General features: G+C 71.6%; 53 protein-coding genes (2 of these 53 only partly in view). 35 read left to right on the top strand and 18 right to left on the bottom strand.

The annotated features are described in order from the left end of the window. The 3 genes from AMK19_RS12490 to AMK19_RS12480 all read left to right on the top strand — a co-directional run. A protein-coding gene (locus AMK19_RS12490) for a PhoH family protein (RefSeq protein ID WP_073811079.1) crosses the window boundary here: on the top strand, positions 1 to 820 show its 3' portion. Its footprint begins 512 nt before the window's first position; the window shows 820 of its 1,332 coding nt (coding positions 513-1,332); its start codon lies off the left edge, out of view; the stop codon is at positions 818 to 820. A gap of 408 nt (positions 821 to 1,228) precedes the next feature. Further along, a complete protein-coding gene (locus AMK19_RS12485; RefSeq protein WP_073811078.1) occupies positions 1,229 to 1,903 on the top strand; it encodes a transglycosylase SLT domain-containing protein in 675 nt (224 codons plus the stop codon). A 395-nt stretch (positions 1,904 to 2,298) separates the two neighbouring features. Continuing rightward, complete coding sequence (locus AMK19_RS12480; RefSeq protein ID WP_073811076.1) at positions 2,299 to 3,750, top strand: AI-2E family transporter; 1,452 nt, start codon at positions 2,299 to 2,301, stop codon at positions 3,748 to 3,750. 66 nt (positions 3,751 to 3,816) lie between these two features. Here the strand turns inward: AMK19_RS12480 and AMK19_RS12475 are convergent, their stop codons facing one another. Together AMK19_RS12475 and AMK19_RS12470 are read right to left on the bottom strand one after the other, a co-directional pair. Then, complete coding sequence (locus tag AMK19_RS12475) at positions 3,817 to 4,347, bottom strand: alkyl hydroperoxide reductase (protein WP_073811075.1); 531 nt, start codon at positions 4,345 to 4,347, stop codon at positions 3,817 to 3,819. A gap of 5 nt (positions 4,348 to 4,352) precedes the next feature. After that, the gene (locus tag AMK19_RS12470; protein WP_073811073.1) at positions 4,353 to 4,904 is read right to left on the bottom strand and encodes a peroxiredoxin; all 552 of its coding nucleotides are present in this window, start codon (positions 4,902 to 4,904) and stop codon (positions 4,353 to 4,355) included. A gap of 167 nt (positions 4,905 to 5,071) precedes the next feature. On the opposite strand from AMK19_RS12470, the gene AMK19_RS12465 reads away from it, so the two are divergent. The 3 genes from AMK19_RS12465 (at position 5,072) to AMK19_RS37180 (ending at position 7,751) form a co-directional block, all read left to right on the top strand. Continuing rightward, entirely contained in the window at positions 5,072 to 6,013 is a 942-nt protein-coding gene (locus AMK19_RS12465; protein WP_073811071.1) for a LysR substrate-binding domain-containing protein, read from the top strand. Positions 6,014 to 6,084: 71 nt separating this feature from the next. Continuing rightward, positions 6,085 to 7,026, top strand: a complete 942-nt coding sequence (locus AMK19_RS12460) for an AAA family ATPase (protein WP_073811070.1) — start codon at positions 6,085 to 6,087, stop codon at positions 7,024 to 7,026. Beyond that, positions 7,023 to 7,751 (top strand): HNH endonuclease, encoded by a 729-nt coding sequence (locus AMK19_RS37180; RefSeq protein WP_241844379.1) that lies wholly within the window; start codon positions 7,023 to 7,025, stop codon positions 7,749 to 7,751. Before AMK19_RS12460 ends, AMK19_RS37180 begins: the two co-directional genes overlap by 4 nt. 22 nt (positions 7,752 to 7,773) lie before the next feature. Here AMK19_RS37180 and AMK19_RS12450 read toward each other — a convergent pair whose 3' ends face one another. From AMK19_RS12450 to AMK19_RS12440, 3 genes are all read right to left on the bottom strand, one after another. After that, positions 7,774 to 9,495 carry an ATP-binding SpoIIE family protein phosphatase gene (locus tag AMK19_RS12450; RefSeq protein ID WP_073811068.1) on the bottom strand — a complete coding sequence of 574 codons (1,722 nt, stop codon included), beginning with the start codon at positions 9,493 to 9,495 and terminating at the stop codon, positions 7,774 to 7,776. 55 nt (positions 9,496 to 9,550) lie between these two features. Continuing rightward, the gene (locus AMK19_RS12445) at positions 9,551 to 10,273 is read right to left on the bottom strand and encodes a class I SAM-dependent methyltransferase (protein ID WP_073811685.1); all 723 of its coding nucleotides are present in this window, start codon (positions 10,271 to 10,273) and stop codon (positions 9,551 to 9,553) included. 418 nt (positions 10,274 to 10,691) lie between these two features. After that, on the bottom strand, positions 10,692 to 13,580 hold the full coding sequence (locus AMK19_RS12440) for an AfsR/SARP family transcriptional regulator (protein ID WP_158071899.1): 2,889 nt from the start codon (positions 13,578 to 13,580) through the stop codon (positions 10,692 to 10,694). A gap of 292 nt (positions 13,581 to 13,872) precedes the next feature. Here AMK19_RS12440 and AMK19_RS12435 point away from each other — a divergent pair, with 292 nt between their 5' ends. Beyond that, positions 13,873 to 14,070: a hypothetical protein gene (locus tag AMK19_RS12435; RefSeq protein ID WP_073811065.1), complete on the top strand. Its 198-nt coding sequence runs from the start codon at positions 13,873 to 13,875 to the stop codon at positions 14,068 to 14,070. A 66-nt stretch (positions 14,071 to 14,136) separates the two neighbouring features. On the opposite strand, the gene AMK19_RS12430 is transcribed toward AMK19_RS12435, so the two are convergent. Beyond that, positions 14,137 to 15,798 carry a fumarate hydratase gene (locus AMK19_RS12430; protein WP_073811064.1) on the bottom strand — a complete coding sequence of 554 codons (1,662 nt, stop codon included), beginning with the start codon at positions 15,796 to 15,798 and terminating at the stop codon, positions 14,137 to 14,139. Between the two features lie 186 nt (positions 15,799 to 15,984). On the opposite strand from AMK19_RS12430, the gene AMK19_RS12425 reads away from it, so the two are divergent. Together AMK19_RS12425 and AMK19_RS12420 are read left to right on the top strand one after the other, a co-directional pair. After that, on the top strand, positions 15,985 to 16,725 hold the full coding sequence (locus AMK19_RS12425; protein ID WP_241844377.1) for a DUF1707 SHOCT-like domain-containing protein: 741 nt from the start codon (positions 15,985 to 15,987) through the stop codon (positions 16,723 to 16,725). A 241-nt stretch (positions 16,726 to 16,966) separates the two neighbouring features. After that, complete coding sequence (locus AMK19_RS12420; protein ID WP_073811062.1) at positions 16,967 to 17,320, top strand: WhiB family transcriptional regulator; 354 nt, start codon at positions 16,967 to 16,969, stop codon at positions 17,318 to 17,320. 77 nt (positions 17,321 to 17,397) lie between these two features. Here the strand turns inward: AMK19_RS12420 and glpX are convergent, their stop codons facing one another. Then, entirely contained in the window at positions 17,398 to 18,438 is a 1,041-nt protein-coding gene (gene glpX / locus AMK19_RS12415) for a class II fructose-bisphosphatase (protein WP_043915862.1), read from the bottom strand. A gap of 183 nt (positions 18,439 to 18,621) precedes the next feature. On the opposite strand from glpX, the gene AMK19_RS12410 reads away from it, so the two are divergent. Next, a complete protein-coding gene (locus AMK19_RS12410; protein WP_241844376.1) occupies positions 18,622 to 19,149 on the top strand; it encodes a DUF4245 domain-containing protein in 528 nt (175 codons plus the stop codon). A 90-nt stretch (positions 19,150 to 19,239) separates the two neighbouring features. Here AMK19_RS12410 and AMK19_RS12405 read toward each other — a convergent pair whose 3' ends face one another. Both AMK19_RS12405 and AMK19_RS12400 read right to left on the bottom strand, forming a co-directional pair. Continuing rightward, positions 19,240 to 19,833 (bottom strand): malonic semialdehyde reductase, encoded by a 594-nt coding sequence (locus AMK19_RS12405; protein WP_073811058.1) that lies wholly within the window; start codon positions 19,831 to 19,833, stop codon positions 19,240 to 19,242. A 125-nt stretch (positions 19,834 to 19,958) separates the two neighbouring features. Further along, complete coding sequence (locus AMK19_RS12400; protein ID WP_073811057.1) at positions 19,959 to 20,180, bottom strand: exodeoxyribonuclease VII small subunit; 222 nt, start codon at positions 20,178 to 20,180, stop codon at positions 19,959 to 19,961. Positions 20,181 to 20,241: 61 nt separating this feature from the next. Here AMK19_RS12400 and AMK19_RS12395 point away from each other — a divergent pair, with 61 nt between their 5' ends. Beyond that, on the top strand, positions 20,242 to 20,718 hold the full coding sequence (locus tag AMK19_RS12395) for a GNAT family N-acetyltransferase (RefSeq protein WP_073811055.1): 477 nt from the start codon (positions 20,242 to 20,244) through the stop codon (positions 20,716 to 20,718). A 4-nt stretch (positions 20,719 to 20,722) separates the two neighbouring features. Here AMK19_RS12395 and xseA read toward each other — a convergent pair whose 3' ends face one another. Both xseA and AMK19_RS12385 read right to left on the bottom strand, forming a co-directional pair. Next, positions 20,723 to 21,937 carry an exodeoxyribonuclease VII large subunit gene (gene xseA, locus AMK19_RS12390; protein ID WP_073811053.1) on the bottom strand — a complete coding sequence of 405 codons (1,215 nt, stop codon included), beginning with the start codon at positions 21,935 to 21,937 and terminating at the stop codon, positions 20,723 to 20,725. Between the two features lie 81 nt (positions 21,938 to 22,018). Next, complete coding sequence (locus tag AMK19_RS12385) at positions 22,019 to 23,368, bottom strand: APC family permease (RefSeq protein WP_073811052.1); 1,350 nt, start codon at positions 23,366 to 23,368, stop codon at positions 22,019 to 22,021. A 74-nt stretch (positions 23,369 to 23,442) separates the two neighbouring features. Here AMK19_RS12385 and AMK19_RS12380 point away from each other — a divergent pair, with 74 nt between their 5' ends. Next, positions 23,443 to 24,417, top strand: a complete 975-nt coding sequence (locus AMK19_RS12380; RefSeq protein ID WP_073811050.1) for a 4-hydroxy-3-methylbut-2-enyl diphosphate reductase — start codon at positions 23,443 to 23,445, stop codon at positions 24,415 to 24,417. A gap of 169 nt (positions 24,418 to 24,586) precedes the next feature. Next, positions 24,587 to 25,324 (top strand): polyphosphate--glucose phosphotransferase, encoded by a 738-nt coding sequence (gene ppgK, locus AMK19_RS12375; protein ID WP_073811049.1) that lies wholly within the window; start codon positions 24,587 to 24,589, stop codon positions 25,322 to 25,324. Positions 25,325 to 25,397: 73 nt separating this feature from the next. Here ppgK and AMK19_RS12370 read toward each other — a convergent pair whose 3' ends face one another. Beyond that, positions 25,398 to 25,985, bottom strand: coding sequence for a DUF6542 domain-containing protein (locus AMK19_RS12370; RefSeq protein ID WP_143200188.1), 588 nt, complete (start codon positions 25,983 to 25,985; stop codon positions 25,398 to 25,400). A 180-nt stretch (positions 25,986 to 26,165) separates the two neighbouring features. Between AMK19_RS12370 and ychF the strand changes: the two genes are divergently transcribed. Further along, positions 26,166 to 27,239: a redox-regulated ATPase YchF gene (gene ychF / locus AMK19_RS12365; protein WP_073811046.1), complete on the top strand. Its 1,074-nt coding sequence runs from the start codon at positions 26,166 to 26,168 to the stop codon at positions 27,237 to 27,239. Between the two features lie 55 nt (positions 27,240 to 27,294). On the opposite strand, the gene AMK19_RS12360 is transcribed toward ychF, so the two are convergent. Beyond that, positions 27,295 to 27,870 carry a Uma2 family endonuclease gene (locus AMK19_RS12360; RefSeq protein WP_073811044.1) on the bottom strand — a complete coding sequence of 192 codons (576 nt, stop codon included), beginning with the start codon at positions 27,868 to 27,870 and terminating at the stop codon, positions 27,295 to 27,297. Positions 27,871 to 27,923: 53 nt separating this feature from the next. Between AMK19_RS12360 and AMK19_RS12355 the strand changes: the two genes are divergently transcribed. The 4 genes from AMK19_RS12355 to AMK19_RS12340 all read left to right on the top strand — a co-directional run bounded on the left by AMK19_RS12355 (position 27,924) and on the right by AMK19_RS12340 (position 31,295). Then, positions 27,924 to 28,505: a TetR/AcrR family transcriptional regulator gene (locus AMK19_RS12355; RefSeq protein WP_073811043.1), complete on the top strand. Its 582-nt coding sequence runs from the start codon at positions 27,924 to 27,926 to the stop codon at positions 28,503 to 28,505. After that, on the top strand, positions 28,502 to 29,848 hold the full coding sequence (locus tag AMK19_RS12350; RefSeq protein WP_443135004.1) for an MFS transporter: 1,347 nt from the start codon (positions 28,502 to 28,504) through the stop codon (positions 29,846 to 29,848). Before AMK19_RS12355 ends, AMK19_RS12350 begins: the two co-directional genes overlap by 4 nt. A 344-nt stretch (positions 29,849 to 30,192) precedes the next feature. After that, positions 30,193 to 30,576: a VOC family protein gene (locus AMK19_RS12345; protein WP_241844375.1), complete on the top strand. Its 384-nt coding sequence runs from the start codon at positions 30,193 to 30,195 to the stop codon at positions 30,574 to 30,576. Continuing rightward, complete coding sequence (locus AMK19_RS12340; protein ID WP_143200187.1) at positions 30,573 to 31,295, top strand: alpha/beta hydrolase; 723 nt, start codon at positions 30,573 to 30,575, stop codon at positions 31,293 to 31,295. The genes AMK19_RS12345 and AMK19_RS12340 overlap by 4 nt, the downstream gene beginning before the upstream one ends. A gap of 25 nt (positions 31,296 to 31,320) precedes the next feature. Here AMK19_RS12340 and AMK19_RS12335 read toward each other — a convergent pair whose 3' ends face one another. From AMK19_RS12335 to AMK19_RS12325, 3 genes are all read right to left on the bottom strand, one after another. After that, positions 31,321 to 31,977: an HAD-IA family hydrolase gene (locus AMK19_RS12335; protein WP_073811039.1), complete on the bottom strand. Its 657-nt coding sequence runs from the start codon at positions 31,975 to 31,977 to the stop codon at positions 31,321 to 31,323. Between the two features lie 76 nt (positions 31,978 to 32,053). Then, complete coding sequence (locus AMK19_RS12330; RefSeq protein WP_073811038.1) at positions 32,054 to 32,500, bottom strand: deaminase; 447 nt, start codon at positions 32,498 to 32,500, stop codon at positions 32,054 to 32,056. Positions 32,501 to 32,555: 55 nt separating this feature from the next. Further along, on the bottom strand, positions 32,556 to 33,143 hold the full coding sequence (locus AMK19_RS12325; protein ID WP_073811036.1) for a pyridoxamine 5'-phosphate oxidase family protein: 588 nt from the start codon (positions 33,141 to 33,143) through the stop codon (positions 32,556 to 32,558). Positions 33,144 to 33,281: 138 nt separating this feature from the next. Here AMK19_RS12325 and AMK19_RS12320 point away from each other — a divergent pair, with 138 nt between their 5' ends. The 17 genes from AMK19_RS12320 to AMK19_RS12240 all read left to right on the top strand — a co-directional run bounded on the left by AMK19_RS12320 (position 33,282) and on the right by AMK19_RS12240 (position 55,230). Beyond that, positions 33,282 to 34,085 carry a methyltransferase domain-containing protein gene (locus AMK19_RS12320; protein ID WP_073811035.1) on the top strand — a complete coding sequence of 268 codons (804 nt, stop codon included), beginning with the start codon at positions 33,282 to 33,284 and terminating at the stop codon, positions 34,083 to 34,085. 84 nt (positions 34,086 to 34,169) lie between these two features. Beyond that, positions 34,170 to 34,427, top strand: a complete 258-nt coding sequence (locus tag AMK19_RS12315; RefSeq protein WP_073811033.1) for a hypothetical protein — start codon at positions 34,170 to 34,172, stop codon at positions 34,425 to 34,427. 57 nt (positions 34,428 to 34,484) lie between these two features. Continuing rightward, positions 34,485 to 34,949, top strand: a complete 465-nt coding sequence (locus AMK19_RS12310) for a CYTH domain-containing protein (RefSeq protein ID WP_338015785.1) — start codon at positions 34,485 to 34,487, stop codon at positions 34,947 to 34,949. A gap of 53 nt (positions 34,950 to 35,002) precedes the next feature. Then, complete coding sequence (locus tag AMK19_RS12305; protein WP_073811029.1) at positions 35,003 to 35,398, top strand: NUDIX hydrolase; 396 nt, start codon at positions 35,003 to 35,005, stop codon at positions 35,396 to 35,398. Between the two features lie 179 nt (positions 35,399 to 35,577). Then, a complete protein-coding gene (locus AMK19_RS12300) occupies positions 35,578 to 38,424 on the top strand; it encodes a SpoIIE family protein phosphatase (RefSeq protein WP_241844374.1) in 2,847 nt (948 codons plus the stop codon). Positions 38,425 to 38,499: 75 nt separating this feature from the next. After that, the gene (locus AMK19_RS12295; protein WP_241844373.1) at positions 38,500 to 41,040 is read left to right on the top strand and encodes a SpoIIE family protein phosphatase; all 2,541 of its coding nucleotides are present in this window, start codon (positions 38,500 to 38,502) and stop codon (positions 41,038 to 41,040) included. A 202-nt stretch (positions 41,041 to 41,242) separates the two neighbouring features. Next, positions 41,243 to 43,147 (top strand): translational GTPase TypA, encoded by a 1,905-nt coding sequence (typA, locus tag AMK19_RS12290; protein ID WP_073811026.1) that lies wholly within the window; start codon positions 41,243 to 41,245, stop codon positions 43,145 to 43,147. Positions 43,148 to 43,492: 345 nt separating this feature from the next. Beyond that, positions 43,493 to 45,121, top strand: coding sequence for a peptide ABC transporter substrate-binding protein (locus AMK19_RS12285; protein ID WP_073811024.1), 1,629 nt, complete (start codon positions 43,493 to 43,495; stop codon positions 45,119 to 45,121). Positions 45,122 to 45,260: 139 nt separating this feature from the next. Continuing rightward, complete coding sequence (locus tag AMK19_RS12280; RefSeq protein WP_073811022.1) at positions 45,261 to 46,187, top strand: ABC transporter permease; 927 nt, start codon at positions 45,261 to 45,263, stop codon at positions 46,185 to 46,187. Next, a complete protein-coding gene (locus AMK19_RS12275) occupies positions 46,180 to 47,112 on the top strand; it encodes an ABC transporter permease (RefSeq protein WP_073811021.1) in 933 nt (310 codons plus the stop codon). Before AMK19_RS12280 ends, AMK19_RS12275 begins: the two co-directional genes overlap by 8 nt. Before the next feature lie 17 nt (positions 47,113 to 47,129). Beyond that, positions 47,130 to 48,182: an ABC transporter ATP-binding protein gene (locus AMK19_RS12270; RefSeq protein WP_073811020.1), complete on the top strand. Its 1,053-nt coding sequence runs from the start codon at positions 47,130 to 47,132 to the stop codon at positions 48,180 to 48,182. Further along, positions 48,175 to 49,191 carry an ABC transporter ATP-binding protein gene (locus AMK19_RS12265; RefSeq protein WP_073811018.1) on the top strand — a complete coding sequence of 339 codons (1,017 nt, stop codon included), beginning with the start codon at positions 48,175 to 48,177 and terminating at the stop codon, positions 49,189 to 49,191. Before AMK19_RS12270 ends, AMK19_RS12265 begins: the two co-directional genes overlap by 8 nt. A 257-nt stretch (positions 49,192 to 49,448) precedes the next feature. Beyond that, positions 49,449 to 51,071, top strand: coding sequence for a peptide ABC transporter substrate-binding protein (locus AMK19_RS12260; RefSeq protein ID WP_073811017.1), 1,623 nt, complete (start codon positions 49,449 to 49,451; stop codon positions 51,069 to 51,071). Positions 51,072 to 51,155: 84 nt separating this feature from the next. Further along, on the top strand, positions 51,156 to 52,082 hold the full coding sequence (locus AMK19_RS12255; RefSeq protein WP_073811015.1) for an ABC transporter permease: 927 nt from the start codon (positions 51,156 to 51,158) through the stop codon (positions 52,080 to 52,082). After that, positions 52,075 to 53,088 carry an ABC transporter permease gene (locus AMK19_RS12250; protein WP_073811013.1) on the top strand — a complete coding sequence of 338 codons (1,014 nt, stop codon included), beginning with the start codon at positions 52,075 to 52,077 and terminating at the stop codon, positions 53,086 to 53,088. The genes AMK19_RS12255 and AMK19_RS12250 overlap by 8 nt, the downstream gene beginning before the upstream one ends. Positions 53,089 to 53,105: 17 nt before the next feature. Next, the gene (locus AMK19_RS12245; protein ID WP_073811012.1) at positions 53,106 to 54,158 is read left to right on the top strand and encodes an ABC transporter ATP-binding protein; all 1,053 of its coding nucleotides are present in this window, start codon (positions 53,106 to 53,108) and stop codon (positions 54,156 to 54,158) included. After that, on the top strand, positions 54,148 to 55,230 hold the full coding sequence (locus AMK19_RS12240) for an ABC transporter ATP-binding protein (protein WP_073811010.1): 1,083 nt from the start codon (positions 54,148 to 54,150) through the stop codon (positions 55,228 to 55,230). Before AMK19_RS12245 ends, AMK19_RS12240 begins: the two co-directional genes overlap by 11 nt. 51 nt (positions 55,231 to 55,281) lie before the next feature. On the opposite strand, the gene AMK19_RS12235 is transcribed toward AMK19_RS12240, so the two are convergent. Together AMK19_RS12235 and AMK19_RS12230 are read right to left on the bottom strand one after the other, a co-directional pair. After that, positions 55,282 to 56,352 (bottom strand): ABC transporter ATP-binding protein, encoded by a 1,071-nt coding sequence (locus tag AMK19_RS12235; RefSeq protein WP_073811009.1) that lies wholly within the window; start codon positions 56,350 to 56,352, stop codon positions 55,282 to 55,284. 10 nt (positions 56,353 to 56,362) lie between these two features. Continuing rightward, positions 56,363 to 56,821, bottom strand: the 3' end of a protein-coding gene (locus AMK19_RS12230) for an ABC transporter ATP-binding protein (protein WP_073811007.1). The gene runs 615 nt beyond the window's last position; the window shows 459 of its 1,074 coding nt (coding positions 616-1,074); its start codon lies beyond the right edge, outside the window; its stop codon occupies positions 56,363 to 56,365.

The raw sequence follows: 56,821 nt of genomic DNA, 5'->3' as shown, positions 1-56,821 counted from the left end.
CGTCCCCGCCGACCAGGTGGACGAGCTGTTCGCCGGCCAGGACCACGCGCTCGCCGTCGACGGCGCCGAGCAACTCCCGGTCCACACCGGCCTGGTGCTGCACTCCGAACGCGGCCGCGCGCTCGGCCGGGTGGCCTCCGACGGCCGGGTCCGGCTGGTCCGCGGCGACCGCGAGGCGTTCGGCCTGCGCGGCCGCAGCGCCGAGCAGCGGATCGCCCTCGACCTGCTGCTCGACCCGGAGATCGGGATCATCTCGATGGGCGGCCGGGCCGGCACCGGCAAGTCCGCGCTCGCCCTGTGCGCCGGCCTGGAGGCCGTCCTGGAGCGCCGCCAGCACCGCAAGGTGATGGTGTTCCGCCCGCTGTACGCGGTCGGCGGCCAGGAACTCGGCTACCTGCCCGGCAGCGAGGCCGAGAAGATGGGCCCCTGGGCGCAGGCGGTGTTCGACACCCTCTCCGCCGTCACCACCCAGGACGTGATCGAGGAGGTCATCTCCCGCGGCATGCTGGAGGTCCTGCCGCTCACCCACATCCGCGGGCGCTCCCTGCACGACGCCTTCGTGATCGTGGACGAGGCGCAGTCGCTGGAGCGCAACGTGCTGCTCACGGTGCTCTCCCGGATCGGCCAGAACTCCCGTGTGGTGCTCACCCACGACGTCGCCCAGCGGGACAACCTGCGGGTCGGCCGGTACGACGGCGTGGTCGCGGTGGTGGAGAAGCTGAAGGGGCACCCGCTGTTCGCCCACGTGACGCTCACGCGTTCGGAGCGCTCGCCGATCGCCGCGCTGGTGACCGAGATGCTGGAGGACATCCAGCCGTAGGCATAACCGGACGTACCGGGGCAAAGGGGCCTGACACCTACCGTCAGGCCCCTTCGCTGTCAGCACTGCTGACGGCCTCTCGACGGACCGTTCGCCAAACTCCCTGGTGGGAAAGTTTGTGAGATCCGCCACGGCACAGGGAATTGCGTAGACACCATCGCGTGCGGCATGGTGAGGGTTCTGTCAGGCCCCGCGTACGGCAATACCACACCCGCCAACTCCGGTCGGCGGGCGGAAAACTGAACACCGAAAGGCCGTACGCCGCTCGATTCCACCGCCGCTCCGGGCCCGCCCGGGGGGACGGCCGAGCCAGCGCCTCCCGTGACCAGAGCTCTACGGAGGCCAGTGACCAGGGGGCAGATATGCGCCCGGACGGTCACACGCCGGGCGACGCTGGAAGGAAACCATGTGACTCGGATCTCGGTCCGGGGAGTCGCTGTCGCCTCCGCCACCGCGGTGACCGCCGTCGGTGCTGTCGTGGGTGCGGCCTCTGGCAGTGAGGGCAAGACCGTTCAGACGGTCGACGTCGCGAGCGCCACCCTGCTCGCCGACGCGCCCACCGGTGCACAGGCCCAGAACGTCAGCGACGGCATCAACCGTCAGGCCAACGCCCAGCAGGTCTCCGCCGACGCCGCCGCCAAGAAGGCCGCGGAAGAGGCGGCCCGGCAGAAGGCCGCAGCCGACGCCCAGGCGAAGGCCGACGCGGAGAAGGCCGCCAAGGCGGTCGAGGAGAAGCGTGCGAAGGAAGAGGCCAACCGCGCCTCCGCCCGCAGCGTGCTCGCCACCGTCAGCCCCGGCTCGGTCCAGGAAATGGCGCTGCGCATCGTCGGCGACAGCAACCAGTTCCAGTGCTTCAGCCAGATCGTGAAGCGCGAGAGCGGCTGGGACTACACCGCCACCAACGCCTCCTCCGGCGCCTACGGCCTGGTCCAGGCGCTGCCGGGCTCCAAGATGGCCTCGGCCGGCGCGGACTGGCGGACCAACCCCGAGACCCAGATCAAGTGGGGCCTGAACTACATGAACAGCCGCTACGGCAGCCCCTGCGGCGCCTGGTCGTTCTGGCAGTCCCACCACTGGTACTAGGCCTGCCCGGCCTGCCCACAGCTCGCACGGAAGGGCCCCGCTCTCGCACGGTCGAGAACGGGGCCCTTCGTGCTGCCGCGAGACAGCTGACGGGCCGTGCCGCCCGGGCGGCGCTGACCAGTGCGCAGCGGACGGCGCGGCCTGGTGCGGACGCGGGGGAGCGGAGCGGGTCCTGGTCTCTCCGCTCCCGGCCGGTCCGCGGACAGGTGGTCTGCCTGGCCCCTTCCCCGACCCCGGCGGGCGAAACAGGATGATTGGTGGGATTTGCCGGAAATCTCCGGGAAGCGGTCGCTGATACCCCCGCGACCGGCGCCCCCGACGGCAGGTAGCGTTCCTCACCGACGGCCGCGCGACCCGCGGCCGCGCAGTGGACGAACGCGGGGGAGACCGGGGCAGTGACGGAAGAGACGAGCGGCGGCCGCTGGCGCGGCCTCGCCAAGATAGGGGCGGTGGCGGCCGGCCTGTTCGCCGCCGCGGAACGCCGCCGGCGCGCCGCCATCTCGGCCGAGGCGCAGGCGCTCGCCACCGAACAGGCCGTCGAACTCGCCGCCGAGCGGGCCGCCCGGCGCACCGCCGAACAGACCGCCCGCCAACTCGCCGAACACGGCGCCGGCGCCCCGGCCGACGGTGGTCGGGCCCTCGCCGTCGCACCCCCGGAAGGAGCGCCCGTGCGGACCGAGGAGACCGTGCCGCCCCCGCGCGCCCCGCACAGCACCGAACAGCCGGCCGGCAGCGCCCCGCCCGGCCGGCCCGCCAACCCGGTGGACGCCGTGCCGTGGACGCTGCGGGTCGCCGCCGAGTCCACCTGGCGCCTGCTGCTGCTCGGCGTCGCCCTGTACGTGGTGTTCCGGGTCATCGACACGCTGCGGCTGGTCGCCTTCTCGGCCCTTGCCGCGCTGCTGATCTCCGCACTGCTGGAGCCCACCGTCTCCTGGCTGCGCCGGCACGGCGTCCCGCGCTCGGTGGCGGCCGCCGGCACCTTCCTGTCCGGCCTGGCCGGCATCGGGCTGGTCGGCTGGTTCGTGTTCTGGCAGGTGTCCACCAACCTCGACCGGGTCACCGTCAAGGCCCAGGACGGTGTCCGGCAGCTGCGCGACTGGCTGGTCACCGGGCCGTTCCACCTCACGCAGGACCAGCTCGACAGCTTCACCAACCAGATCACCACGTCCATCGGCAAGAACTCCGACCAGCTCACCTCGGCCGGCTTCACCGGCGTCAGCATCGCCGTCGAGGTGCTCACCGGCATCGCGCTGACCGCCTTCACCACGTTCTTCCTGCTCTACGACGGCGCCCGGATCTGGAGCTGGATGCTGCGCGGTCTGCCCCGGCACTCCCGGTACGCGATGGCCGGCGCCGGGCCCAAGGCCTGGACCACGCTGACCGCCTACGTCCGCGGCACCGTGATCGTCGCCTTCATCGACGCGCTGTGCATCGGCATCGGTCTCCAGCTGCTCGGCGTGCCGATGGCGATGCCGCTCGCGGTGATCATCTTCCTGGGCGCGTTCGTGCCGTTGGTCGGCGCGCTGGTCACCGGCACCATCGCGGTGCTGATCGCGCTGGTCACCGTCGGACCGGTCAAGGCGCTGATCGCGCTGGCGGTGCTGGTCGCCGTCCAGCAGTTGGAGGGCCACATCCTGCAGCCGCTGATCCTCGGCCGCGCGGTGCGGGTGCACCCGCTGGCCGTGGTGCTCGGCGTCGCCGCGGGCTCCATCATCGGCGGCATCGCCGGCGCGATCGTGGCGGTGCCGCTGATCGCCGTCACCAACACCGTCACCGGACACCTGAGGCAGCGCAACGCAGCCGGGCAACAGGTCTTCCAGGCGATCGAGGCGGCCCGCAAGCAGTAGCCGGGAACGCCGAAAGGTCCGCCCGCGGAAGGGAGTTCCCTTCCGCGGGCGGACCTTTCGCTGTCGTTACGCCAGCTGCGCTTCGGCGTCCAGCACCGAGGCGACGGCCTGGACGGTGGCGGCGATCTTCACGGAGGCCTGGACGACCTCGCGCTCGACACCGGCCTTGCGCAGCACGCCCTCGTGCGAGTCGAGGCACTGGCCGCAGCCGTTGATCGCGGAGACCGCGAAGCACCACAGCTCGAAGTCGACCTTGTCGACGCCCGGGTTGCCGATGATGTTCATCCGCAGACCGGCGCGCATCGTCCCGTACTCCTTGTCGGAGAGCAGGTGCAGCGTCCGGTAGTAGACGTTGTTCATCGCCATGATCGCGGCGGCGCCCTTGGCGGCCTGGTAGGCCTCCGCGGACAGGTGCGACTTGGCCTCGGGCTCGAGCTCGCGCAGCACGGCCGGGGAGCCGGTCGCCATCGCGCAGGCGAGGACGGTGCCCCAGAGCTGCTGCTCCGGCAGGTCCGAGTTGCCGATGACCGAGCCCAGGTTGAGCTTCAGGTCCTTGGCGTAGTCCGGCAGGGCGGCCTTGAGTTCGTCGAGAGCCATCGGGATCAGCCGACCAGCAGGGCCTGGGCGTCGAGGGTGTCCTCGCCCTTGGTCCAGTTGCACGGGCACAGCTCGTCGGTCTGCAGGGCGTCCAGCACGCGCAGGACCTCCTTCGGGTTACGGCCGACGGAGCCGGCGGTCACCATGACGAACTGGATCTCGTTGTTCGGGTCGACGATGAACACGGCGCGCTGCGCGGTGCCGTCCTCGCCCTCGACGCCACAGGCGCGCATCAGGTCGTGCTTGATGTCGGCCAGCATCGGGAAGGGCAGGTCGCGCAGGTCCTTGTGGTCCTTGCGCCACGCGTGGTGCACGTACTCCGAGTCGCCGGAGACGCCGAGGATCTGGGCGTCACGGTCGGCGAACTCCTCGTTCAGCTTGCCGAACGCGGCGATCTCGGTCGGACACACGAAGGTGAAGTCCATGGGCCAGAAGAACACCACGCGCCACTTGCCCTCGTAGGACTTGTGGTTGATCTCGGCGAAGGCGTTCGCGGCGTCGAGGTCAACGCAGGCGTTGAGTTCGTACTCGGGGAACTTGTCGCCGATCGTCAGCACGTCGTTACTCCAAGGGTTGAGATGAGGGTTGTCCGAATTGCGGACAATCCCCAGCGTCGCACAGGCCCCACTGATCAGTGAAATCGGATCTACCGCATTGCCTGATAGGCAATCCCGATCAGTGCGGCACACTGGACGCAGTACCCGGACCACGCAGGAAGCGCACCGTGAAGCACCATACGCAACGCACCCCCACCGTCTCCCAGCTGCGGGCCTTCACCGCCGTCGCCGAACACCTGCACTTCCGGGAGGCCGCCGCCGCGATCGGCACCAGCCAACCCGCACTGTCCGGCGCGGTCGCCGCCCTGGAGGAGAGCCTCGGCGCGCAACTCGTCGAACGCACCACCCGCCGCGTCATGATCACACCGCTCGGCGAACGCGTCGCCGTCCACGCCCGCGAGGTGCTCTCCGCGCTGCACGCCCTCACCGAAGAGGTCGAAGCCGCCCGCCGCCCCTTCACCGGGCCGCTCCACCTCGGCGTCATCCCCACCGTCGCGCCCTACCTGCTGCCGGCCGTGCTGCGACTCGTCCGCGACACCTACCCCGACCTCGAACTCCACGTCCACGAGGAACGCACCCCCTCGCTGCTCGACGGCCTCGCCACCGGACGACTCGATCTGTTGTTGCTCGCACTGCCCGCCGGCGGTGGCGTCCCGGTGGCCGAAATCCCGCTGTTCGACGAGGACTTCGTGCTGATCGTGCCGCCCGAGCACGAACTCGCCGGACGGGTCGACGTACCGCGCGACGTCCTGCTCGACCTCGACGTGCTGCTCCTGGAAGAAGGCCACTGCCTGCGCGACCAGGCACTCGACATCTGCCGCGAGGTCGGCGCCGACGCCTCCGGCGGAAGCACCCGCGCCGCCGGACTCTCCACCCTCGTCCAACTCGTCGCCGGCGGCCTCGGCGTCACCCTGCTCCCCGCCACCGCGCTCGACGTCGAAACCGGGCGCACCGACCGGCTCGCCGCCGTCCGCTTCGCCGCCCCCACCCCCGGCCGCCGCATCGGCCTCGCCCACCGCCCCGGCTCCGCCCGCACCCCGGAGTACGACCGCTTCGCCGCCGCCCTCCGCGACGCCCTCCGGGAGCTCCCCGTCCGCCTCGCCCCCTGAACCCGCTGCGCGCGGATGGGCGGCCGCACGGCGGGGCATAGGTCCGGTGGGACCGACGCAGGGGGTGGCCGGTGTACGTGTCGCGGATCAGGGTGTCCGGCGTGAAGTGCTTCAGCGGTGCGCGCGAGGTCGACGTGGCGATCCCGCCGGGCCCGGGCTGGACGGTGGTCGCCGGGCCGAACGGCAGCGGGAAGAGCACGCTCCTGCGGGCGGTCGCGGTCGCGCTCGGCGCACTGCCGGACACGGCGGGCGGCGACGGCGGGGTCGACGGCTGGGTCGACGGCTGGGTCGAGGCGTCCCCCGCCCCCCGCCACCGGCTCGGCGAACCGCAGGGCACCCCGCGAGCGCTGTTCGTCGGGCACACCCAGGGCCACGCCGTCCCGCTGGACGCCGACGCCGTGACGGCCGTGCTGCCCGAGGGCTGGCGGGTCAGCGACCCCGACCGGCACCACGTCAGCAACGGCGCCCTCGACCTCCCCCTGGCCGAACTCGGCGACGGCACAGCCACGTTGGCCCGCCTGGTCGCCCGGCTCACCGCCGCCGCCCCGCACCCCGGCCCGGTGCTGATCGACGACGTCGACCGCCACCTGCACCCGGTGTGGCAGCAGCGCATCGGCGGCTGGCTGACCGGGCGCTTCCCGCAGACCCAGTTCCTGGTCGCCACCCACAGCCCGTACGTCTGCCAGGCCGCCGACCCGGGCGCGCTGATCCGCCTCCCCGGCCCCGCCGAGGACTTCGCGCCGCACCGCCTGGACGAGGACCTCCGCCAGCGGGTGCTGTACGGCAGCGGCGAGGACACCGTCCTGTCGGAGCTGTTCGGGCTGCCGAGCGCCTACTCGCCGGCCGCCGAGGCCGAACGCCGGCTGCTGGTACGGCTGGAACGCAAGATGTACGCGGGCCGGGCCACCGACGCGGAGCTCGCCGAGTACCGGGAGCTGGGGGCGAAGCTGAACAGCTCGCTGACCGCCCGGGTCGACGAGGTCACCGCGCGGCTGCTCGGCCGGGACGAGTGATCCCGCTGCAGCGGCCCGCCCTGCACCCCGGGCTGGCCGCCCAACTCGACCGCGCCACCGCCGGCATCCGGGCGGCCGGCCCCAGCACCGCGTCCGGCCGCGCCGCGTGGCGCAAAGCCGCCCGCCCGAAGGCCCAACTGCGCCTGATGCTGCGGCAGATGGCGCCCGGGCTGGAACGCTGCATGTACTGCGGCGACAACCTGGGCACCGACATCGACCACTTCGAGCCGATCGCCCAGGCCCCGCTGCGCACCTTCGACTGGCAGAACCACCTGCTGGCCTGCGCGCACTGCAACAGCAACCGCAAGCGCGACCGCTTCCCGCGCGACCCGGCCACCGGCGACGCCCTGCTGATCGACCCGTGCCGCGACGACCCGGCCGACCACCTGCTGCTCTACCTGGACTCCGGCGCCTACGACCCGCTGACCGTCCGCGGCGAGGCCACCATCGAGGTCTTCGGCCTCAACGAACGCCCCGAACTGGTACGCGGCCGACGGCTGATGTTCGCCGTGGTCAAGGCACTCCTGCTGACCTGGCAGGCGGCCGAGGCCCCCGCCGAGGCCGAGGAGTACGCCGCCGCCCTCCACGAGATCCACCACGCCGACGTCGTGCGCAGCGTCCTCGGCCTGCGCCGCTCCCGCCCGCTGGCACTCGCCGTCCTCGGCCCGGCCGTCCTCGCCGCACTGGACCGACTCGCCGCCACCGACGGCAGGTTCGCCACCTGACAGGCAGCAGGGCCCGGACGGTTCACAGCCGCTGCTCGAACCAGACCACCTTGCCCGCGCCCAGCCGGGTCGCGCCCCAGCGGTCCGCGCAGCGGGCGACTATCTGGAGGCCGCGACCGCGTTCCTCGTCGGGGCCGGCCCGGCGGGTGCGGGGGAGGGCGGCCGAGTCGTCGCCGACCTCGCAGCGCAGCCGGGAGGTGCGGACCAGGCGGAGCGTCACCGGACGGGTGGCGTGCCGGATCGCGTTGGTGACCAGCTCGCTGACCATCAGCTCGCAGTTCTCGCGCAGATGGTCCAGGCCCCAGTTGTGCAGCGCGTGCCCGGCCAGCCGGCGCGCCCGGCCCGGGGTCTCGTGCCGCGGCTGGAGGTACCAGTAGGCGACGTCGCTGGCCGGAATGCCGTCGAACGCGGCGGCCAGCAGCGCGATGTCGTCGGCCCGGTCGCCCGGCGGCAGGATCCGCAGCGCCTCCTGGCACAGCTGGTCCGGGGTCAGCCGGTGCGCGCCCTCCAGCCGGGCCCGCAGCAGTTCCAGGCCGATGCCCAGCGGGCGGCGGCGGGTCTCGACCAGACCGTCGGTGAACAGCAGCAGCGCCGACCCGGGCGGCGCGGCCAGCTCCACCGAGGTGAAGTCGACCCCGCCGACGCCGATCGGCGCGCCCGGCGGCAGGTCCAGCAGCTCGCTGGTGCCGTCCGGGCCGACCAGCACCGGCGGCACGTGCCCGGCGTTGGCGATCACCACCCGGCCCGCGATCGGGTCGTACACCGCGTACACGCAGGTCGCCAAGTGGTGCTCGCGGCCCAGGCGTTGGGCCTGCTCGTCGAGGTGGTACAGCACCTCGTGCGGCGGCAGGTCGAGGCCCGCCAGGGTCTGCGCGGAGGTGCGCAGCTGGCCCATCACCGCCGCCGAGGTCAGCGAGTGGCCCATCACGTCACCGGCGATCAGCGCCACCCGGTTGCCCGGCAGCGGGATCGAGTCGTACCAGTCGCCGCCGACCTGCGCCCCGCGCTCGCCCGGCAGGTAGCGGTGCGCCAGGCGCACGCCGTGCGGCTGCGGAAGCTCCGCGGGCAGCATCGAGCGCTGCAGCTCGTCGGCGATCTCCCACTCGCGGGTGTAGCGCAGCGCGGTGTCCACGGCCAGGCCCGCGAGGGTCGCCAGGTGCGCGGCCGTCGCGGTGTCCGCCGGGTCGAACGACGCCGGACGCCCGTCGGTCGGGCGCCGGATCAGCAGCAGCATGCCGAGCGCGGCCTGCCGCCCGTGCAGCGGCAGCGCCAGCAGCGCCGTCCCCTCCGGCAGCCGGCCCAGCGCCCGGGCGCCGAGCAGCTCGGCGGGCAGGCCGCCGCGCCGCCCGTCCCCGTCCAGCACCGTCGGACCGTGCGGGGCGCGCCGCTCCAAGGCTCGCTCCAGCACGCTGCCGGGCTCCACCGGGCGCAGGCCGCCGCGACGGCCCAGCCGCGTCCCGCAGGTGTGCAGCACCCGCAGCGCGCGCGGCCGGCCGAGGTCGCGCTCCACGTCCGGCAGCGGGTCGCGGACCAGCACCACCAGGGCGTCCGCGAGTTCGGGCACCAGCACCCGGCCCAGGTTGCGCAGGGTGGCCTTCAGATCGAGCGCACTGTTGATCCGCCGGGCCGCACCGTCCAGGTACGCCAGGCGTTCGGCAAGCCGGGGCCGCCCGTCCGGCGGCGGATGCCGCTGGACGGGTACGGCGGGCTGCTGCCCCGCCAGGGGCTCCAGTTGGTCGCGCACGGGCTGCCCGATTCTGTGCAGATGTGGAGGACTCGAAGACGGAGGCGGCGCCAGGTCAGCCGGTGCGCCGACAGCGCAGGTACAGCTGGGTCTCCGGCGGCAGCGTGGACCCCGCCGGGGCGTACGACTGGCTGTCCACCCCCTCCACGGCGAACCCCGACCGCTCCAGCAGCCCCGTCAGCTCCTCGCGCAGATAGCCGCTGACCCGGATCTGCTGATCCAGGAACGGCAACGGCGCATCGTCCAGGTCCGCCTCCACCATGCCCAGCGCCAGCAGGCCGCCCGGACGCAGCAGTTCACGGATCCGGCCGAGCGCCACGGCGATCTCCGGACGCGGCAGCATCAGCAGCGAGAAGAACGCCGCCGCGCCGTCCAGCGCCCCCGCCCCGGCCGGCCCCAACTCGGGTACGCCCCAGCGCTGTTCGGCACCTTCGGTGGCCAGGTCGACGACGTCGAAGCGGTGGAACTCCGCCTCCGGCACCGCCTTCCGGGCCTGCTCCAGCATGCCCGCAGAGAGATCGACGCCGATCACCCGGAGTCCGCCGTCCACCAGCTGCCGCGCGGTCGGCTCGCCCGCCCCACAGCCCACGTCCAGCACCAGGGCCCCCGCCGGCAGCTGCTCCAGCAGCCAACCGGCACAGGCGAACTGCCCGGACCTGGCCGGAAACACCTCCTGGTACTGCGCCCCCATCGCATCGAACGCGGCGGCCTGGCCCGCCCGCTCGGCCCGGCGACCCTCACCCGCGGACGCCCGTTCGGCGTCGGCGGGTTCCGCAATCTGTTCATCCGTCACGTGATCTGGGCACCTCTCCCGCGCGCGTCCTGCCCCACCCGTCGTGGTCCGCACACCACTCCCGACCCTGGCCTATGAGAATAAACGCGATCACCGCACTGTGGAGTCCGTTTCCGGCCAACTCGTGCGCCGTTGGGCGATTATCGCCCGCCAGGGAGCGCGCCAGCCCCCCGCGCGCCTCCCGGCGCTCCTGCGCCACACCCCTGACCTGCTTCGATGCTGAATCAACTCGCTTGCCGCCGACGTTTATCGAACGTCAATTGCGGCCTGGCAGAGTCTTCCTCAGCGCCGGGGAAGCGTCAAAGCGTTCCCGCAGCCGGGGGGCTGCGGGGGCGCTGACGCCCCGGGGGGACAGGCCTTCGCCAGGGGGGACCAGGGGGGAAACCAGGGGGGGAACGAAGGCCTACGGCGCGGGGGGAGGGGAAGGCTCGGTGTGCCGCGAGTCGATGAGGTCCTGCACGGGCTGGGCCTCGGGCACACCGAGCCGCGTGAACACCGTCAACGCCTCCTGAAGACACGCCAACCCACGCGACGGCTGCCCCAGTTCGAGCAGCGCCTCGCCGAGCGCCGCGTTCGCCATGCCCTGGCAGTACGCCGCCTCGATCTCCTGCGCGATCGACAACGACTCCTCCGCCGCCTCGGCCGCGCCGGCGAACTGACCGTCCGCCAACAGGCAGGCCGCCAGCCGGGCGAGCGAGTAGCCCTCCCAGATCGGATGCTGGTGGGCGCGGTACAGCTGATGCGCCTCACGGAGATGTATGGCCGCCTCGCCCGGCTCACCGGTCGACCGCAGCACCACGCCCAACTGGTAGAGCGTGTCCGCCAAACACGGCACATTGCCGGACGCCCGCGCCGCCGTCACCGCCGCCCGGGCCGCCTCCACCGCCTCCTCGTGCCGGTCCAGCCCGACGTACGCCCGGGCCATGTTGCCGAGCAGCCTGGCCTCGCTGGTCGGCGCGTCCGTCTGGCGGACGATCCGGTGGGCCTGTTCGTAGAAGGGCAGGGCCTCGGCAGGCCGGCCTTCCATGATCAGGACGATCGCCAGCGCATTGGCCGTGATCAACCGCAGCATGGTGACCTGCTCGGCCGGCTGAAGGGCCAGGCTGGCTGCCAACGCCTCGCCTGCTTCGGCGAGTTCGGCCGCCACCTGGTGCATGTGGCCGAGCGCGTAGTGCACCCGGGAGAGGGTCCCTGCGTCACTCCGGGCCGCAGGATTCGCGGCGGCCGCGTGCAGCACACTGCGAATGCGGGGAGCCAGCGACGGATCCTCGACCACGCTGGTCATGCTCTGGAGGATCTCGACGGCGGGCTGCACCAGCTCCAGCGGCGCACTGGCCGCGGCCTCGACAGATCCGAGCAGAACCGCGACCTCCGACCGGAGCCACTCGCGGGCCGCCGCCGTGTCGGGAAACGAAAGCCCGGACGACTGTGCGGTGTGCAACTGCTCCATCAGGATGTCGTCGGGCTCCAGCACGTGCGCGGCGTTGCGCATGGTGGCGTGGAGCAGGTCCAGTAGCCGCAGCAGCGCCGCCTGCTGGACCTCGACGTCCGCGGTCTTCGCGTTCTGCCGCTGGGCGTAGAGCCGCAGCAGGTCGTGGTAGCGGTACCGGCCGGGGGTGAAGCACTCCAGCATGTTCGCCTCGACGAGTGCCTCCGCCAGGTCCTCCGCCTCCTGCTCCTCGGCGCCGAGCAGCGCGGCGACGGCGGCCAGCGGCAGGTCGGGGGAGTCCACCAGGGCGAGCAGCCGGAACGCCCGGGCCTCCTCGGGCTGGAGCTGGGCGTAACCGAGCCCCAGGGTGGTCTCCACGGCGAGGTTGCCGAGCTGGAGCTCCTGGAGTCGGTTGCGCTGGTCCGCTAACCGACGGGCCAGGTCGGAGACGCTCCACCGCGGCCGGCTGGCCAGTCGGGCGGCGGCGATGCGAACCGCCAGCGGCAGGAACCCGCAGGACGTCACCACCTGGAGGGCGGCCTCGGCCTCGGCCGCGACCCGCTCGACGCCGACGATCGCCGAGAACAGCGCCAGCGCCTCGTCCGGGGTCAGCTCCTCGATGTCCACCAGGTGCGCGCCGGGGATCTCCGCGAGCCGCGAACGGCTGGTCACCATCACGGCGTTGCCGGAGACACCCGGGATCAGCGGGCGCAACTGCTGGGCGTCGCGGGCGTTGTCGAGCAGGATCAGCATCCGCTTGTCCGCCAGCAGCGAGCGGTACATCGCGGCGCGCTGGTCCAGCGAGTCGGGGGCCTCGGGCGTGCCGAGGGCGTGCAGGAAGTCACCGAGCACGACCGCCGGGTCGGCGGGCGAGGCACCCGCGCCGCGCAGGTCCACGTACAGCTGCCCGTCCGGGAAGTCCGGGCGCAGCGAGTGCGCGACGTGCACCGCGAGGGTCGTCTTGCCGACGCCGCCGATGCCGGCCAGCGAGGTGACCACTACGGCTTGGCCGGAACCCGCCCTCAGCACGTCCCGCAGCTCGTTGACAATCTTGCTGCGTCCGGCGAAGTCCGATACGTCGGCCGGGAGTTGGGCCGGAGGGACGAACGATGCCGTCTCCTCCGCAGAGGCCTTCGGCGGGGCGGCGAGCGCCGCCATCAGCTCCGGGTCGCCGGCCAGGATGCGGGCGTGCATCGCGGCCAGCGCGGTGCCGGGCTCCACACCCAGTTCCTCGATCAGCAGCTTCCGGGTGTCCGCGTACACACCCAGCGACTCGGCCTGTCGGCCGCTGCGGTACAGCGCCAGCATCAGCAGTTCGCGCAGTCGCTCGCGCAACGGGTTGGCGGCGGACAGCGAGTTGAGCTCGGCCACCACGTCGGCGTGCAGGCCGATCTCCAGCGCCATCGCGCAGCGCTCCTCGGCGACGGCGAGCCGACGTTCCGTCAACCGGCTGCGCTGCGCCTCGGCGTACGGACCCGGAACTCCGGGCAACGGGCGTCCGCTCCACAGATCCAGCGACGAGACCAGCCCGTCGTGGGCGGCCCGGAACGCTCCCTCGGAGCGCGCGTTCGCCGCCTCCGCGACACGCTGCTCGAAAACCACCAGGTCGAGTGAGCCCGACGGAATCCGCAGCGCGTAACCGTCGCTCACCGAGATCAGCACCTCGGCCGGCTTGCGGACCTCGCGGTTCGGCTCCAGCACCGAGCGCAGCCGGGAGATGTAGGTGCGCAGCGCGGCCACCGCCTGCGGCGGGGTGCGGTCGCCCCAGATGCCGTCGACCAGGTCGTCGGTGGTCACCGGGCGGCCCTCGCCGAGCAGCAGGGCGACCAGGACCGCCTGCTGCTGCGGCGATCCGAGCGCCAAGGGAGCGTCACCGCGCCATGCCTGGACAGGGCCGAGCACTTGGAAGCGCAACGCCTCTGCGGAGCGCGTGCCCTGAAGCTCCATGTCCTCCCCTGTGGCCGATGAACCGTCTGTTCCCCACGCTGCCGCCGGTCGTGTGGGGGCGTCAGCTTATGAGTGTGCGAGCAAACGTCCACCAAGCGGATGCAGGGTACGACGTTTATGAGACATTTAGCGGCCTCTACGATACTGGCCGCGTGCCCGGAGAACGTCGTCCGGGTGATCCTCCCTCAGCTGAAAGGCGGCCCACCCCATGGCCGACGAGACTCTCACGGCTACGCCCCAGATCGAGCACACCGTTGCTCCCGCCGACCCGGACGCGCTCGAAAAGGCCCTTGAGGTCCTGGCCGGGCAGCCGTCCGCCCCGTCCGTGGAGCAGATCGAGAAGCCGGTCGCGCCGAAGGACGACGAGACCTTCGAACCGCTCGGCTCCGTAATCAACTGCCCGTGATCGACGCCCTCACTCGCAGAACGAGCCCCGACCCTCACCGGCCGGGGCTCGTCCCGTTTCGGCGGGTCACTGCGCCGAGCGCACCCGCAGGTTGGTGATCAGCGGGCCGTCCGTGACCTCGGCGAAGAAGTCGTTGCCCTTGTCGTCCACCACGATGAACGCCGGGAAGTCCTCGACCTCGATGCGCCAGACGGCCTCCATGCCGAGCTCGGGGTACTCCAGCACCTCGACCTTCTTGATGCAGTCCTGGGCGAGTCGCGCCGCGGGGCCGCCGATCGAGCCGAGGTAGAAGCCGCCGTGCTCGTTGCATGCCTTGGTGACCTGCTTGGAGCGGTTGCCCTTGGCGAGCATGACCATCGAGCCGCCCGCAGCCTGGAACTGGTCGACGTAGGAGTCCATCCGGCCGGCCGTGGTGGGGCCGAAGGAGCCGGACGCGTAGCCCTCGGGGGTCTTGGCGGGGCCCGCGTAGTAGACCGGGTGGTCCTTCATGTACTGCGGCATGCCCTCGCCGCGGTCCAGCCGCTCCTTGATCTTGGCGTGCGCGATGTCGCGGGCGACGACGAGCGTGCCGGAGAGCGAAAGCCGGGTCTTCACGGGGTACTTGGACAGCTGCTCGCGGATCGCGGCCATCGGCTGGTCGAGGTCCACCCGCACCACGTCGCCGTCCAGGTGGGCGTCGGTGGTCTCCGGCAGGTACTTCGCCGGCTCGGTCTCCAACTGCTCCAGGAACACGCCCTCGGCGGTGATCTTGCCGAGCGCCTGGCGGTCGGCCGAGCAGGAGACGGCCATCGCGACCGGCAGCGAGGCGCCGTGCCGGGGCAGGCGGATGACGCGGACGTCGTGGCAGAAGTACTTGCCGCCGAACTGCGCGCCGATGCCGATCTTCTGGGTGAGCTCGAAGACCTTCTGCTCCAGCTCCAGGTCGCGGAAGCCGTGGCCGGTCTTGGCGTCGCCGCCGGTCGGCAGGTTGTCCAGGTAGTGCGCGGAGGCGTACTTCGCGGTCTTCAGGGCGAACTCGGCGCTGGTGCCGCCGACCACGATGGCCAGGTGGTACGGCGGGCAGGCCGCGGTGCCCAGCGAGCGGATCTTCTGCTCCAGGAAGGTGAGCATCGACGACTCGTTGAGGATCGCCTTGGTCTCCTGGTACAGGTACGACTTGTTCGCCGAGCCGCCGCCCTTGGCCATGAACAGGAACTTGTAGGCGTCCCCGTCGGTGGCGTACAGCTCGATCTGGGCCGGCAGGTTGTTGCCGGTGTTCTTCTCGTCCCACATGGTCACGGGGGCCATCTGGGAGTAGCGCAGGTTCAGCTTGGTGTACGCGTCGTACACGCCGTGGGCGATCGCCGACTCGTCCTCGCCGGAGGTCAGCACGTTCTGGCCGCGCTTGCCCATCACGATCGCGGTGCCGGTGTCCTGGCACATCGGGAGGATGCCGCCGGCCGAGATGTTGACGTTCTTCAGCAGGTCCAGCGCGACGAAACGGTCGTTGGGGCTGGCCTCCGGGTCGTCCAGGATGCGGCGCAGCTGGGCCAGGTGGGCCGGGCGCAGGTAGTGCGAGATGTCGTGCATCGCCTCGGCGGTGAGCAGCCGCAGGGCCTCCGGCTCGACCTGCAGGAAGGTGCGGCCGCCGGCCTCGAAGGTGGAGACGCCCTCGGAGGTGAGCTTGCGGTACGGGGTGGTGTCCGCACCGAGCGGGAGCAGGTCGCGGTAGGCGAACTCTGAAGCCATGGGGGAGATCCTTCAGTTCTTTCGGCGTCGTCGACGAGGCACCCTCCAGGTTAGGCGCACGGAGCACGCCCCCGGCGCTCGGGTCGGCCTGCGTGACGCGGCTCACGCCGGGCCGCCCGTTCCGCGGCCATCCGCTTTGCGTCGAACCGGCGTTCGGGTATTGAGCGGGCTCGCTAGGCTTGTGACGTGGACAACTCTCCCGCTCAGCAGCCGCAGGGCCAGCCGCCCGCCCCGATGAAGAAGAGCGAGCCCGCGCAGGCTCCCGCTCCCGCCCCCGGTACCGACCTGGCCGCCGAGCTCCGGGCCGCCGACGCCGACCGCGAACGCGTCGCCGACCTGCTGCGCGACGCCTACGCGGAGGGCCGGCTCACCGTCGACGAGCACGCCGAACGGATCGAGGCCGCCTACAACGCCCGCACCTTCGGCGAGTTGGAGCCGCTCACCCGCGACCTGCCCAGCCACCCGGGCCCGCTCCGGCACAACCTGACCAAGCCGCCGCTGGAGACCCCGGCCCCCGCCCCGCAGCCGGCGCTGCCGCCGGCCCGGGCCGAATCGCCCACCATGGTCGCGGTGTTCGGCGGCGCCGCCCGCAAGGGCCGCTGGCGGGTCGGCTCGCACCTGAAGGCGATCGCGGTGTTCGGCGGGGTCGAGATCGACCTGACCGACGCGGTGTTCGAGTCGCCCGAGGTGGTCATCGAGGTGATCGCGGTGTTCGGCGGCGTCGAGGTGCGCGTCCCGGAGAACGTCAGCCTGCAGGGCAGCGGCGCCGGCATCTTCGGCGGTTTCGACGTCCGCGAGCAGACCTCGCCGGACCCGTACGCGCCGGTGGTGCGGATCAAGGGTGTGGCGGTGTTCGGCGGCTGCGAGGCCAAGCCGAAGCGCGGCAAGAAGCTCAAGGAGTGGGTCCGGCGGCAGCTGGAGGGCTGACCTGCGGCGATCCGGCGAATCGTCAACTCGCTTGGCGGCACTCGTCGTTGTTCCGAGTGCAGCGGGTAGTCAGTTGCGTGCGGTGTGCATGAATCCGGGGGCGGCGGGGTAGTTCCAATCGCACATCGTTCCTGTACGGCTGTGACCCCGCGGGTCGGCGACGGTGCCACGGCGAGGGAGCACGGGGCAGTCGGGCAGGAGGCGACCGATCCTCGAGCCTTGAGCCTGGTCAGGAGTCACCGTGCTGCATCCGATCGAGTCCACCGCCGCCGCTCGCCGCCCTGCGGCACCGGATCCGGACGACAGCCCCTGGCACACCTCTGCCGCCTGCCGAAGCGACGAGGCCGGGCTGTTCTTCGCTCCCTCCAAGGAGCCGACGGCCGCCCGGCTCGCCCGCGAGGAGCACGCCAAGCGGGTCTGCGCCCGCTGCCCGGTGCTGCTCGAATGCCGCGAGCACGCGCTCGCCCAGCCCGAGCCGTACGGTGTCTGGGGCGGGCTGACGGCCGCCGAGCGCCGCGTGGTGCTCGCCCGCCGGCGCCGCCGCGAGGCCGAACTGCTGGACGCCCGGCGCCTGACGGCCCGGATAGCCGGCTGAGACAGCCGGCCGGACGCACGGCAGGGGCGGGCCGGGGAGGAAGCTCCCCGGCCCGCCCCTGGACGCGTCGGGCGGGCTCAGTTGGCCCGGTCGAAGTCGATCGCGCTGTAGGCCCGCAGCTTGGCCAGCTTGTGGGTGGAGTCGATCTGCCGAATCGTTCCGCTCTTGGAGCGCATCACCAGCGACGAGGTGGTCGCGGTCTCCGAGCGGTAGTGGACGCCGCGCAGCAGCTCGCCGTCGGTGATGCCGGTGGCGACGAAGAACACGTTCTCGCCGCTGACCAGGTCGTCGGTGTGCAGCACCCGGTCCAGGTCGTGGCCGGCGTCCAGCGCCTTGCGCTTCTCGGCCTCGTCCTTGGGCCACAGCCGGCCCTGGATGGTGCCGCCCATGCACTTCATCGCACAGGCCGCGATGATGCCCTCGGGGGTCCCGCCGATGCCCATCAGCAGGTCCACGCCGGTGCCCTCGCGGGCCGCCATGATCGCGCCGGCGACGTCGCCGTCGGAGATGAACTTGATCCGGGCGCCGGCCTCGCGGATCTCCTTGACCAGGTCGTTGTGGCGCGGCCGGTCGAGGACGACGACGGTGACGTCCTCGACGGCGGAGCCCTTGGCCTTGGCGACCCGGCGGATGTTGACGGCCGCGGGGGCGGTGATGTCGACGAAGTCGGCGGCCTCGGGGCCGCAGACCAGCTTGTCCATGTAGAAGACCGCGCTGGGGTCGAACATGGTGCCGCGGTCGGCGACCGCGAGGACCGCGACGGCGTTGTTCATGCCCTTGGCGGTCAGCGTGGTGCCGTCCACCGGGTCGACGGCCACGTCGCATTCGGCGCCGGTGCCGTCGCCGACCCGCTCGCCGTTGTAGAGCATCGGGGCTTCGTCCTTCTCGCCCTCGCCGATGACGACCACGCCGTTCATGGAGACGGTGGACACCAGGGTGCGCATCGCCTTCACGGCCGCGCCGTCGGCGCCGTTCTTGTCACCCCGGCCGACCCAGCGGCCGGCGGCCATCGCCGCGGCCTCGGTGACCCGGACCAGTTCGAGGGCCAGGTTCCGATCGGGAGCTTCCGGCGCGACCTCCAGGGCGCTGGGAAGGTGGTGCGGGTACTGCGTGGTCATCGTCGTTACCTCTCTGTACGCGACGGCCAGTCAGCGCCGGGTCGCGGAGGGTCACCGGCGCTGCGATGAGGGATGCTGCGATCGTATCGGCAGGTGGGACGGTCGTCTGCGGCGCACTCCGCGCGCACCGCTGCGGGGCGGCCGGTGGAGGGGCTTTCCGTAAGCGCCGCCTACCATGGGCGGGTGGCAGGCAACAGCAGCAAGAGGGGCCGTCAGACGGTACGGGACATGGTCCTGTCGATGGCGGCGGTCGGCATCGTGGTCGCGGTCGCGTACTTCAGCATCCCCAGCGCGGAGAGCAAGAGCGGCGTCCACCCGGTGACGTACCAGGTGGAGGTGGCGTCGGCGAAGCGCGCCGCGCCGTACCCGCTGCTCGGCCCGGACAAGCTGCCGGACGGCTGGCAGGCCACCTCGGTGAGCTACAGCCCGAACGAGAAGGGCCACGCCGTGTGGCACCTGGGCCTCAGCACCGCCTCCGGCCAGTACGCGGCGATCGAGCAGAGCGACGGCAAGCCCCAGGACGTGGTGGCGAAGAACGTCCCCGGCGGCAAGCCGGACGGCAGCTCCACGGTGGACGACCAGGAGTGGCAGCGGGTGCAGGGCGACCGCTACCGGGCGCTGACCCGCCCCGCCGGCAGCACCGGCACCACGGTGCTCACCGGCACCGCCTCCTACGAGGAGCTCGCGGAGCTCGCCCGGACCCTGAAGTAGGCCGGCCCTGAAGTAGGTCGGCCCCGAAGCAGGCCGACACGAAAAGGCCCCCGCCGCACGGCGGGGGCCTTTCGCTGTCGCGGGCCGGACTCAGACGGTGGTGACGACCTCGTCGTAGGCCAGGCGCGGGCTGCGCGGGAACCAGGCGTCCTCGCCCGGCTTGCCGATGTTGACCACGGCCAGCACCGAGTGCTCGCCGTCGGCGAAGAACTCCTTGTTGATGCCCGCGGCGTCGTAGCCGGTCATCGGGCCGGCGGCCAGGCCGGCGGCGCGCACGCCGACGATGAAGTACGCGGCCTGCAGGGCGCCGTTCAGCGTCGCGGAGGCCTCACGGACCGAGCGCTCGCTGAAGAACATGTCCTTGGCCTGCGGGAAGTGCGGCAGCTGGGTCGGGAGCTCCTCGTGGAACTCGTTGTCCGCGGCCAGGATCGCGACCAGCGGCGCGCCGGAGGTCTTGGCCTGGTTGCCCTCGGACATGTGCTGCACCAGGCGGGCACGGGCGTCGTCGGAGCGGACCAGGACGATGCGCAGCGGCTGCTGGTTGAAGGCGGTCGGGCCGAACTTCACCAGCTCGTAGATCGCCTGGATCTGCTCGTCGCCGACCGGCTCGTCCGAGAAGGTGTTGGCGGTGCGGGCCTCGCGGAACAGCAGGTCCTGGGCGGCGGCGTCGAGGGCCAGGGTCATAACGGTGTCCTACCTCAAAGCTGGGGGCTGTCAGGCACGGCGGGTGCCGTACACCCCGATCCAACTTCGATGAAAGTTAAACCATTCCCTGGACCGCCTGTGATCCGGGCCACACTCCGGCGCGGCTACTCGCCCGCGGACTCCTCGGCCGCCAGCGCCGCGTCCAACCGGGCCCGAGCGCCGTCCAGCCAGCGCTGGCAGACCTTCGCCAACTGCTCGCCGCGCTCCCACAGCGCCAACGACTCCTCCAGCGTCGTCCCCCCGGTCTCCAGCCGCCGGACCACCTCCAGCAGCTCGTCCCGCGCCTGCTCGTACCCGAGGCCCTGCTCGACACCCTGATCAGCCATGCCGCTCAGCCTAGGGCTCGTGGCGGACAAACCCCTTGCGCCCCCGCCTACGCTGCCGGACATGAGCACCCCACGCCCTGCCCGCCCCGAGGACGCCGCCGAACTCGTCCGCCTCCGCGCGCTGATGTTCGAATCCATGCAGGGCGAACCGCGCCCCGGCGCGTGGCAGCACACCGCCGAGGACCTGGTGGCCCGCCAACTCGCCGAACCCGACCGCCGCCTGCAGGCCTACGTCGTCGACGACCCCGACCGGCCCGGCCGACTGGCCAGCTGCGCCGTCGGCACGCTCGAACAGCGCCTGCCCGCGCCCGGCCATCCCGACGGCCTGTTCGGGTTCGTCTTCAACATCTGCACCGACCTGGACCACCGCGGCCGCGGCCACGCCCGGGCCTGCACCGAGGCCCTGCTCGCCTGGTTCGACGAGCGCCGCGCCACCCGGATCGACCTGCACGCCACCGAGGGCGGCGAAGCGCTCTACCGCAGCCTCGGCTTCCACGAGCACTCCACCGCGCTCTCCCGCGAGCGGCTGCTCCACTGAGGCGTCAGCCCTGCTCGGCCACCCGCACCCCGAAGCCGCCGCCCGCCACCCGGGCCCGCAGCGCCTCGCCGTCGGCGACCTGCCCCGGATCGGTCACCACCGAACCGTCCTCGCGCTGCAGCACCGCGTACCCGCGCTCCAGGGTGGCCAGCGGCGACAGCGCCACCACCCGGGCCAGCGCATGGCCCAGATCCGTCTGCGCGTGGTCCAGCCGGTGCCCCACCACCCGCCGGGCCCGCTCCAGCAGCGCCGTCACCTCCGTGCCGCGCGCCGCCACCGCCTCGGTCGGCGCCGCGAGCGCCGGACGGCTGCGCACCGACGCCAGCCCCGCGGTCTCCCGCTCCACCCGGTGCACCACGTACCGCCGCGCCCGGTCCCGCAGCTGCCGCACCTTCGCCAGCTCCTCGCCGACGTCCGGCACCACCCGCTTCGCCGCGTCGGTCGGCGTGGACGCCCGCAGGTCCGCGACGAAATCCAGCAGCGGCTGGTCCGGCTCGTGCCCGATCGCACTCACCACCGGCGTCCGGGCCGCCGCCACCGTCCGCACCAACTCCTCGTCGGAGAACGGCAGCAGGTCCTCCACACTGCCGCCGCCACGCGCCACCACGATCACCTCGACCTCCGGCCGCGCGTCCAACTCCCGCACCGCCGCGCACACCTGCGACACCGCCTGCGGCCCCTGCACCAGCACGTTCCGCACCTCGAACCGCACCGCCGGCCAGCGCCGCCGGGCGTTCTCCAGCACGTCCCGCTCGGCCGCCGAACCACGGCCCGTCACCAGACCCACGCAGCCCGGCAGGAACGGCAGCGGCTTCTTCCGGGACTCCTCGAACAGGCCCTCGGCGAACAGCTTCCGCTTCAACTGCTCAAGCCGGGCCAGCAGTTCACCCAAGCCGACGAGCCGGATCTCGGACGCCCGCAACGACAGCGTGCCGCGCGCCGTGTACCACTCCGGCTTCGCCAGCACGATCACCCGCGAGCCCTCCTGCACGGCATCAGCGACCTGCTCGAACACCGACCGGAAACACGTCACCGTCAACGAGACGTCCCGATCCGGATCACGCAGCGTCAGGAACACCATCCCGGCCCCCGGCCGCCGGGACAGCTGGGCGATCTGCCCCTCCACCCACACCTCGCCCAGCCGATCGACCCACCCGCCGATCAGCGCCGAGACCTTCCCCACGGGCAGGGGCGCTTCCGGACTGCTCGCATTAGCCATCCCCCGAGGCTAGCCCTTCGGGCCGACGGGAAACCGGGGGCACGGGGCCGGAAAGACCCGCGCGAACGGTCGGGCGCGTCCCTAGCGGTGCTCTCCCCGGGTTCGCGTCCCCACCAGCAGCACCAGCAACCCCGCCACCAGCCAGATCCCGCCCACGATCAGCGCCGTGTGCGACGCCTCCACCAGCACCGCGACGATCACCGCGACGCCCAGCAGCGGAACGACGGCGTGGCGCAGCCAGTCGCGGGAGTGGCCGCGCACCACGTACCAGCCCACCACCGAGGCGTGCAGCAGGATGAACGCGGTGAGCGCGCCGACGTTGACCACCGAGGTGAGCCGGTCGAGCCCGTCGTCGCGGCGGGCGGCCCAGACCGCGGCCACCAGCGTGATGACGGCCGCCGTCAGCAGCGCCCGCCGAGGAGTCGCGGAGCGTTCCTCGACCACCCCGAGCCGCCGGGGCAGCCGCCCCTCCCGCCCCATCGCGAACACCAGCCGCCCGGCCGCGGCCTGCCCGGCCAGCGCGGCGAACGCGGCGCCGATCGCCTTGGACACGGCGATCAGCACGTGCAGCCAGTGCCCGACGGCGGCCTCGACCGTGTCGTAGAACGCCGACCCCTGCGCGGCCGGGTCGGCGGCCAGTTGATCGGGCGTCAGGGGCTCCAGCACCGCCGCCAGATAGGTCTGGACGACGAACAGCAGCCCGGCCAGCGCCAGGCACCACAGCACCGCCCGGGCGACCGCGGCCGACGCGCCGACCGCTTCCTCGACGAAGGAGGCGATCGCGTCGAAGCCCAGGTACGAGAGCACGGCGACGGACACCGCAGACAGCACCGCCGTCAACGAGAACCCGCCGATTCCCCCGAACGGGGAACCCCAGTCGCGGGCGGCGCCGTGCAGGGCCAGTTCCACCGACGCGGCGACCACGAACACCGTCAGCACCACGATCTCCATCGCCAGCACCGCGAAGCCGACCACGGCCGCTGTCCGCACCCCGATCAGGTTGAGCGCGGTGGTGACCAGCACCGCCAGCGTCGTCCACACCCAGCGGGAGACGCCCGGCACCAGCGAGTTCAACGCGATCCCGGAGAACAGGTACGCGACGGCGGGGATCAGCAGGTAGTCCAGCATCGCCATCCACCCGGCGATGAACCCGGGCCCCTCGCCCAGCCCGGCCCGGGCATACGCGAACACCGAGCCGGCCCGGGGCACCGCCTTCACCATCTCGGCGTAGGAGAGGGCGGTGAATCCCATGGCCACGGTGGCCACCAGGTAGACGGCGGCCACCGCGCCGTGGCTCTTCGCGTCCAGCACGCCGAACACGCCGACCGGCGCCATCGGGGCGATGAACAGCAGCCCGTACACCATCAGATCGCGCACCCCGAGAGTGCGCCGCAGTTCCGTCGTCCGCGCCTGTGTGCTCACCCTCGCCATTCCACCCGGCCGTCCCCGCCGCGACAGTGCCGACGCGCGTCCACGCGGGCGGGACTCGCCCGTACGATGGAGCCATGTCCACCACTGCTCAGCGCCGTGTCCTGCTCGCCGCCCCCCGTGGCTACTGCGCGGGCGTCGACCGCGCCGTGATCGCCGTGGAGAAGGCCCTGGAGCAGTACGGGGCGCCGATCTACGTCCGCAAGCAGATCGTCCACAACAAGTACGTCGTGCAGACCCTGGAGAAGCAGGGCGCGATCTTCGTCGACGAGACGGAGGAGGTGCCCGAGGGCGCGATCGTGGTGTTCTCCGCGCACGGTGTCGCCCCGTCGGTCCACGACGAGGCCGAGGCCGGCAAGCTCGCCACCATCGACGCGACCTGCCCCCTGGTCACCAAGGTGCACAAGGAGGCCCGCCGGTTCGCCGACGAGGACTACGACATCCTGCTGATCGGCCACGAGGGCCACGAGGAGGTCGTCGGCACCATGGGCGAGGCCCCGGACCGGATCCACCTGGTGGACGGTGCCGAGGACGTCGCCAACGTGAAGGTCCGCGACGAGTCCAAGCTGGTCTGGCTCTCCCAGACCACCCTCTCCGTGGACGAGACCATGGAGACCGTCGGGGCCCTCAAGGAGCGCTTCCCGCTGCTGGTCTCGCCGCCCAGCGACGACATCTGCTACGCCACCCAGAACCGCCAGGTCGCCGTCAAGCAGCTCGCCCCCGAGGCGGACCTGCTGATCGTGGTCGGCTCCAAGAACTCCTCCAACTCGGTCCGTCTGGTCGAGGTCGGCCTGGAGTACGGCGCCAAGGCCGCCCACCTGGTCGACTTCGCCGACGAGATCGACCTCGCCTGGCTGGAGGGCGTGCAGACGGTAGGCCTGACCAGCGGCGCGTCCGTGCCGGAGATCCTGGTCGAGGGCGTGCTGCAGCTCCTCGCCGCACACGGCTTCGAGGACGTGCAGATCGTCAAGACCGCCGAGGAGCACCTCATCTTCTCGCTCCCCAAGGAGCTCCGCCGCGACCTGCGCGCCGAGGCCGCCGGCAAGCTCTGAGCCCCCGCCCGTCCCGTCCGACGCCCGGAGTCCCTCCCCCGAGGGGCCCGGGCGTCGTCCGTGCGGCCGTCACCGTCCGGGAACGGCTGCGCCCGCCCCCGCACGCCCGTACGTTGGTGCGAGGGCCGGCGGGCAGCGGACGCCACCGGCGGTACGGAAGGCGACGGCAGTGACGACGGTCTTCGGCGTGGACATCGGCGGCTCGGGCATCAAGGGCGCACCGGTCGACCTGGACAGGGGCGTGCTCGCGCAGGAGCGGCACAAGGTACTCACCCCGCACCCGTCCGGCCCGGACGCGGTGATCGACACGGTCTGCGAGGTCGTCCGGCACTTCGACCACCACGGGCCGGTCGGCCTGACCTTCCCCGGCGTGGTCGTCGACGGCCACACCCGCACCGCCGCCAACGTCGACAAGGGCTGGATCGGCCTGGACGCCGCCGCCCGGTTCAGCGACGCGCTCGGCATGCCCGCCACCGTGGTCAACGACGCCGACGCGGCCGGCCTCGCCGAGGTCACCCACGGCGCCGGCCGCGGCCGCTCCGGGGTGGTCCTGCTGCTCACCTTCGGCACCGGCATCGGCAGCGCGCTGTTCTCCGACGGCGTGCTCGTCCCCAACACCGAGCTCGGCCACCTCGAAATGCGCGGCAAGGACGCCGAACGGCGCGCCTCCTCCGCCGCCAAGGAACGCCACGACCTCAGCTGGCCGCAGTGGGCCGAGCGGGTCGACGAGTACCTCGACCTGGTCGAGATGCTCTTCTCCCCGCAGCTGGTGATCGTCGGCGGCGGCGTCAGCCGCAAGCACGAGAAGTTCCTGCCGCTGCTCAAGGACCGCCGGGCCGAGGTCGTCCCCGCCGAACTCCGCAACAACGCGGGCATCGTCGGCGCGGCGATGGCCGCCGGGCGCTGAGCCGCCGAGCGGCTGACCGCCGGGCGTCGGCTGCTGGCTACCGGCCGCCGAGTCGTTACCGGCCGCTGAGTCGTTACCGGCTGCGGTGGCGGCGGCGCTGGGCGACGTAACGCGCGGTGACGATCGCGGTGGCCAGGCCGGTGCCGGCGAACAGCCAGCCCGCGCGCAGCGCCAGCCCGCCGGCCAGCGCCACCACCTGGCCGGTGATGCCGCTGGTGCTGCCCGGCTGCAGCAGCACCAGCGCCGCCGCGAACGCGATCGGCCCGCAGATCGGCGCGGCCGGCAGGTCCGGGTACCGCACCCGCACGGCCAGCTGGAAGCACACCACCAGATAGCCGAGCCCGAACAGCACCCCGAGCCCCCCGAACACCAGCCGGTCCAGCGCGGCGAACGCCAGCGTCCCGGCCGCGGCGACCACCCCGGTGCCCACCGCCGTCAACCGGGCCGGCGGCCCGCCGGCCCGACGCCGACGGAGCGTCAGCAGCCGGTTCAGCAGCCGCTGCAGCACCTGCGCGGCGAGCGGTGCGGACCGGCCGGCGGAGGCCGTCCGCAACCGGGACTCGGGGGGTCGGCTCTGCCCCGGAACGGCGGCCTCGTCGGCGCCGCGCCCCGGCGCTCGTCGTCTCGGCCCTGGCGGCTGGGTACGGGTGCTCTGCTCCACCCGACCAACGTACGGTCCGATCATCGACACCCTGTGTAATGGCTTCCCGGCAATTGATCCGTGTCCGGCCGGTGCGCGCCCCACCGCGCTGCCTCGGGCCCCCGCACGCCCCGTAGACTGGGGGATCGGCCCGGCACCGGGCCACCTCGACGCCCTCCAAGCCACGGGACACCACTCTCCATGTCGCTCACGATCGGAATCGTCGGCCTGCCGAACGTCGGCAAGTCGACCCTGTTCAACGCCCTGACCAAGAACGACGTGCTGGCGGCCAACTACCCGTTCGCCACCATCGAGCCCAACGTGGGCGTCGTCGGCGTTCCGGACCCGCGGCTGGACAAGCTCGCCGAGATCTTCGGCTCGCAGCGCATCCTGCCCGCCACCGTCGACTTCGTGGACATCGCCGGCATCGTCCGGGGCGCCAGCGAGGGCGAGGGCCTGGGCAACAAGTTCCTCGCCAACATCCGCGAGGCCAACGCGATCTGCCAGGTCGTCCGCGCCTTCACCGACCCGGACGTGGTCCACGTGGACGGCAAGGTGTCGCCCAAGGACGACATCGACACCATCCACACCGAGCTGATCCTCGCCGACCTGCAGACCATCGAGAAGGCGCTGCCCCGGCTCCAGAAGGAAGCCCGACTCAAGAAGGACACCGCCCCCGTCCTCGCCGCCGCCGAGGCCGCCCAGGCGATCCTGGAGACCGGCAAGACCCTCTTCGAGGCCGGCTTCGACACCACTTTCGTCCGCGACCTCCACCTGATGACCGCGAAGCCGTTCCTCTACGTCTTCAACGTCGACGAGGACGCCCTCTCCGACGAGGACTTCAAGAACGCCCAGCGCGCCCTGGTCGCCCCCGCCGAGGCCATCTTCCTCAACGCCAAGATCGAGTCCGAGCTCATCGAACTCGAGGACGACGAGGCCCTCGAACTCCTCCAGTCCATGGGCCAGGAGGAGCCCGGCCTCGCCACCCTCGCCCGCGTCGGCTTCGCCACCCTCGGCCTCCAGACCTACCTCACCGCAGGTCCCAAGGAAGCCCGAGCCTGGACCATCAAGCAGGGCGCCACCGCCCCCGAAGCCGCCGGTGTCATCCACACCGACTTCCAGAAGGGCTTCATCAAGGCGGAGGTCACCTCCTTCGACGACCTCGTCGCCACCGGCTCCATCGCCGAGGCCCGCGCCAAGGGCAAGGCCCGCATCGAAGGCAAGGACTACGTCATGCAGGACGGCGACGTGGTGGAGTTCCGCTTCAACGTCTGACGTTCAGTCGACACCAGAAGGGACCGGCCGATGGCCGGTCCCTTTGTCGTACCGGTCAGAGGCCGGAGACGAGTTGGTCGAGGTCGAGATCGATCTCGAACGGTACCGGGACCTGCAGCGTGCCTCGGAAGATGCCGGTCGGGACGTAACTCCGGGTCGGGGCGTCGAGTTCGTAGACGTGGACGACGGGGCGACCGTCCTCGTCCTCGATTCGCCAGTAGTGGGGGATTCCGGCCGCTGCGTACTTGTGGAGCTTGACCGTGCGGTCGCGGTGGGCGGATTCGGGGGAGACGACTTCGACGGCCAGCGCGACCTCTTCGGGGGCGAGCCATGTGCGGTCGCGGTCGATCGGGGCGTCGGTCACCAGCAGATCCGGTTCGGGCCGATTGCGGGAGTCGAGTCGGATGGTCATCTCTCTGCCGACCTTGTACCCCTGCGGGCACTGGCCCATGAGCGCGACGGTGAGCATGGTGACGAGGTGGCCGTGCCACCAGCGCTGCGGCGACATCATGAAGACGAGGGCTCCGTCGATCAGTTCGGTGTGTCGAGGCGCCTCGGGGAGGCGGTCGAGATCCTCCGCGAACCAGCCCTCCGCGCGCGGCGGGCGCATCCAGTCGGGCAGTGAGGTCATGTCCTCAGGGTAGTGGGTAGACAGTGTCTACTCGGTGTTGGTAGACACTGTCTATGGATGATGAGCGGACGTCCCTGCGTGAGCGCCTGGTGGATGCCGGGGTGGAGTTGGTGCTGGCGGAGGGGTCGGGGGCGGTGGGGTTGCGGGAGATCGCGCGGCGGGCGGGGGTGTCGCACGGGGCGCCGCGGCGGTATTTCGGTACGCATCGGGAGTTGCTGTCGGCGGTGGCGCGGCGGGGGCTCGAGGAGCTGGGGCGGCGGTTCGCGGGGGTGCGGGCGGAGGGGCCGCGGGGGCGACTGGAGGGGGTGGCGCGGGAGTACCTGGCGTTCGCGGCGGAGCGGCGCGGGATGTTCGAGTTGATGTTCCGTCATGACTTGTTGAGCAGCGACGGGGCGGAGACGGCGGAGCCGAGGCTGCGGGAGGCGACGGGCCCGCTGTTCGGGGGGATGGTCGGGCTGGTCGCGGAGTGCACCGGGGACGGGGAGCGGGCACCGGTCGTCGCGGCCGCGCTGTGGGCGAACCTGCACGGGCTGGCGCAGCTGCAGGGCTGGGGGAGCGTCGAGTTGATGCTCGGGCCGGGGCGGGAGGACGCGCTGCTGGAGGCGGTCCTGACGGCGCACCTGGGCGCGCGGTGAGCCGGCTCGCGCTGCCGGTGAGTGCCGCGGCCGCGATGCTGGTGGCCCTGGACGGCACGGTGCTGCTGATCGCCCAGCCCAGCATGCGGCGCGAACTCGGTGCAGGAGCAGCGCAGTTGCAGTGGACCAGCACCGGCTACCTGGTCGCCGTCGCGGCCCTGCTGGTGGTGTCCGGCCGTCTCGGCGACCGGTACGGGCACCGGGGGACGTTGCTGGCGGGGGTGCTCGGGTTCGGTGCGGCCTCGGCCGGAATCGCTCTCGCACCCACCGTCGGTTGGGTGATCGGACTGCGGGTCGCCCAGGGCGCGTTCGGCGCGCTGCTGCAGCCCGGGACGCTCGCGCTGCTGCGGCTGTGCTGCCCGCCGGAGCGGCTCGGCCGGGCGATCGCGGTGCGGACGGGCGCGATCGCCGTCGCGGCCGGCGCGGGCCCACTGCTGGGCGGCGTGCTGGTGGGTCAGTTCGGGTGGCGGGCGGTGTTCTGGATCAACGTGCCGGTCGCCGTCCTGATCGCCGCCCTGACGCTCGCCCTGCGCCTGCCCGAGGTCGAACGGGGACGCTCGCGGCTCGACCTGGCGGGAGCGGCGCTGCTCGCCGCGGCGCTCGCCGTCCTGGTGCACGCGCTCGCCGAGGTGCCCGGCCGGGGTTGGGCCGCCACCGGCACACTCGCCGAACTCGCGCTGTCCATCGTCCTGTTGGCGGTCCTGATCGGCCACGAGCGGCGCGCCGCCGAACCGGTGGTGCCGCGACCGGTGGCCAGGTCGCGTCCGGTGATCGGTTCGCTGGCGCTGCTCCTGACGTCCTCCGCCGGACTGTTCGGCACCCTCTTCAGCACCACCTTCCGTCTCCAGGACGCCCTGCGCCTCGGCCCGCTGGACACCGCGCTGCGGATGCTGCCGCTGACCGCGCTGATGGTGCTGGGCGCCCCCGCCGCCGAATGCGCGCTGCGCCGGTACGGTCCGCGCGCCACGGCGCTCGCCGGAACACTGCTGCTGGTGACGGGAGTTGGAGCACTGGCCGGTCCGGGCGGCGGCGGAGCGGCAACGGTCGCGACGGCGGTGGCCTCCGCCCTGCTGGGCGCGGGATTCGCAGTGGTGATGGTGACGGCCACCGGCAGCGTGGTCGGCGATGCCCCGCCGGGCTGCGCGGGCGCGGTCGGCGGACTGAAGCAGACCGCGATGAACATCGGCCCCACCCTCGGCATCGCCACCGCCTCCGGCGTCGGCCCGCACACCGCCCTCCCGGCCCTCGCCGCCGTGGCCGCCGTCGGTCTGTTCCCGGCCGCGGCGCTGCCCGCCGTACGGCGCGGGTCGCGCAAGGGGATTGTGGTTCCGAGTGATCCGTAGAGCCGGCGGCAGCGGGGCGTCAGGTCGTCGGGCTCGGCCATCGTCGGGCCTGGCCGGCCTGCTCGCTGCGCAGTGCCTACCGCGCCGAGAGCGGAGATGTCCGGTCTGGCCACCGTGCCATTGGCATTGGGCATCGGCCCCTTGTCGCCTGGCACTGGCCGCGCCGGGAGGCCGTGGTCTCGGGTGGGTGATGCGCGGGCCGGTGCTGGAAGGCCCGGCAGCAGATTGCCGGTTCGGCACCGTCGGCCGTTGCCGCCCTCCCCGGCGCGCCGCTCCGACGCCTGCCGCCGCCGACCCTGCCGTGTCGGGAAGCCGCCGTCGGTGGCGCGTGACACGCTGGCCCGGTGACGGAACAGCAGACAATGGGGCACCGGCCCATCGGCGCGCTCAGCTCGACGGTGCTGGACTGCCCGGACCCGGAGCGGCTGGCGGCGTTCTACCGGCGGCTGACGGGCTGGCAGGTGACGTACCGCAGTGAGGCCTACGTGTTCATCGGGGACGGTCCGGTGCGGATCGGGTTCCAGCGGGTCGGGGGGTTCCGGCCGCCGGTGTGGCCGTCGGACGGGGCGCGGGCCCATCTCGACTTCACAGTACCGGAGTTGGGGCCGGCGGTGGCGGAGCTGCTGGCGGCGGGCGCGACGAAGCCGGAGCATCAGGCGGGCGGCGACCACTGGGTGACGCTGCTGGACCCGGACGGGCACCCGTTCTGCCTGGCGGTGCCCGAGTGACGGCGGCGGTCGGCACGTTCACCCTGGAGGCGGACGGCGAGCGGCTGGCGTGCACGGTGGTCGAGCCCGCGGCCCCGGTCCGCCGGGGTGCGGCGCTGCTGATGCACGGTGCGGGGAGCAGCGGCAAGCACCGGTGCCTGCCGCTGGCAGAGGAGTTGGCGGCCGCCGGCTGCCGCTCGGTGGTGTTCGACTTCGCGGGGCACGGCGAGAGCACCGGCGACCTCGGGCAGCTCTCGCTGGCCCGCCGCGCCCGTCAGGCCCGCGCCGTCCTGGCGCGGTACGCGCCGGACGGGCCGCTGCTGCTGGCCGGGTTCTCGATGAGCGGCCAGACCGTCGCGGACCTGCTGGGCGATCCGGACATCGGCGGGCGGGTGCAGGCACTGGCCCTCGGTGCACCGGCCGCGTACGCCCGCGAGGTGCGGGAACTCCCGTTCGCCGCGCCGGAGTTCACCGCCACGCTGCGCACCCCGGGCAGTTGGCGCAGCAGCTCCGCGTTCGAGACCTTCGCGGCGTTCGACGGCCGGGCGGTGCTGGTGCTGCCGGAGACGGACGAGGTGATCCCGGCCGAGGTGACGGACGCGCTGGACGCCGCGCTGCGCACCCGCGCCGCGTACACCCGCCTCACCCTGCCCGGAGCCGACCACCAGCTCGGCGGCTGGCTCAGCACGCACCCGGAGCACCGGGCCCTGGTCGCCGCCGCGCTCCTCTCGGAGGCCTGACGGTCCCGACGGGGGCGGGAACCGGTCAGGGCAGGCGGACGATCAGCCCGCCCGTCGGGTCGGCCGTGACGGTGACGCCGGTGAGGTCGTCCACCAGGTGGTCGGGGGAGAACGCGGCCGCGCGCGGGCCGACGCCGAGGACCGGCATGCCGGCGGCGCGGGCGGCGGCGATGCCGGCCTCGGAGTCCTCCAGGACCAGGCACTCGGCGGGCGCGATGCCCAGCTCGGCGGCGGCCTTCAGGAAGCCCTCGGGGTCGGGCTTGCTGGCGCCGACCAGGTCGGCGGTGATCATCAGCGGCGGCAGCGGGACGCCGGCGGCGGCCATCCGGACCCGGGCGAGGCGGTCGTCGGCGGAGGTGACCAGGGCGTGCGGCAGCCCGGCCAGCGACTCCATCAGCCGTCGGGCGCCCGGGACTTCGACCACGCCGTCGGTGTCGGCGGTCTCCTCGGTGAGCATCTGCCGGTTCTCGGCGAGGTTCCGCTCCATCGGGCGGTCGGGCAGCAGCAGCGCCATGGTCAGGTGGCCCTGCCGGCCGTGAACGGTCTTCATCGCCTCGTCGCCGTCGAGGCCGTTCCGTTCGGCCCAGCGCCGCCAGCAGCGTTCGACCACGGCGTCGGAGTTGACCAGAGTGCCGTCCATGTCGAGCAGGACGGCCCGGACCGGCGGGGTGAGGACGGGCATCGGGGCTCCTCGGGGGCCTCGGGCGACTGTTTGTTCCGCAAGTGTACAAAACTCGACGGAGGGGACGGAGAGGCCCTCACCCCAGCAGGTGCGCGTTCACCGCCCGGGCCTCCGCGGCCAGCTCCGGCAGCTCCACCACCTCGACGCCCGCCGCGGCGAGCAGCTCGGCGCCCTGGCAGTCCGCGACGAACAGCGCCGGCTCCCGCCACGCCACCACCACCCGCGGCACCCCGGCCGCGACGATCAACTCGGCGCACGGGTGCGGACGGGAGGCCCGCTGCCCGCACGGCTCCAGGGTGCTGTAGACGGTGGCGGCGCGCAGCCGCGGATCGCCGGGCGCGAGCTTGCCGAGCGCGGCCTCCTCGGCGTGGTTCACCGCGTCGACCTCCCGGCTGAAGCCCTCGGCCAGCACCTCGCCGTCCGCGCCGACGATCACCGCGCCCACCGAGAACGCCGTCCGCGACGGCGGGCAGCGACGGGACAGTTCGATCGCGCGGCGCAGCCACGCCAGGTCGGTGGTCATCGGCGGACTCCTCGGAGTGGGAAGGGCGGACGTCCCTACCGTACGAGCAGCCGGCTCAGGCGACGGGACGCGGCGGCAGCGGGAGCGGCACCGAGGGCAGGCCGTCGATGCTGGCGGCGACGTAGTCCTTGCTCTCGCAGTAGTCGCTGAAGTTCTCCTCACCCTTGCGGGCGAAGTACTGCCGGTGGATCTCCCGGTCGGAGCGGTAGTCCATGAACGGGACGGCGTACCCGCAGGAGTCGCTGACCCGCTCGGCCCGCACCAGGACGATCGCGCGCAGCGCCTCGCCGTCCGCGGCCGGGTCGAAGTGGCCGAGCAGGTCGGCGAACCGCGGGTCGTCGCGGAACACCGGCTCGCCCCGCCCGTGCACCCGCAGCACCGTCGGCGGGCCCTCGAAGGCGCACCACATCAGGGTGATCCGCCCGTTCTCCCGCAGGTGGGCGATGGTCTCGGCGTGCGAACCGCCGAAGTCCAGGTAGGCGACGGTGAGTTCGTCGAGGACGGCGAGGGTGCCGGAGCGGCCCTTGGGGGAGAGGTTGACGTGCCCGCCGCCGGACAGCGGGGCGGTGGCCACGAAGAACACGGGCTGCCTGTCGATGAACGCGCGCAGCCGGTCGTCGATGCGTTCGTAGGTCTTTCCCATACCGGCGATTCTGCGCCCGGCCCGGCCCCGCGGGCGAGGAGATTTCCTCGGCGTCCCACATGGCAAGACGAGAGTGTCCGACCTGTGGAACATTTCCCTATCCTGGGCAGGCCGCCTTCGAACGAGAGGGGAACCGCCGTGGCCGGCTACACCCATGGGCATCACGCCGCCGTCCTGCGCTCGCACCGCACCCGCACCGCCGCCAACTCCGCGGCCTACCTGCTGCCCGAACTCCGCCCTGGGCACCGACTGTTGGACGTCGGCTGCGGGCCCGGAACGATCACCGCCGACCTGGCCGAACTGCTCGGACCGACCGGCCGGGCGATCGGCATCGACCCGTCCGCCGAGGTGCTCGCCCAGGCCGCCGCGCTCGCCGCCGAACGTGGGCTGGAACAGCTGAGCTTCGAGGTCGCCGACGTGTACCGGCTCCCGTACGCCGACGCCTCGTTCGACGTGGTGCACGCCCACCAGGTGCTGCAACACCTCGCCGACCCGGTCGCCGCGCTGCGCGAGATGCGCCGGGTGACCGCCCCCGGCGGGGTGATCGCGGTCCGCGACGCCGACTACGCCGCGATGGCCTGGCACCCCCAACTGCCCGAGCTGGACGACTGGCTGGCGCTCTACCGGCGCACCGCCCGGGCCTGCGGCGGTGAACCCGACGCCGGCCGCCGCCTGCTGTCCTGGGCGCACGCCGCCGGACTGACCGAGGCCCGGCCGTCCTCCAGCACCTGGACGTACGCCACCGAGGACGAGCGCGCCTGGTGGTCGGAGAGCTGGGCCGAGCGCACCCTGCGCTCCAACACCGCCGCCACCGCGCTGGCCGAGGGCCTCGCCACCCCCGCCGAGCTGGCCCGGATCGCCGCCGGCTGGCCCCGCTGGGCCGCCCACCCGGACGCCTGGTTCGCCGTACTGCACGGCGAACTCCTGGTGAGCGTAAGCTAGTTGGCCCTGTCGCCGGTCGCCTCGCCGCCCGGCGGCCCGGTCCGGCCTGCCCCCCATCGGGCCGGACCGCTACCGTGTGGCGCCATGGGACATCCGGACCGCACGCCCGCCGCCCACCGCGTCATGCGACAGGACGACAACGGCAACCGCTTCCTGCTCGCCCGAGGCCTCACCCGCCCCGCCGCCGAGGCCCTGGCCGCCGAGTTCGAGGCCCGCGGTCACAAGCAGCTCTACTGGGTCGAGCCCGAAGAGCCCGAAGAGCCCGAAGAGCCCGAGACGGCGGAGGAGCCCGGGGCGGCGGAAGAGCCCGGGGCGGCGGAAGAGCCCGCGCGGTCCGAGTAGCGGCGCCCGTCGCGCCGTAGCGTGGTCCCCACCGGACACGAGGAGGACCCGTTGGCTGTGGAGATCGAGCGCAAGTTCCTGGTTCCGGACGGCGAAACCGTCCCCGCCGGCCGCGAGTTCGAGGTCCGGCAGGGCTACCTGGTGATCGGCCCGGAGGGCGCCGAGGCCCGGGTGCGCGACCAGGGCGGCGCATGCTCGCTGACCGTCAAGCGCGGCACCGGCCTGGTCCGCGGCGAGTGGGAGACCCCGCTCGCCGCCGAGCAGTTCGAGGCGCTGTGGCCCGCCACCGAGCACGCCCGGATCGCCAAGACCCGCCGGGTGGTGCAGCTCGGCCGGCACGAGGCCGTGGTCGACACCTTCCACGGCCGACTGGCCGGCCTGCGCACCGTCGAGGTCGAGTTCGCCGACCCGCAGGAGGCCGCCGCCTTCACCCCGCCGTCCTGGTTCGGCCCCGAGGTCACCGACCGCGCCGACCTGAAGAACCAGCACCTCGCCACGGCCGCCGGGCCGCCCGGCCCCTGACATAGGGTCGGGAGCCGACGAGCGGCACGAACGGCACGATGGCAAGGGCGGCAATGGCAGAGCTGATCGACACGGTGGCGTGGGTCCGACTGGAGGGCGGCCGGATCCTCTGCGCGCGCCCCCGCGGCAAGGACGTCTTCTACATCCCCGGCGGCAAGCGCGAGGGCGACGAGACCGACCTGCAGACCCTCACCCGCGAGATCGCCGAGGAGCTCACCGTCGCCATCCGCCCGGAGACCGTCGCCCACGTCGCCACCTACGACGCCGACGCCCACCCGGGCGGCCCCACCGTCCGGATGGCCTGCTACCTGGCCGACTACACCGGCACCCTCGCCGCCAGCAGCGAGATCGAGGACGTCGAGTGGTTCGGCTACGCCGACCGCGACCGCGTCCCCCCGGTCGACCAGCTGCTCTTCGACGACCTGCACCGCGACGGCCTGCTGCACTGAGGCCAGGGGCCCCCGTTACACCCTCGGAGGCCCGAAGATCCAGGGAAATGCCCGTTCTGTACGCCAATCGGACAGACGACCCGTATGCCGGGATAGCTGCGCGTTTCCCTGGGTATGGCAGTGTTCGGCTGCATTCGTCACGATCAGTGAGCGCTCGGCGCGAGGCGTGGCGACGGCCCGTGCCCCGTCGGCCCGTCGGCGGCGCGTTCCAGCGACGGCCGGAGGCCCCGCAGGTGGCGAAGCCGGGTGGGGGCGGGGAAGAAGACGAGGCGTCCGGCCTGCCCCCGCGTGGGCCACGGCGGCCCGGTGGCTCCGCGCCGCCCGCGGCCGGCGGCCGGTCCGGCGGCGCGGCCGCCCGCGCCCGCCTGCGCCGCCGCCCCGGCAGCCACGAACCGCCGCCGCCCACCGCCGGGCCGTCCGCCGGCCCCGAACCGCCCGACCCGAACACCCCGAGCGCCCGAGGCACCCGCGGCCGCCCCGTCCGGGCGTTCCCCGGCGGGCCCGGCCGGCACTCGGGCGCCCGCGCCGACGCCGCGCCGACCACCCTCCACCCCAGCCGCCGCACCGAGGGCGGCAGCCTGCTCGACGTGGTCCGGGTGGCGATCGTCATCCTGGACACCGCGGGCCGGGTGGTGCTGTGGAGCCCGACCGCCGAGGAGATGCTCGGCTGGCCCAGCGAGGTCCTGGTCGGCCGGGCGCTCGAAGAGCTGCTCGCCGAGCCGGACGACCAGCAGCGCGCCCGGGCCGCCCTGCAGGAGACGCTGCGCCGCGGCTCCTGGCACGGCTTCACCGGCATCAGCGACCGCGACGGCGTACCGGTCGAGGTGGAGGTCCGGATGTCGCTGCTGGTCGACGGCGACGGCGCCCCCTACGTGCAGGCCGCGCTCACCGAGGCCGCCGCACTGCGCGCCGTCGAACGCGACCTCGCCGTCCGCGACGCCCTGTTCGAACAGTCCCCGCTGGGCATCGCCGTGCTGGACACCGACCTGCGCTACACCGCCGTCAACCGCACCCTCGCCGAGATGAACGGCCTGCCCGCCGAGGCGCACATCGGCCGCACCACCGGCGAGACCCTGCCGGAGCGCTCCGCCGACGAGGTCACCGCCCTGCAGCGCCAGGTGCTGGCCACCGGCGAGCCCGTCATCGACGTCACGCTGGCCTCGCCGGGCGGCCGGGCCGGCTACCGCTCGATCTCGTTCAGCCGGATGACCGACCGGGCCGGCCGGGTGCTCGGCATCTCCGGCACCGCGATGGACGTCACCGAGCGCTACCGGGCGGTGGCCAAGGTCGAGGGCGCCCGCCGCCGGCTGTCGCTGCTCAACGAGTTCGGCTCCCGGGTCGGCGACCTGCTGGACGCCTCGATGATCGCCCAGGAGCTGGCCGGCGCGGTCGTCCCGCGGCTGGCCGACTACGCGGCGGTGATCCTGCTGCAGGCCGTCGCGCACGGCGACGACCTGCCCCGGCACGGCCACGACCGGCGCACCTCGCTGCTGCAGCTCGGCGTCGCCGCCGTCCAGGACGGCCCGGCGGTGGAGACCATGCTCCGGCACGGCGCCCGGATCACCTTCGAGGACGAGTCGGCGTTCGGCCGGGTGCTGCGTCGCGGCGTCCCCGAACTGCTCACCGGCGCCGAACTCGACGCGATGTCCTTCCCCGACGACCCCAAGGTCGAGGCCGCCCGCGAACTCGGCATCCACTCCCGGTTGGTGGTGCCGCTGCGGGCCCGCGGCATCGTGATCGGCCTGATGGTGGTCAGCCGGGCCGGCTACCGCGAGGGCTTCGACCGGGACGACCTCGCCTTCACCGTCGAACTCGCCGACCGGGCCGGCAGCTCGCTCGACAACGCCCGCCTGTACGCCCGCGAGCGGACGGCCGCGCTCACCCTGCAGCGCACCCTGCTGCCCCAGCAGGTGCCGCAGCCCGCCGGCATCGAGGTCGGCTACCGGTACGTGCCGGGCTCCAGCGGCACCGAGGTCGGCGGCGACTGGTTCGACGTGATCCCGCTGCCCGGCGACCGCACCGCGCTGGTGGTCGGCGACGTGATGGGCCACGGCCTGCGGGCCGCCGCCACCATGGGCCGGCTGCGCACCGCCGTCCGGGTGCTGGCCGCCCTCGACCTCGCGCCCGAGGTGGTCCTGCGGCACGTCCACGAACTCGCCGACGACCTCGCCCAGGGCCCCGACGAGGCCCTGCTCGCCACCTGCGTCTACGCGGTGTTCGACCCCGCGCGGCGCATCCTGACCGCCACCAAGGCCGGTCACATCCCGCCGGTCCTGGTGGTGCCCGGCGCCGACGCCCGGCCGGCCCGCTCCGGCGGCCCGCTGCCCGGCGGGGCCGGCCAGGTGCTCGACCTGCCCTCCGGCGCGCCGCTCGGCGTCGGCGGGGTGCCGTTCGAGTCCATCGAGATGGAGATCCCGGACGGCAGCCTGCTCGCCCTGTGCACGGACGGGCTGGTGGAGTCCCGGGACAAGGATCTGGACGTGGGACTGGGGAGGTTGATCAGCGTGCTCGAACAGCCGTACGCCTCGATCCAGCAGGCGTGCGAGGCCGTCCTCGACACCATGGAACAGGGCCGCGAACCCGACGACGTGGCCCTGCTGCTGGCCCGGCTCGGCCAGGAACGCGACGACGCCCCCACCGCCGGCTGGACGTTGCCCGCCGAACCGACCGCGGTCTCCCGGGCCCGCCGCCTGGTCCGCCACACCCTCGCCGACTGGGGCGCCGAAAGCCTCACCGACACCGCCGAACTGCTGGTCAGCGAACTCGTCACGAACGCCGTCCGGTACGCCAGCGCCCCGATCGGAGTCCGCCTCACGCTCGGCGACCTGCTGCTGGTGGAGATCTCCGACCCGCTGCCCGACCCGCCCCGGGAGCGGCACGCGAGCGCCGGCGACGAAGGCGGACGCGGTCTCGAACTGGTCCGCCGGCTCGCCCTGCGCTGGGGAACGCGGGCCGAGGGGCTGGGCAAGGTCGTCTGGTTCGAGCTGGCAGACTCGGACGTTCAACCACCCGAGTCGATGTTGTGACGTTGAAGGGCGTGTGCGCCCACGCCCGAATGATGAATACTCGGACATCGGAATACTCGGTCGTCTCGACACCGGATGGGCGCGCGGGTTGGAGGGGTCGGTCCGTTGAACAGCTTCCCGGCACGGAACACGACGCACGGCAGCAACGGCCGTGCCGCGCTGCCGGAGCAACCGGGTGCCCCCACGGTGCCTGCCACCCTCCCGGACAGCCGGGAACAGGGCTCCGCCGGCACCATCTACGACTACATCCGGGTCGCCACCTTCGCCATCGGCCCCGACGGGCGGATCGCGCAGTGGAGCGACCGGGCCGCCAAGTTCTTCGGCGTGCCCGCCGCCGAGGCCGTCGGCGCCGACCCGATCACCGCGTTCGTCCCGCGCGAACTCTGGCAGCGCGGCCGGGCCCGGCTGGAACGCATCCTGTCCGGCGAGGAGTGGGTGGGCACCGCCCCCTACCGGGACCAGTCCGGCGCGGAGAGCCTCGCCGAGGTCTACGCGATGCCCGACAGCGCCGACGGCTCCGCGACCTGCCTGGCCGTCGACCTCGGCCGGCTGCGCGCCATCGAGACCGACCTGGCCGCCTCCGAGGCCGTCATCCGGCAGACCCCCACCGGGTTCTTCCTGTTCGACACCGACCTGAAGCTGCAGCGCGTCAACGCCGCGTTCGCCACCGGCGTCGGCCGCAGCCCCGCCGCCCTGCAGGGCCTCGCCCCCGGCGACGTGTTCCGGCCCTCCGACGCGGACCGGCTGCTGCTCGCCCTGCGCAAGGTCCTCACCGGCCAGGAGCCCGTCCTCGACCTGCGGATGTCCGCCCCCGCCCGCCCCGGCCGCCCGGGCGGCCGCGACGACGAGCGCACCTGGGCGGTCTCGCTGTACCGCCTCACCGCCGCCGGCGGCCGCCCGATCGGCGTCGCCGGACAGGTCCAGGACGTCACCAGCCGGCACCTCGCCGAACGCGAGGCCGCCGGGGTCCGCCGCAGCCTCGCCCTGCTCAACGAGGCCTCCACCCACATCGGCTCCACCCTCGACCTGGAGACCACCGCCAAGGAACTGCTCGACGTGATCGTCCCGCAGTTCTGCGACGTCGCCACCGTCGACCTGTACACCGCGCTGCTCACCGGCGACACCTCGCTCATCGCCAACCCCGAGAACGGCGAACTGCGCCGCGTCGCGGTCTCCAGCGTGGTCGGCAACGCCCCGTCGGTGCTCGGCGCCGAACGCGGCGGCGTGCGGACCGCCGAGGCCGGCGGCACGCTCTGCTACCCGCCGCGCTCCCCGCACGCCCGCGCCCTGCGCACCGGCCGCAGCGTCGTCCCGCAGCCCGGACCCGACCCGCTGCTGCGCTCCACCCTGGTGGTGCCGCTGGTCGCCCGCGACCAGGTGCTCGGCCTGGTGCAGCTGTCCCGGGCGATCGGCAGCGAGCCGTTCGACGCCCGCGAGGTCGCGATCGCCGAGGAACTCGTCGCCCGCGCCGCCGTCTGCGTCGACAACGCCCGCCTGTACCGCCGCGAGCACGAACGCGCCCTGATCCTGCAGCGGAGCCTGCTGCCCCCGGGCAACCCGGCCGCGTCCGGCCTGGAGATCGCCCGCCGCTACCTGCCCAGCAACAACAACACCGAGGTCGGCGGCGACTGGTTCGACGTCATCCCGCTGCCCGGCAGCCGCACCGCCCTGGTGATCGGCGACGTGATGGGCCGCGGCCTGCGCGCCGCCGTCGCGATGGGCCAGCTGCGCACCGCCGTCCGCACCCTCGCGATGCTCGACCTCGACCCCGAAGAGGTGCTCACCGCCCTCGACGAGATCGCCCGCGGCCTCGGCAACGACGACGCCGAACCGGACCGCTCCGGCGCCGAGGTCTACCTCGCCACCTGCGTGTACGCCGTGTACGACGCCGTCAAGCAGCGCTGCACCTTCGCCAACGCCGGCCACCTCCCGCCGGTGCTGCTCGAACCCGGGCGGCACGCCCGGATGCTCGACGTGCCGCCCGGCCTGCCGCTCGGCGTCGGCGGCGAACCCTTCGAGGAAGTCACCGTCGACCTGCCCGAGGGCGCCGTCCTCGGCCTGTACACCGACGGCCTGGTCGAGTCCCGCAAGCACCAGCTCGACGAGGGCCTCAAGTCCTTCCGCACCGCCCTCACCAACGGCTCCGACCGCCTGGAGGAGCTCTGCGACCAGGTCCTGGACGAGCTCAACCCGCACCACGGCGAGGACGACATCGCCCTGCTGATGGCCAAGGTCCAGGCCCTGCCCAGCGGTTCGGTCGGCGACTGGCGGCTGCCGCCCGAGCCGACCTCGGTCGCCCGGGCCCGCGAGGCCGCCTGCGGCTGGCTGCTGGAACGCGGCCTCGACGAACTCGTCGACACCTCCGAACTGCTGGTCAGCGAACTCGTCACCAACGCCCTGCGGCACGGCCGCGGCGAGATCCGGCTGCGCCTGCTGCGCGACCGGACCATGGTCTGCGAGGTCTGGGACGACGCCTACGCCCAGCCCCGCCAGCGCCGCGCCCAGGAGACCGACGAGGGCGGCCGCGGCCTGCAGCTCGTCTCCCTGCTGGCCGAACGCTGGGGCAGCCGCCGCACCCCCAAGGGCAAGATCGTCTGGTTCGAGCTTTCGCTGTAGCCGCAGGGGCAACCGTTCGTACCGGGAGCAGTCCCGCGCGCCTGTGATCCAAACCTCCACAGGCTGCCCGTTTCTGCTCCATTGCGGCCTTCCCCGTACGATGGGGAGAAGCCGAGGCATGTGCCGTGCCCGGTGGGTGGACCGGTGAATGCTGACGCGGGCCGGGCACCGTGACCCACGATTCCGGGAGAATCAGCGCCGCATGCCCACGCGCAACGACATCCGCAACGTAGCCATCGTCGCCCACGTCGACCACGGCAAGACCACTCTGGTCGACGCCATGCTCAAGCAGGCGGGTGCCTTCGCGGCCCACCAGCACCTCGACGACCGCATGATGGACTCGAACGACCTGGAGCGCGAGAAGGGCATCACCATTCTCGCGAAGAACACGGCGGTCAAGTACCACCCCAAGGCCGGTGGCGCGCCGATCACCATCAACATCATCGACACCCCGGGCCACGCCGACTTCGGTGGCGAGGTCGAGCGCGGTCTGTCGATGGTGGACGCGGTCGTCCTGCTGGTCGACGCCTCCGAGGGCCCGCTGCCGCAGACCCGCTTCGTGCTGCGCAAGGCGCTCTCCGCCCGCCTGCCCGTCATCCTGTGCATCAACAAGACCGACCGTCCGGACGCCCGGATCGACGAGGTCATCAACGAGACCTACGACCTGTTCCTGGACCTGGACGCGGACGAGGACCAGATCGAGTTCCCGATCGTCTTCGCCTGCGCCCGTGACGGCGTCGCCTCGCTGACCAAGCCGGAGAACGGCACCGTGCCGGCCGACTCCGAGAACCTGGAGCCGTTCTTCTCCACCATCCTGGAGCACGTCCCGGCCCCGACCTTCGACGAGGGCGCCCCGCTGCAGGCCCACGTCACCAACCTGGACGCCGACAACTTCCTCGGCCGCATCGCGCTGCTCCGTGTCGAGCAGGGCGAGCTGCGCAAGGGCCAGACGGTGGCCTGGATCAAGCGCGACGGCTCGATCCAGAGCGTCCGCATCTCCGAGCTGCTGATGACCGAGGCGCTCACCCGCAAGCCCGCCGAGGTGGCCGGCCCCGGTGACATCTGCGCCGTCGCCGGCATCGGCGAGATCATGATCGGCGAGACCCTCGCCGACCCCGAGAACCCGATCGCGCTGCCGCTGATCACCGTCGACGAGCCGGCGATCTCGATGACCATCGGCACCAACACCTCGCCGCTGGTCGGCAAGGGCGGCTCCGGCAAGGGCGCGGACGCCAAGTCCACCGGCAAGGTCGACCGCAAGGTGACGGCCCGCCAGGTCAAGGACCGCCTGGACCGCGAGCTGATCGGTAACGTCTCGCTGCGCGTGCTGGAGACCGAGCGTCCCGACGCCTGGGAGGTGCAGGGCCGCGGTGAGCTGGCGCTGGCCATCCTGATCGAGACCATGCGCCGGGAAGGCTTCGAGCTGACCGTCGGCAAGCCGCAGGTCGTCACCCGCGAGGTCAACGGCAAGACCCACGAGCCGGTCGAGCGCCTCACGGTGGACGTCCCCGAGGAGCACATGGGCGCCGTCACGCAGCTGATGGGCATCCGCAAGGGCCGGATGGACAACATGTCCAACCACGGTTCGGGCTGGGTCCGGATGGAGTTCGTGGTGCCGTCCCGCGGCCTGATCGGATTCCGGACGGAGTTCCTCACCAACACCCGCGGCACCGGCATCGCGCACTCGATCCACGAGGGCTACGAGCCGTGGTTCGGCCAGCTGACGACCCGTAACAACGGTTCGCTGGTCGCCGACCGCTCCGGCGTGGTCACCGCCTTCGCGATGACCAACCTGCAGGAGCGCGGCGTGCTGTTCACCGACCCCGGCACCGAGGTGTACGAGGGCATGATCGTCGGCGAGAACTCGCGCGCCGACGACATGGACGTGAACATCACCAAGGAGAAGAAGCTCACCAACATGCGTTCCTCGAACGCTGACGTGGCCGAGTCGATCGTTCCGCCGCGCAAGCTCTCGCTGGAGCAGTCGCTGGAGTTCTGCCGCGAGGACGAGTGCATCGAGGTGACCCCGGAGACCGTGCGCATCCGCAAGGTCGTCCTGGACGCCAAGGAGCGCGGCCGCACCGCGTCGCGCGCCAAGAAGGGCTGACGCCCGCCCGTTTCGGCCGACCGGCCGGTGTCCTTCGGGACGCCGGCCGGTCGGCTTTTTGGTGACGATCCGTCACGAGCGGCCGGAGGGAGGGTGTTCGTTAATCGGACGTCACCGATCGTCATCCGTGACAACTGTCCGTTTCGCCCCTGTCTGGCTATGTCTGTAATGTCCGATTTTTGAGATTCACGCACCGTTCATGTGACCAAATTGAAATCCGTATTGGTCAATTCCGTATCCAAGAGTGACCGATAGTGGGTGCAGTCGAGCTCGGGTCGAGGCTCCTGCGCAGGGGTGCGCGCCAGGCCGCGAGCGATCTGCAACACGATTTCAGGAGGCACACCCATGCGCGGTGCCAGCCAGGCCAAGTGGGTTGTCGCAGCCGTCGCGGTCGCCCTCGCCGCTACCGCTTGCGGCAGCAGCTCGTCGAACGGCGCTTCGGACGGTCCGGTCAATGCCCAGGGCACGTTCAGCTACCAGAGCTCCGAGCCGCAGAACCCGCTCCAGCCCGCCAATGCGATGGAGGTCGGCGGCGGCCGTGTCCTGAAGAACCTGTTCAAGGGTCTGGTGGACTACGACCCCGCGACCGGCAAGCTGCGCAACCAGGTCGCCGACAAGATCGAGACCACCGACGCGCAGAACTACACCGTCACCCTGAAGTCCGGTTGGACCTTCCACGACGGCACCCCGGTGACCGCCCAGTCCTTCGTGGACGCTTGGAACTGGTCCGCCAACACCAAGAACAACCAGATCAACTCCGACTGGTTCTCCGACATCCAGGGCTACGACGCGGTCCACCCGGCGTCCGGCGCCCCGACCGCCGACACCATGTCCGGTCTGAAGGTCGTCGACGACACGCACTTCACCATCGCGCTGACCGGCCCGGTTTCGTACTTCGAGTACAAGCTCGGCTACACCGCCTTCTCGCCGCTGCCGAAGGTGTTCTTCACCGACCCGGCGAAGTACGGCCAGTCGCCGATCGGCAACGGCCCCTACAAGTTCGTCTCGTGGGAGCACAACAAGGCGATCACCGTCGCCGCGTACGACAAGTACGAGGGCGTCGACAAGCCGAAGAACTCCGGCATCGTCTTCAAGAACTACTCGCAGTCCGAGGCCGCCTACAAGGACCTGGTCTCCGACAACCTGGACGTGCTGGACCAGGTCGACCCGAGCGACCTGGCCTCCTACAAGAGCGACCTGGGCGACCGCGCCGTCGACCAGCCGCAGGGCGCCATCCAGAACATCTCGTTCTCGCTCTACCAGGACTCCTGGAAGGGCCAGGACAAGGCCAAGGTCCGCCAGGGCCTGTCGATGGCGATCGACCGCGACACCATCACCAAGACGGTGCTCAACGGCTCCCGCCAGGCCGCCAACTCCTGGGTCGCCCCGGGCGCCATGGGCTACAAGGACAACACCTGCGGCGAGGCCTGCACCTACGACCCGGCCAAGGCCAAGCAGCTGATCGCCGAGGGCGGCGGCGTCCCCGGCAACAAGATCACCGTTCTGTACAACGCGGACGGCGGCCACAAGGAGTGGGTGGACGCGGTCTGCAACTCCATCCGTCAGGCCACCGGCGTGGAGTGCGTCGGCGACCCGAAGCCGGACTTCAAGTCGGCCCGCGACCTGGTCAAGAACAAGAAGGTCGACGGCCTGATGCGGACCGGCTGGGTGCAGGACTACCCGCTGAACGCCAACTTCCTGCGCGACGTGTACGGCACCGGTGCCGCGGCCAACGACGCCGGCTACTCCAGCCCGGAGTTCGACAAGCTGGCGGCCGAGGCGGACAAGGCCACCACGGTGGAGAAGACCGCCGAGCTGTACCAGCAGGCCGAGGAGCAGCTGGCCAAGGACATGCCGGCCATCCCGCTCTGGTACTACAAGACCACCGCCGGTTACTCGAAGAACGTCCAGAACGTGAAGTACGACTCGTTCGGCGACCCGGTCTTCACCCAGGTCGAGGTCAAGCAGAAGTAACCGAGCCGGCACCGCACGGCTCGAACCGACACGGCCGGTGCCCGTACCCCGCCCCACCGGGCGGACCGGCACCGGCCGTTGTCACGCCAAGAACTCTGATCGGGATGACGGTCCGTCAGAGCAGTAAATTGGAGGCACGATGGGGCGCTTTGTCGCAAGGCGACTGCTCCAGATGATCCCGGTGTTCCTGGGCACCGTGACCATCATTTTCTTCATGACCCGCATGCTGCCCGGAGACCCGGCCGCGGCGATGTGGGGCGACAAGGCCGCCGACCCGGCCCAGCTCGCGGCGTTCAAGCACCGGATGGGACTCGACGTCTCGACCGGGCAGCAGTACCTCGACTACATGGGGAACCTGCTCACCGGGAACTTCGGCGAGACCATGGCCGGCCGCAAGGTCATCGACGTGATCGGTGAGGCCCTGCCGGTCACCATCAGGCTCGCCCTGCTGGCCTTCGTCTTCGAAGTGGTTGTCGGCGTGACGATCGGCCTGTTCTCCGGCCTTCGCCGCGGCAAGGCCTTCGACAAGACCGCGCTGGTCTTCACCCTGCTGCTGATCTCCATCCCGGTGCCGGTGCTCGGCTTCATCTTCCAGAACGTCTTCGCGATCCAGCTCAAGTGGATCACCCCGACCGTTCAGGACTCGATGAACCTCGGCCAGCTGATGCTGCCCGCCATCGTGCTCGGCTCGATCTCCCTCGCCTACGTCGCCCGACTGACCCGCACCTCCATCGCGGAGAACATCAAGTCGGACTACATGCGCACCGCGATCGCCAAGGGCCTGCCCCGCCGCAAGGTCATCGGGACCCACCTGCTGCGCAACTCGATGATCCCGGTGGTGACCTTCCTGGGCACCGACCTCGGCGCCCTGATGGGCGGCGCGATCGTCACCGAGGGCATCTTCAACGTCAAGGGCGTCGGCAACGCGCTGTACCACGCCATCAACCTCAACGAGGGCGCGACCGTCTCCGGTTTCGTCGTCGTGCTGGTGCTGGTGTACCTGGCCGCCAGCCTGATCGTCGACCTGCTCTACGCGGTCCTGGACCCGAGGATCCGGTATGCCTGACCTGATCGAGAAGAACGTCCCGGCGCAGGGTGCCGCCGGCTCCGCCGAGCCGAAGCCGGAGAAGCCCCGCAGCCTCGGCCTGGACGCCTGGCACGACCTGCGCAAGCGTCCGGTCTTCATCATCTCGGCGGCGCTGATCGTGCTGCTGGTCGCGTTCGCGATCGCCCCCAGCCTGTTCACCTCGGTGGACCCGCGGGCCGGCGACCTCCAGCACCACTACCTGACCAAGCCGAACTACCTGCACTTCTTCCAGGCCGACTGGTTCGGCTACGACGGCCAGGGCCGCTCGATCTACGCGCGGATGATCTACGGCGCCCGCGCCTCCGTGGTGGTCGGCATCTGCGTCACCGCGGGTGTCACCGTCCTCGGCGGCCTGGCCGGCATGGCCGCCGGCTACTACGGCGGCTGGGTCGACACGGTGATCTCCCGGGTCACCGACATGTTCTTCGGCATCCCGCTGCTGCTCGGCGCGCTGGTCGTGCTGAACGCCTTCACCACCCGCACCGTCTGGTCGGTGGTCTTCGCCCTGGTCGCCCTCGGCTGGACCCAGATGACCCGCGTGATGCGCGGCTCGGTGATCACCGTCAAGCAGTCCGACTTCGTGACCGCGGCCCGGGCGCTCGGCGCCGGCACCGGCCGGATCATGTTCAAGCACATCCTGCCGAACGCGATCGCCCCGGTGATCGTGGTCGCCACCATCGCGCTCGGCGGCTACATCGCCACCGAGGCCACGCTGAGCTTCCTCGGCATCGGCCTCCAGGACCCGACCATCTCCTGGGGCATCGACATCAACTCGGCCCAGAAGGTCATCCGCACCGCGCCGTTCGCCCTGTTCTTCCCGGCGGGCATGCTCAGCGTCACCGTGCTGGCGTTCATCATGCTCGGCGACGCGGTCCGCGACGCCCTCGACCCGAAGCTGCGCTGAGAGAGGCGGCCCGCACCATGACCACCGCACCCGAGAAGACCACCGCCGGTCAGGACCGCCTGGTCCCCGGCACCCCGCTGCTCGAAGTCCGCGACCTGCACGTCGAGTTCAAGACCCGTGACGGCGTCGCCAAGGCCGTCAACGGCGTCAACTACTCGGTCGCGGCCGGCGAGACCCTCGCCGTCCTCGGCGAGTCCGGCTCCGGCAAGTCCGTCACCGCGCAGACCATCATGGGCATCCTCGACATGCCGCCCGGCCGGGTCACCGCCGGCGAGATCCTGTTCCGCGGCCAGGACATGCTGAAGATGTCCAACGAGGAGCGCCGGAAGATCCGCGGCCGCAAGATCGCGATGATCTTCCAGGACGCGCTGTCCTCGCTCAACCCGGTGCTCTCCGTCGGCTACCAGCTCGGCGAGATGTTCCGCGTGCACGAGGGCGCCTCCCGCAAGGAGGCCAAGGCCAAGGCCATCGAGCTGATGGACCGGGTCCGTATCCCCGCCGCCGCGCAGCGCGTCAACGACTACCCGCACCAGTTCTCCGGCGGCATGCGGCAGCGCATCATGATCGCGATGGCGCTGGCCCTGGAGCCGGACCTGATCATCGCGGACGAGCCGACCACGGCGCTGGACGTGACCGTCCAGGCGCAGGTGATGGACCTGCTGGCGGAGCTCCAGGCCGAGTACCACATGGGTCTGATCCTGATCACCCACGACCTCGGCGTGGTCGCCGACGTCGCGGACAAGATCGCCGTCATGTACGCCGGCCGGATCGTCGAGACCGCGCCCGTGCACGACCTCTACGCCCGCCCCGCCCACCCCTACACCAAGGGCCTGCTCCGGTCGATTCCGCGACTGGACCAGAAGGGCGAGGAGCTCTACGCGATCAAGGGCCTGCCGCCCAACCTCTACAAGGTCCCGGCCGGCTGCGCGTTCAACCCGCGCTGCGACGTCGCCACGGACCTGTGCCGCACCGAGATCCCCGCCCTGCACCAGGTCACCGACCGGGACGGGGCCGAGCTCGCCGGCCGCAAGAGCGCCTGCCACCTCTGGAAGGAGACCCTCCATGGCTGAGCCCATCCTGGAGGTCCGCGACCTGGTCAAGCACTACCCGCTCACCCAGGGCGTCCTCTTCAAGAAGCAGGTCGGCGCGGTCAAGGCCGTCGACGGCGTCTCCTTCACCCTCGCCAAGGGCGAGACCCTCGGCATCGTCGGCGAGTCCGGCTGCGGCAAGTCGACGCTGGCCAAGGTCCTGATGAACCTGGAGCGGGCGACCGCCGGGCAGGTCCTCTACAAGGGCGAGGACATCTCGCGACTGTCCGGCGCCGCGCTCAAGGCCGTGCGCCGGAACATCCAGATGGTGTTCCAGGACCCGTACACCTCGCTGAACCCGCGGATGACGGTCGGCGACATCATCGGGGAGCCGTTCGAGATCCACCCCGAGGTGGCCCCGAAGGGCGACCGGCGCAAGGCCGTTCAGGACCTGCTGGACGTGGTGGGCCTGAACCCGGAGTACATCAACCGGTACCCGCACCAGTTCTCCGGCGGCCAGCGGCAGCGGATCGGCATCGCGCGGGGTCTCGCGCTGAAGCCGGAGATCATCATCTGCGACGAGCCGGTCTCAGCGCTGGACGTCTCCGTGCAGGCGCAGGTGATCAACCTGCTGGAGCAGCTCCAGGGCGAGTTCGAGCTGTCGTACATGTTCATCGCGCACGACCTGTCGATCGTCCGGCACATCTCCGACCGGGTCGGCGTGATGTACCTGGGACGGATGGTGGAGATCGGCACGGACGCCGAGATCTACGAGCACGCCACCCACCCGTACACGCAGGCGCTCCTGTCGGCGGTGCCGGTGCCCGACCCGACCGGCCGCGAGGGCCGCGAGCGGATCATCCTCTCCGGCGACATCCCCTCGCCGGCCAACCCGCCGTCCGGTTGCCGCTTCCGCACCCGCTGCTGGAAGGCGGAGGAGCGCTGCGCGACCGAGGTGCCGTTGCTGGCTGCGCCGACGCTGCTCACGGGTGACGCGCGGCACGATTCGGCCTGTCACTTCGCCGCAGAGCGAGAGGTCGCTGCCGCGTAGCGCGCGAACGGCCAGGGGCGCGGGGAACTGCGCGAAGCGGAAGGCATCCAACCGCTGGGTCGCGACGAGGGCAATTACTTGCACTTGATCGCGACCTGGCTGATGGGTTCTCGGTTGCTCGCGCAGTTCCCCGCGCCCCTGTCTTCGTGCCCGCACAGTTTTCGCACCCGTCCGGCTGCACTCTGGTCGCGTCGGCGCTTCGCGGCACTTCTCATGGGGTGAGATGCGTCTCATACACCCCTTGAGGAGGAGGCTCCATGCCTGCATGCACTCGTGTGCGCTGGGCCGTTGTCAGTGCGACGTCCGTGGCCCTGATGGCCACGGGTTGCGGAGGCGGTGGTGGCTCCGGCAGCGGTCCGTCGGATGCGAGCAAGACGTTCACGTACCAGAGCAGCGAGCCGCAGAACCCGTTGCAGCCGGCCAACGCCAACGAGACCGGCGGCGGGCGCATCGTGCAGAACCTGTTCAAGGGGCTGGCGGACTACGACCCGTCGAACGGGAAGCTCCGGATGCAGGCCGCGGACAAGATCGACAGCAGTGACGCGCAGACCTACAACGTGACGCTGAAGTCGGGGTGGACGTTCCACGACGGGACGGCGGTGACGGCGAAGAGCTTCGTGGACGCGTGGAACTGGGCGGCGAACACCAAGAACAACCAGATCAACAGCTCGTGGTTCGCGGACATCCAGGGCTACTCGGACGTCCACCCGTCGAGCGGGAACCCGACCACGGACACCATGTCGGGGCTGACCGTCCAGGACGACACGCACTTCACGATCAAGCTGAACAACAAGGTCTCGTACTTCCCGTACAAGCTGGGGTACGTGGCCTTCTCGCCGCTTCCGGAGGGGTTCTACAAGGACCCGGCGGGCTACGGGCAGAAGCCGGTGGGCAACGGGCCGTACCAGTTCGTGAGTTGGGACCACAACTCGCAGGTGGTCACCAAGACGTTCGCCAACTACCAGGGTGTGGACAAGCCGAAGAACGGCGGCGTGGTGTTCAAGATGTACACCACCGCCGAGGCGGCCTACGCGGACCTGCAGTCGAACAACCTGGACGTGATGGACCAGGTGCCGCCGTCGGCGCTGGCGAACTACAAGAACGACCTGGGGGACCGGGCGATCGACGCGCCGCAGGGCGCGATCCAGAACGTCGGGTTCACGCTGTACCAGCCGGACTGGCAGGGGGCGGACAAGGCCAAGGTCCGGCAGGGGCTGTCGATGGCGATCGACCGGAACACCATCACCAAGACGGTGCTGCAAGGTTCGCGGGCGCCCGCGAGCGCGTGGGTCGCCGAGGGTGTGGAGGGCTACAAGGCCGGCACCTGCGGAGACTTCTGCACCTACAACGTGGACAAGGCGAAGCAGCTGATCCAGGAGGGCGGCGGCGTCCCCGGGAACTCCTTGAAGATCACCTACAACGCGGACGGCGGCCACAAGGAGTGGGTGGACGCGGTCTGCAACTCGATCCGGCAGGCGACCGGGGTGAACTGCGCGGGTGACCCGAAGACCGACTTCAAGACCGCCCGGGCGGCGATCACCGGGCACCAGATCAACGGCATGTTCCGCACCGGCTGGGTGCAGGACTACCCGCTGAACGCGAACTTCCTGGCGGACGTGTACCGCACCGGCGCGGCGTCCAACGACACCGGCTACTCCAGCCCGGAGTTCGACAAGCTCGCCTCCGAGGCCGACCAGGCCGCCTCGATCCAGGACACCGCGACCGGCTACCAGAAGGCCGAGGAACAGCTGGCGAACGACATGCCGGCCATCCCGCTCTGGTACTACCGGACGAACTCCGGCTACTCCACCAAGGTGCAGAACGTGGCGTTCGATTCCTTCGGCAACCCGGCCTGGACCCAGGTCGAGGTCAAGAGCTGACCCGGTCCGACCAGGGCCCCGCCCTCCGCACCCGGGGGGCGGGGCCCCGCTACCAGGTCAGTCACCTCTCGGAGGGAGGCCTCCATGGGCCATTACATCCTGCGGCGCGTGCTCCAGATGATCCCGGTGTTCTTCGGGGCCACACTGCTGATCTTCCTGATGGTGTACAGCCTGCCGGGCGACCCGATCGCCGCGATGTTCGGCGACAAGGCGGCCGACCCGGCGACCGTGGCCAACCTGAAGCACCAGTACTACCTCGATCAGCCGCTGTGGAAGCAGTACCTGCACTACATGAACAACATCCTCCACCTGGACTTCGGCACCAGCTTCACCGGCCGCCCGGTCTCCGAGATCATGAAGGACGCCTTCCCGGTCACCATCCGGCTCGCGCTGGTCGCGTTCTTCTTCGAGATCGTGATCGGCCTGCCGCTGGGCCTGATCGCCGGCCTGAAGCGCGGCAGCATCGCGGACACCCTGGTGCTGCTGATCACCCTGATCGTGATCTCGATCCCGGTGTTCGTGCTCGGCTACATCGCGCAGACGGTGTTCGCGATCAACCTGGGCTGGGTGACGGCGACGGTCCAGGACTCCCGGGACATCACCCAGTTGATCCTGCCCGGCCTGGTGCTGGCGTCGCTGTCGCTGGCGTACGTGGCCCGGCTGACCAGGACCTCGATCGGCGAGAACCTGCGGGCCGACTACATGCGCACCGCGGTCGCCAAGGGCCTGCCGCGGCGGACCGTCATCGGGCGGCACCTGCTGCGCAACTCGCTGATCCCGGTGGTGACCTTCCTGGGCACCGACCTGGGCGCGCTGATGGGCGGCGCGATCGTCACCGAGGGCATCTTCAACATCGCCGGCGTCGGCAACGTGCTCTACCGGGCGATCAACCAGAAGGAAGGCCCGACGGTGGTCGGCATCGTCACCGTGCTGGTGATCGTGTACCTGGTCGCCAGCCTGGTCGTCGACCTGCTGTACGCCGTCCTGGACCCGAGGATCCGCTATGCCTGACCGGAACGAGTCCATCCCCGACGACCACGACCCGCTGCGGAACATCGCGCCCACCGACAGCGACCACCTGGACTACGTCGGCCAGCAGGGCCTGGCCGTGGAGCAGGAGACGCTGATCGAACCGGACCCGGGCAAGCGGGAGCAGGCACGCAGCCTGTGGGGCGATGCCTGGCGCGACCTGCGGCGGCGGCCGATCTTCATCATCTCGGCGGTGCTGATCGTGCTGCTGATCCTGATCGCGATCTTCCCGAGCCTGTTCACCAGCACCGACCCGCGGGCGTCCGACCTGACCAACAACTACCTGCGGCGGCCGGACTGGAGCGACTTCTTCGGGGCCGGCTGGTTCGGCTACGACGGGCAGGGCCGGTCGATCTACGCCCGGGTGATCTACGGGGCGCGGGCCTCGATCACCGTCGGCATCTGCGTCACCCTGGCGGTGACCCTGCTGGGCGGGCTGGCCGGGATGTCCGCCGGGTACTTCGGCGGGTGGATGGACGCGGTGATCTCCCGGATCACCGACATCTTCTTCGGCATCCCGCTGCTGCTCGGCGCGCTGGTGCTGCTGAACGCGTTCGCCACCCGCAACGTGTGGTCGGTGGTGATCGCGCTGGCCTTCCTCGGCTGGACCCAGCTGGCCCGCGTGATGCGCGGCTCGGTGATCACCGTCAAGCAGTCGGACTACGTGGTGGCCGGGCGGGCGCTGGGCGCCGGTACCGGGCGGCTGATGTTCCGGCACATCCTGCCGAACGCGATCGCGCCGGTGATCGTGGTCGCCACCATCGCGCTCGGCGGCTACATCACGGCGGAGGCCACGCTGAGCTTCCTCGGCATCGGCCTCCAGGACCCGACCATCTCCTGGGGCGTGGACATCTCCTCCGCGCAGAAGGTGATCCGGCAGGCGCCCTTCGTCCTGTTCTTCCCGGCCGCGGCGCTCTCCATCACCGTGCTGGCCTTCATCATGATGGGCGACGCGGTGCGCGACGCCCTCGATCCGAAGCTGCGCTGAGCGAGGGGAACAGGCAGATGAGCACCGTCGCCGACCAGACCCGACCGGCCCGCGAGGAGCCCTGGACCGGGCCGCTGCTGGACGTCCGGAACCTGCACGTGGAGTTCCGGACCAGGGACGGCGTGGTCCGGGCCGTCAACGGCGTCAACTACTCGGTCGCGGCCGGTGAGACGCTCGCCGTCCTCGGCGAGTCCGGCTCCGGCAAGTCCGTCACCGCGCAGGCCATCATGGGCATCCTCGACATGCCGCCCGCCGCCATCCCCGAGGGGGAGATCCTCTATCGCGGCCGGGACATGCTGAAGATGTCCAAGGAGGAGCGGCGGAAGATCCGCGGCCAGAAGATCGCGATGATCTTCCAGGACGCGCTGTCCTCGCTGAACCCGGTGCTGCCGGTCGGCTTCCAGCTCGGCGAGATGTACCGGGCGCACCGCGGCAGCAACCGCAAGGAGGCCAAGGCCAAGGCGATCGAGCTGATGGACCGGGTCCGCATCCCCGCCGCCCGGGAGCGGGTGGGCGACTATCCGCACCAGTTCTCCGGCGGCATGCGGCAGCGCATCATGATCGCGATGGCGCTGGCCCTGGAGCCGGACCTGATCATCGCGGACGAGCCCACGACTGCTTTGGACGTGACGGTCCAGGCACAGGTGATGGACCTGCTGGCGGAGCTCCAGGCCGAGTACCACATGGGTCTGATCCTGATCACCCACGACCTCGGCGTGGTCGCCGACGTCGCGGACAAGATTGCCGTCATGTACGCCGGCCGGATCGTCGAGACCGCGCCCGTGCACGACCTCTACGCGCGGCCCGCCCACCCCTACACCCGCGGCCTGCTGGACTCCATTCCGCGCCTCGACCAGAAGGGCCAGGAGCTCTACGCGATCAAGGGTCTGCCGCCCAACCTGCTGCGCATCCCGCCCGGCTGCGCGTTCAACCCGCGCTGCCCGCGGGCGCAGGAGATCTGCCGGCACGAGGTGCCGCCGCTGGCGCAGGTGACCGAGGACGACGGGACGCCGGTGGCCGGGCGGGGCAGTGCGTGCTTCTTCTGGAAGGAGACCCTCCATGACGGTTAACGGCGCCACGCCGCTCGGGGCGACCACCCCCGAGGAGGTCGCGTTCGCCCAGGAGGTGCGGCGCGGCGAACCCATCCTCGAGGTGCGCGACCTGCGCAAGCACTTCCCGCTGACCAGGGGCGTCCTGTTCAAGAAGCAGGTCGGCGCGGTCAAGGCCGTCGACGGCGTCTCCTTCGACCTGATGCAGGGTGAGACCCTCGGCATCGTCGGCGAGTCCGGCTGCGGCAAGTCGACGCTGGCCAAGGTCCTGATGAACCTGGAGCCCGCCTCGGCCGGGTCGGTGAAGTACAAGGGCGAGGAGATCTCGCGGCTGTCGGGCTCCGCGCTGAAGGCCGTGCGGCGCAACATCCAGATGGTGTTCCAGGACCCGTACACCTCGCTGAACCCGCGGATGACGGTCGGCGACATCATCGGGGAGCCGTTCGAGATCCACCCCGAGGTGGCCCCGAAGGGCGACCGGCGCAAGGCCGTTCAGGACCTGCTCGACGTGGTGGGCCTGAACCCGGAGTACATCAACCGGTACCCGCACCAGTTCTCCGGCGGCCAGCGGCAGCGGATCGGCATCGCGCGCGGCCTGGCGTTGAAGCCGGAGATCATCATCTGCGACGAGCCGGTCTCCGCGCTGGACGTGTCCGTGCAGGCGCAGGTGATCAACCTGCTGGAGCAGCTCCAGGCGGAGTTCGAGCTCTCCTACATGTTCATCGCGCACGACCTGTCGATCGTCCGGCACATCTCCGACCGGGTCGGCGTGATGTACCTGGGACGGATGGTCGAGATCGGCAGCGACCTGGAGATCTACGACCACGCCACCCACCCGTACACGCAGGCGCTGCTGTCCGCCGTCCCGGTGCCCGACCCGACCGCGCGGGAGTCGCGGGACCGGATCGTGCTGGTCGGCGACGTGCCCTCGCCGGCCAAGCCGCCGTCCGGGTGCCGCTTCCGCACCCGATGCTGGAAGGCGCAGGAGAAGTGCGAGCGGGAGGACCCGGCGCTGACCGCCCGGGAGTGGCTGGAGGGACGGGCCCGGCACGACTCGGCCTGCCACTTCGCCGCCGAACGGGAGAACATCTGACGGAACGCGAAGAGGGCCCCCACCGGTCGGTGGGGGCCCTCTTCACAGCGATCAGACCTCGGCGCGCTGGTCCGGAACGACGGCGGCGTTGCCGTCCTCCGGGAAGTGGCAGGCGGTCAGGTGGCCCGCGGAGTTGCCGGACAGCTGGATCAGCGGCGGCTCCTCCGTCGCGCACTTCTCCTGCGCCTTCCAGCAACGGGTGCGGAAGCGGCAGCCCGACGGCGGGTTGAGCGGCGACGGGACGTCACCGACCAGCCGGATCCGCTCGCGGTCGTCGTCCGGGTCGGCCTCCGGCACCGCGGACAGCAGCGCGTGGGTGTACGGGTGACGGGGCGACTCGTACAGCGACCTGCGGTCGGCGATCTCGACGATCTTGCCGAGGTACATCACCGCGACGCGCTGCGAGAAGTGCCGGACGACCGACAGGTCGTGGGCGATGAACAGGAAGGCGATGCCCAGCTCGCGCTGCAGATCCTGGAGCAGGTTGACGACCTGCGCCTGGATGGAGACGTCCAGGGCCGAGACCGGCTCGTCCGCGACGATCAGCTTCGGGCTCAGCGACAGCGCGCGGGCGACGCCGATGCGCTGGCGCTGGCCGCCGGAGAACTCGTGCGGGAAGCGGTTGTAGTGCTCCGGGTTGAGACCGACGGTCTCCAGCAGCTCCTGGACCCGGCGCTGGATGCCGCCCTTCGGGTTGATCCCGTTGATCTCCATCGGCGCGCCGATGATCGAGCCGACGGTGTGCCGCGGGTTCAGCGAGGAGTACGGGTCCTGGAAGATCATCTGGATCTCGGACCGGATCGGCGCGAGCTCCTTGCGGCCGGCGTGCGTGATGTCCTGGCCGTTGTAGCGGATCTCGCCGCCGGTCGGCTCCAGCAGACGCGTCACCAGACGGCCGAGGGTCGACTTGCCGCAGCCGGACTCGCCGACCAGACCGACCGACTCGGAGGGGAAGACCTCCAGGTCCACGCCGTCCACCGCGTGCACGGCGCCGACCTGGCGCTTGAACAGGAAGCCGTCCATCACCGGGAAGTGCTTCTGCACGCCCTTGATGGTCAGCAGCGGGTCACCGGAACCGGCGGCCGCGCCGGACGGCTTGGGGAGGGTCAGTTCGTTGCTCATGGTGTCCCTCTCAGCCGAGCCGCGGCTTGATCTGGTCGATGAAGATGTCCTGCCGCTGGGCCACGCTCAGGTGGCAGGCGGCAGCGTGCCCGGTGGCCGGCGAGAGCGGCGGACGCTCCGAGGTGCAGCCGCCGCCGATGACCTGCTCGCGGAAGTCGCAGCGCGGGTTGAACGGGCAGCCGGTCGGCAGGTTGATCAGGCTCGGCGGGGTGCCACGGACCGGCCGCAGCGGCACGTCCACGTCGCCGCTCAGGCTCGGCATCGAGGACAGCAGGCCCCAGGTGTACGGGTGCTGAGGGGCCTTCAGCACCTCGCGGACGGTGCCGCGTTCGACGGCCCGGCCCGCGTACATCACCATGATCTTCTGCGCGGTGCGCGCCACGACGCCCAGGTCGTGGGTGATCAGGATGATCGCGGTGCCCATCTCCTGCTGGAGGTCCTTCAGCAGGTCGAGGATCTGGGCCTGGAC

The organism is Kitasatospora sp. CB01950, from assembly GCF_001905465.1.
Taxonomy (GTDB): Bacteria; Actinomycetota; Actinomycetes; order Streptomycetales; family Streptomycetaceae; genus Kitasatospora.
This window is presented reverse-complemented; position numbering and strand designations above follow the sequence as displayed.

Excerpts from the sequence above, each read along its gene's own strand:
- AMK19_RS12475 (WP_073811075.1), bottom strand. The coding sequence starts at position 4,347 with ATGGCTCTCGACGAACTCAAGGCCGCCCTGCCGGACTACGCCAAGGAC.
- AMK19_RS12435 (WP_073811065.1), top strand. The coding sequence starts at position 13,873 with ATGGCCGACGAGACTCTCACGGCTACGCCCCAGATCGAGCACACCGTT.
- AMK19_RS12430 (WP_073811064.1), bottom strand. The coding sequence starts at position 15,798 with ATGGCTTCAGAGTTCGCCTACCGCGACCTGCTCCCGCTCGGTGCGGAC.
- glpX (WP_043915862.1), bottom strand. The coding sequence starts at position 18,438 with ATGACCACGCAGTACCCGCACCACCTTCCCAGCGCCCTGGAGGTCGCG.
- AMK19_RS12405 (WP_073811058.1), bottom strand. The coding sequence starts at position 19,833 with ATGACCCTGGCCCTCGACGCCGCCGCCCAGGACCTGCTGTTCCGCGAG.
- AMK19_RS12400 (WP_073811057.1), bottom strand. The coding sequence starts at position 20,180 with ATGGCTGATCAGGGTGTCGAGCAGGGCCTCGGGTACGAGCAGGCGCGG.
- AMK19_RS12395 (WP_073811055.1), top strand. The coding sequence starts at position 20,242 with ATGAGCACCCCACGCCCTGCCCGCCCCGAGGACGCCGCCGAACTCGTC.
- xseA (WP_073811053.1), bottom strand. The coding sequence starts at position 21,937 with ATGGCTAATGCGAGCAGTCCGGAAGCGCCCCTGCCCGTGGGGAAGGTC.
- AMK19_RS12385 (WP_073811052.1), bottom strand. The coding sequence starts at position 23,368 with ATGGCGAGGGTGAGCACACAGGCGCGGACGACGGAACTGCGGCGCACT.
- AMK19_RS12380 (WP_073811050.1), top strand. The coding sequence starts at position 23,443 with ATGTCCACCACTGCTCAGCGCCGTGTCCTGCTCGCCGCCCCCCGTGGC.
- ychF (WP_073811046.1), top strand. The coding sequence starts at position 26,166 with ATGTCGCTCACGATCGGAATCGTCGGCCTGCCGAACGTCGGCAAGTCG.
- AMK19_RS12360 (WP_073811044.1), bottom strand. The coding sequence starts at position 27,870 with ATGACCTCACTGCCCGACTGGATGCGCCCGCCGCGCGCGGAGGGCTGG.
- AMK19_RS12355 (WP_073811043.1), top strand. The coding sequence starts at position 27,924 with ATGGATGATGAGCGGACGTCCCTGCGTGAGCGCCTGGTGGATGCCGGG.
- AMK19_RS12335 (WP_073811039.1), bottom strand. The coding sequence starts at position 31,977 with ATGCCCGTCCTCACCCCGCCGGTCCGGGCCGTCCTGCTCGACATGGAC.
- AMK19_RS12330 (WP_073811038.1), bottom strand. The coding sequence starts at position 32,500 with ATGACCACCGACCTGGCGTGGCTGCGCCGCGCGATCGAACTGTCCCGT.
- AMK19_RS12325 (WP_073811036.1), bottom strand. The coding sequence starts at position 33,143 with ATGGGAAAGACCTACGAACGCATCGACGACCGGCTGCGCGCGTTCATC.
- AMK19_RS12315 (WP_073811033.1), top strand. The coding sequence starts at position 34,170 with ATGGGACATCCGGACCGCACGCCCGCCGCCCACCGCGTCATGCGACAG.
- AMK19_RS12305 (WP_073811029.1), top strand. The coding sequence starts at position 35,003 with ATGGCAGAGCTGATCGACACGGTGGCGTGGGTCCGACTGGAGGGCGGC.
- AMK19_RS12295 (WP_241844373.1), top strand. The coding sequence starts at position 38,500 with ATGGGCGCGCGGGTTGGAGGGGTCGGTCCGTTGAACAGCTTCCCGGCA.
- typA (WP_073811026.1), top strand. The coding sequence starts at position 41,243 with ATGCCCACGCGCAACGACATCCGCAACGTAGCCATCGTCGCCCACGTC.
- AMK19_RS12285 (WP_073811024.1), top strand. The coding sequence starts at position 43,493 with ATGCGCGGTGCCAGCCAGGCCAAGTGGGTTGTCGCAGCCGTCGCGGTC.
- AMK19_RS12280 (WP_073811022.1), top strand. The coding sequence starts at position 45,261 with ATGGGGCGCTTTGTCGCAAGGCGACTGCTCCAGATGATCCCGGTGTTC.
- AMK19_RS12275 (WP_073811021.1), top strand. The coding sequence starts at position 46,180 with ATGCCTGACCTGATCGAGAAGAACGTCCCGGCGCAGGGTGCCGCCGGC.
- AMK19_RS12270 (WP_073811020.1), top strand. The coding sequence starts at position 47,130 with ATGACCACCGCACCCGAGAAGACCACCGCCGGTCAGGACCGCCTGGTC.
- AMK19_RS12265 (WP_073811018.1), top strand. The coding sequence starts at position 48,175 with ATGGCTGAGCCCATCCTGGAGGTCCGCGACCTGGTCAAGCACTACCCG.
- AMK19_RS12260 (WP_073811017.1), top strand. The coding sequence starts at position 49,449 with ATGCCTGCATGCACTCGTGTGCGCTGGGCCGTTGTCAGTGCGACGTCC.
- AMK19_RS12255 (WP_073811015.1), top strand. The coding sequence starts at position 51,156 with ATGGGCCATTACATCCTGCGGCGCGTGCTCCAGATGATCCCGGTGTTC.
- AMK19_RS12250 (WP_073811013.1), top strand. The coding sequence starts at position 52,075 with ATGCCTGACCGGAACGAGTCCATCCCCGACGACCACGACCCGCTGCGG.
- AMK19_RS12245 (WP_073811012.1), top strand. The coding sequence starts at position 53,106 with ATGAGCACCGTCGCCGACCAGACCCGACCGGCCCGCGAGGAGCCCTGG.
- AMK19_RS12240 (WP_073811010.1), top strand. The coding sequence starts at position 54,148 with ATGACGGTTAACGGCGCCACGCCGCTCGGGGCGACCACCCCCGAGGAG.
- AMK19_RS12235 (WP_073811009.1), bottom strand. The coding sequence starts at position 56,352 with ATGAGCAACGAACTGACCCTCCCCAAGCCGTCCGGCGCGGCCGCCGGT.